Annotated in this window: 41 protein-coding genes; 35 read left to right on the forward strand and 6 right to left on the reverse strand. The window is 38.2% G+C overall.

Going from position 1 to position 42,979, the window contains the following annotated elements; all coding sequences use genetic code 11:
- Window positions 1-368 (forward strand): 3D domain-containing protein (locus RYP29_RS03340; RefSeq protein WP_311532862.1); only part of this gene is annotated, 368 nt, incomplete at its 5' end.
- Window positions 369-487: 119 nt separating this feature from the next.
- On the opposite strand, the gene msrB is transcribed toward RYP29_RS03340, so the two are convergent.
- The 3 genes from msrB to RYP29_RS03355 form a co-directional block, all read right to left on the reverse strand.
- Entirely contained in the window at window positions 488-1,423 is a 936-nt protein-coding gene (gene msrB, locus RYP29_RS03345) for a peptide-methionine (R)-S-oxide reductase MsrB (RefSeq protein WP_311532863.1), read from the reverse strand.
- Entirely contained in the window at window positions 1,424-2,545 is a 1,122-nt protein-coding gene (locus RYP29_RS03350; RefSeq protein ID WP_311532865.1) for a 5-methyltetrahydropteroyltriglutamate--homocysteine S-methyltransferase, read from the reverse strand.
- 222 nt (window positions 2,546-2,767) lie between these two features.
- The gene (locus tag RYP29_RS03355; protein ID WP_311532867.1) at window positions 2,768-3,703 is read right to left on the reverse strand and encodes a LysR family transcriptional regulator; all 936 of its coding nucleotides are present in this window, start codon (window positions 3,701-3,703) and stop codon (window positions 2,768-2,770) included.
- Window positions 3,704-3,810: 107 nt separating this feature from the next.
- Between RYP29_RS03355 and rnmV the strand changes: the two genes are divergently transcribed.
- Together rnmV and rsmA are read left to right on the forward strand one after the other, a co-directional pair.
- Window positions 3,811-4,341, forward strand: coding sequence for a ribonuclease M5 (gene rnmV / locus RYP29_RS03360; RefSeq protein ID WP_311532870.1), 531 nt, complete (start codon window positions 3,811-3,813; stop codon window positions 4,339-4,341).
- 57 nt (window positions 4,342-4,398) lie between these two features.
- On the forward strand, window positions 4,399-5,253 hold the full coding sequence (gene rsmA / locus RYP29_RS03365) for a 16S rRNA (adenine(1518)-N(6)/adenine(1519)-N(6))-dimethyltransferase RsmA (protein ID WP_311532872.1): 855 nt from the start codon (window positions 4,399-4,401) through the stop codon (window positions 5,251-5,253).
- 76 nt (window positions 5,254-5,329) lie between these two features.
- Here rsmA and RYP29_RS03370 read toward each other — a convergent pair whose 3' ends face one another.
- Window positions 5,330-6,577: a sodium/glutamate symporter gene (locus RYP29_RS03370; RefSeq protein ID WP_311532874.1), complete on the reverse strand. Its 1,248-nt coding sequence runs from the start codon at window positions 6,575-6,577 to the stop codon at window positions 5,330-5,332.
- Window positions 6,578-6,813: 236 nt separating this feature from the next.
- On the reverse strand, window positions 6,814-8,409 hold the full coding sequence (locus tag RYP29_RS03375; RefSeq protein ID WP_311532876.1) for a peptide chain release factor 3: 1,596 nt from the start codon (window positions 8,407-8,409) through the stop codon (window positions 6,814-6,816).
- Between the two features lie 176 nt (window positions 8,410-8,585).
- Between RYP29_RS03375 and RYP29_RS03380 the strand changes: the two genes are divergently transcribed.
- Entirely contained in the window at window positions 8,586-10,904 is a 2,319-nt protein-coding gene (locus tag RYP29_RS03380) for a DNA topoisomerase 3 (protein ID WP_311533023.1), read from the forward strand.
- A 49-nt stretch (window positions 10,905-10,953) separates the two neighbouring features.
- On the opposite strand, the gene RYP29_RS03385 is transcribed toward RYP29_RS03380, so the two are convergent.
- Complete coding sequence (locus tag RYP29_RS03385) at window positions 10,954-12,252, reverse strand: DEAD/DEAH box helicase (protein ID WP_311533024.1); 1,299 nt, start codon at window positions 12,250-12,252, stop codon at window positions 10,954-10,956.
- 506 nt (window positions 12,253-12,758) lie between these two features.
- Here RYP29_RS03385 and RYP29_RS03390 point away from each other — a divergent pair.
- From RYP29_RS03390 to RYP29_RS03540, 31 genes are all read left to right on the forward strand, one after another.
- On the forward strand, window positions 12,759-12,992 hold the full coding sequence (locus tag RYP29_RS03390) for a FeoA family protein (protein ID WP_005376797.1): 234 nt from the start codon (window positions 12,759-12,761) through the stop codon (window positions 12,990-12,992).
- A 9-nt stretch (window positions 12,993-13,001) separates the two neighbouring features.
- Window positions 13,002-15,371 carry a ferrous iron transport protein B gene (gene feoB, locus RYP29_RS03395; RefSeq protein WP_314985629.1) on the forward strand — a complete coding sequence of 790 codons (2,370 nt, stop codon included), beginning with the start codon at window positions 13,002-13,004 and terminating at the stop codon, window positions 15,369-15,371.
- A 231-nt stretch (window positions 15,372-15,602) separates the two neighbouring features.
- Window positions 15,603-15,809, forward strand: a complete 207-nt coding sequence (locus RYP29_RS03400; RefSeq protein WP_311531810.1) for a FeoB-associated Cys-rich membrane protein — start codon at window positions 15,603-15,605, stop codon at window positions 15,807-15,809.
- A 107-nt stretch (window positions 15,810-15,916) separates the two neighbouring features.
- Entirely contained in the window at window positions 15,917-16,177 is a 261-nt protein-coding gene (locus RYP29_RS03405) for a DUF6110 family protein (RefSeq protein WP_005376730.1), read from the forward strand.
- A 15-nt stretch (window positions 16,178-16,192) separates the two neighbouring features.
- The gene (locus RYP29_RS03410; RefSeq protein ID WP_311531812.1) at window positions 16,193-18,328 is read left to right on the forward strand and encodes a heavy metal translocating P-type ATPase; all 2,136 of its coding nucleotides are present in this window, start codon (window positions 16,193-16,195) and stop codon (window positions 18,326-18,328) included.
- A 141-nt stretch (window positions 18,329-18,469) separates the two neighbouring features.
- Window positions 18,470-18,877: a hypothetical protein gene (locus RYP29_RS03415; RefSeq protein ID WP_311531814.1), complete on the forward strand. Its 408-nt coding sequence runs from the start codon at window positions 18,470-18,472 to the stop codon at window positions 18,875-18,877.
- Window positions 18,870-19,709 carry a hypothetical protein gene (locus RYP29_RS03420; RefSeq protein WP_311531815.1) on the forward strand — a complete coding sequence of 280 codons (840 nt, stop codon included), beginning with the start codon at window positions 18,870-18,872 and terminating at the stop codon, window positions 19,707-19,709. The genes RYP29_RS03415 and RYP29_RS03420 overlap by 8 nt, the downstream gene beginning before the upstream one ends.
- Before the next feature lie 57 nt (window positions 19,710-19,766).
- Entirely contained in the window at window positions 19,767-20,444 is a 678-nt protein-coding gene (locus RYP29_RS03425; protein ID WP_311531817.1) for an ECF transporter S component, read from the forward strand.
- 71 nt (window positions 20,445-20,515) lie between these two features.
- On the forward strand, window positions 20,516-20,659 hold the full coding sequence (scfA, locus tag RYP29_RS03430; RefSeq protein ID WP_004693318.1) for a six-cysteine ranthipeptide SCIFF: 144 nt from the start codon (window positions 20,516-20,518) through the stop codon (window positions 20,657-20,659).
- A 168-nt stretch (window positions 20,660-20,827) separates the two neighbouring features.
- On the forward strand, window positions 20,828-22,237 hold the full coding sequence (gene scfB / locus RYP29_RS03435; RefSeq protein WP_311531818.1) for a thioether cross-link-forming SCIFF peptide maturase: 1,410 nt from the start codon (window positions 20,828-20,830) through the stop codon (window positions 22,235-22,237).
- Window positions 22,238-22,275: 38 nt separating this feature from the next.
- Complete coding sequence (hypF, locus tag RYP29_RS03440; protein ID WP_311531819.1) at window positions 22,276-24,573, forward strand: carbamoyltransferase HypF; 2,298 nt, start codon at window positions 22,276-22,278, stop codon at window positions 24,571-24,573.
- A gap of 114 nt (window positions 24,574-24,687) precedes the next feature.
- Window positions 24,688-24,939, forward strand: a complete 252-nt coding sequence (locus RYP29_RS03445; RefSeq protein ID WP_005376745.1) for a HypC/HybG/HupF family hydrogenase formation chaperone — start codon at window positions 24,688-24,690, stop codon at window positions 24,937-24,939.
- Complete coding sequence (hypD, locus tag RYP29_RS03450; protein ID WP_311531821.1) at window positions 24,899-26,017, forward strand: hydrogenase formation protein HypD; 1,119 nt, start codon at window positions 24,899-24,901, stop codon at window positions 26,015-26,017. The genes RYP29_RS03445 and hypD overlap by 41 nt, the downstream gene beginning before the upstream one ends.
- On the forward strand, window positions 26,017-27,024 hold the full coding sequence (gene hypE, locus RYP29_RS03455) for a hydrogenase expression/formation protein HypE (RefSeq protein WP_311531822.1): 1,008 nt from the start codon (window positions 26,017-26,019) through the stop codon (window positions 27,022-27,024). Before hypD ends, hypE begins: the two co-directional genes overlap by 1 nt.
- Window positions 27,025-27,209: 185 nt before the next feature.
- Window positions 27,210-27,656 carry a hypothetical protein gene (locus tag RYP29_RS03460; RefSeq protein ID WP_005376809.1) on the forward strand — a complete coding sequence of 149 codons (447 nt, stop codon included), beginning with the start codon at window positions 27,210-27,212 and terminating at the stop codon, window positions 27,654-27,656.
- 114 nt (window positions 27,657-27,770) lie between these two features.
- Complete coding sequence (locus tag RYP29_RS03465; RefSeq protein ID WP_311531824.1) at window positions 27,771-28,901, forward strand: hypothetical protein; 1,131 nt, start codon at window positions 27,771-27,773, stop codon at window positions 28,899-28,901.
- Window positions 28,902-28,916: 15 nt separating this feature from the next.
- The gene (locus RYP29_RS03470; RefSeq protein ID WP_311531826.1) at window positions 28,917-30,467 is read left to right on the forward strand and encodes an LptA/OstA family protein; all 1,551 of its coding nucleotides are present in this window, start codon (window positions 28,917-28,919) and stop codon (window positions 30,465-30,467) included.
- An 11-nt stretch (window positions 30,468-30,478) separates the two neighbouring features.
- Window positions 30,479-31,339, forward strand: coding sequence for a UTP--glucose-1-phosphate uridylyltransferase GalU (gene galU / locus RYP29_RS03475; RefSeq protein ID WP_311531828.1), 861 nt, complete (start codon window positions 30,479-30,481; stop codon window positions 31,337-31,339).
- Window positions 31,340-31,521: 182 nt separating this feature from the next.
- A complete protein-coding gene (locus tag RYP29_RS03480; protein ID WP_311531830.1) occupies window positions 31,522-32,064 on the forward strand; it encodes a hypothetical protein in 543 nt (180 codons plus the stop codon).
- Window positions 32,065-32,088: 24 nt separating this feature from the next.
- Complete coding sequence (locus RYP29_RS03485) at window positions 32,089-32,601, forward strand: biotin transporter BioY (RefSeq protein ID WP_005376891.1); 513 nt, start codon at window positions 32,089-32,091, stop codon at window positions 32,599-32,601.
- A gap of 58 nt (window positions 32,602-32,659) precedes the next feature.
- On the forward strand, window positions 32,660-33,766 hold the full coding sequence (locus RYP29_RS03490; protein ID WP_311531832.1) for a thiolase family protein: 1,107 nt from the start codon (window positions 32,660-32,662) through the stop codon (window positions 33,764-33,766).
- A gap of 14 nt (window positions 33,767-33,780) precedes the next feature.
- The gene (locus RYP29_RS03495) at window positions 33,781-35,070 is read left to right on the forward strand and encodes an AMP-binding protein (protein ID WP_311531833.1); all 1,290 of its coding nucleotides are present in this window, start codon (window positions 33,781-33,783) and stop codon (window positions 35,068-35,070) included.
- A 24-nt stretch (window positions 35,071-35,094) separates the two neighbouring features.
- Window positions 35,095-36,093 (forward strand): nucleoid-associated protein, encoded by a 999-nt coding sequence (locus tag RYP29_RS03500; RefSeq protein ID WP_311531834.1) that lies wholly within the window; start codon window positions 35,095-35,097, stop codon window positions 36,091-36,093.
- A gap of 11 nt (window positions 36,094-36,104) precedes the next feature.
- Window positions 36,105-36,596 carry a Cys-tRNA(Pro) deacylase gene (gene ybaK, locus RYP29_RS03505; protein ID WP_311531835.1) on the forward strand — a complete coding sequence of 164 codons (492 nt, stop codon included), beginning with the start codon at window positions 36,105-36,107 and terminating at the stop codon, window positions 36,594-36,596.
- 8 nt (window positions 36,597-36,604) lie between these two features.
- Window positions 36,605-37,267 carry a ribonuclease H family protein gene (locus RYP29_RS03510; RefSeq protein ID WP_311531837.1) on the forward strand — a complete coding sequence of 221 codons (663 nt, stop codon included), beginning with the start codon at window positions 36,605-36,607 and terminating at the stop codon, window positions 37,265-37,267.
- A 17-nt stretch (window positions 37,268-37,284) separates the two neighbouring features.
- Entirely contained in the window at window positions 37,285-38,202 is a 918-nt protein-coding gene (locus RYP29_RS03515; protein WP_311531838.1) for an NAD-dependent epimerase/dehydratase family protein, read from the forward strand.
- Between the two features lie 11 nt (window positions 38,203-38,213).
- The gene (locus RYP29_RS03520; protein ID WP_038141168.1) at window positions 38,214-38,492 is read left to right on the forward strand and encodes a DUF1294 domain-containing protein; all 279 of its coding nucleotides are present in this window, start codon (window positions 38,214-38,216) and stop codon (window positions 38,490-38,492) included.
- A 12-nt stretch (window positions 38,493-38,504) separates the two neighbouring features.
- The gene (locus tag RYP29_RS03525) at window positions 38,505-39,932 is read left to right on the forward strand and encodes a glucose-6-phosphate isomerase (protein WP_311531840.1); all 1,428 of its coding nucleotides are present in this window, start codon (window positions 38,505-38,507) and stop codon (window positions 39,930-39,932) included.
- A 21-nt stretch (window positions 39,933-39,953) separates the two neighbouring features.
- The gene (galE, locus tag RYP29_RS03530; RefSeq protein ID WP_009660880.1) at window positions 39,954-40,943 is read left to right on the forward strand and encodes a UDP-glucose 4-epimerase GalE; all 990 of its coding nucleotides are present in this window, start codon (window positions 39,954-39,956) and stop codon (window positions 40,941-40,943) included.
- Between the two features lie 146 nt (window positions 40,944-41,089).
- Complete coding sequence (locus RYP29_RS03535) at window positions 41,090-41,737, forward strand: hypothetical protein (RefSeq protein WP_009660862.1); 648 nt, start codon at window positions 41,090-41,092, stop codon at window positions 41,735-41,737.
- Complete coding sequence (locus RYP29_RS03540; RefSeq protein ID WP_311531843.1) at window positions 41,713-42,912, forward strand: secretion protein; 1,200 nt, start codon at window positions 41,713-41,715, stop codon at window positions 42,910-42,912. Before RYP29_RS03535 ends, RYP29_RS03540 begins: the two co-directional genes overlap by 25 nt.
- The last annotated feature ends 67 nt before the right edge of the window (window positions 42,913-42,979 follow it).

Genomic DNA, 42,979 nt, shown 5'->3' on the forward strand with positions numbered 1-42,979 from the left:
CTAAGTCTGTAATGACAAATATGGTACCTACAATTATTAAAGAAGGTACTCGTGAGGTAACGACATCTCGTAATGTATCTGGTCGCGCATCTCGTTCCATCGTTATGGAAGCATCTGCTTACTTAGCAGGTGATGGGGATGGAGCTGGTATTACTGCTACAGGTATTCCTGCAGTACGTGGTGTAGTTGCTGTTGACCCTGATGTTATTCCATTAGGTACTCGCTTATTTATTCCAGGCTATGGTGAGGCCGTAGCAGCTGATACAGGCGGTGCCATTGTAGGGAATCGTATTGACCTTGTTATGGATTCCTATGGCGAAGCCATGGACTTTGGTCGACGTGATGTAACAGTTTACGTACTTGATTAATCTATAGTAATCATAAAAGGAGATATCCAAGTGATATCTCCTTTTTGTATAATTACCCTAATGAGAAAAGGACGATAGTTTCCGATGAGGAAATGTATCGTCCTTTTATTGTATAGATATTAGTCTATATAAGGAATTAGGTATTCATACTTTGTTCCTAATAATTCATTTTTTGGTATAAATTTGAGAGCAGATCCATTGATGCAATAACGTAACGATCCATTCGGGCCATCTTCAAAGACATGACCTAAGTGGGCATTACCAATTCGACTGCGTACTTCAATACGTTGCATACCATATGAGTTATCTTTGTAATACCGAATAACATCTTTTGCTATTGGTTTTGTAAAACTTGGCCAACCACAGTGTGACTCGAATTTACGTGATGATGCAAATAACGGCTCACCCGTAGTGACATCTACATAGAGTCCAGATTTAAATTCATCAGTCAATTCATGACTAAATGGTGCATCTGTAGCAGCATTCTGAGTCACTTCAAATTCTTGCGGTGATAAGGCTTGTAAGTCTTTTTCAGTCGGTTTGTTATAGGCGCTATCGTCTATAAGTGGCTCTTGGGAGAGACCGAGTGGAATGTGACAATAACCATTAGGATTTTTGTCTAAATAATCTTGATGATATTCCTCTGCAGAGTAATAGTTATCCAATGGTAGTACTTCGATGGCAAAAGGCTTGCTTTCAAAGGATTGAGCACGAGCTAATGTAGTTTCGATAATTGCTTTATCTGAGCTATCTGTATAATAAATGCCAGTTCGATACTGAATCCCTTCATCACCACCTTGTTTATTGATACTAAATGGATCAATAGCACGTAAAAAGTACTGAATTAAATGGTTTAATGATAAGGTATCTGCATCATAGATTACTTTAAGTGCTTCTACATGACCGCTGTCATGACATACATCTTCATAACTTGGGTTGGTAGTAGGTCCGTTGGCATAGCCGACCTCGGTTGAAACTATGCCAGGAATTTGGCGAATATAACCTTGTAAACCCCAGAAACAACCACCACCTAAGTATATTGTACGTTCTGTCATTTAATCACCCCATACTTCGTGTGCGATTTCTTTAACTAATGCCAATTTAGCCCATTGTTCTTCTTCTGTTAATTGATTGCCAATTTCACAAGATGCAAATCCGCATTGAGGGGATAGGCAAAGTCTTTCGAGAGGAATGTATTTTGTAGCTTCCTTGATACGATTTTTAATTACTTCTTTATCCTCTAATTGTGGATGTTTTGTTGTAATGAGGCCTAACACGACCTTTTTATTAGGGGATACTTCACGCAATGGTTCGAAGCCGCCAGACCGTTCGTCGTCAAATTCTAAATAGTAGGCGTCTACGTTTTCTTTAGCGAATAGAATAGGTGCTACTGGTTCATAGCCACCGCTAGCAGCCCAAGTAGAATTATAATTACCGCGGCATACATGTGTTGTAAAAGCTAGATCTTGAGGACGACCTTCTAAAGCTAAGTTGTTTACGCGTAAGTATTTCGCTGTTTCTCCTTCGATGGTTACGCTTTTATCCTTTTGGCGTCCAGTCCAATAGCCATGGTCACAACACATACCCCATGTACAATCATCAAATTGAATATTGCGACAACCTGCATCATAAAGGTCTTTTATGACTTGGCGATAGGCTGCTGCAATATCTTGGATTAATTCCTCTAAATCTGGGTAGAAGGAACGCGTTACAATACCATTATCTTCACGGAATAATTCTGCTAAAAATTGAGATGGTGCAGGAATGGTTTGACGTGCTGTCGTATGTTCATCTTCAAATTGTTTTACGAATTTGAAATGTTCTACGAATGGATGATTAGTTCCTGTAATTTTACCTGTAAGTGCAAGAGAACCTGGTGCTGTTTCTTGACCGTGGAATTTGTAGCCGTGCTCGAGCTCAATTTCTTTTACACCGTTAAATCCCCACATGAAATCCAAATGCCAATAAGCACGGCGGAATTCACCATCCGTAATAACAGGTAGACCTGCTGCTTTTTGTTTTTGGATAAGATCTGTGATGAGACGATCTTCGACGGCTGTTAAATCTTCGCGACTAATTTTGCCTTCTGTGAAAGCTTGACGTGCTTCTTTTAATTCTTCTGGGCGTAGAAATGAACCTACAATATCAAAATGAAATGGTGCTAATTGTTTAGACATAATAAATCCTCCTATAATAAACGGTATAACCGATAATTTCGATAGGTTTATTATAGCTAGGTTTAACTATATTTAAAAATATCTATATATTGCTGTTTGATATAGTCTAGAGTTATGGAGGCAACCAAATAGTATGGTATTAGTTATAAAGAAAAGTACATCCTTCTGTATAGAGGATGTACTGATTTAGTTTGTTAATTTTGATTTGTAGAAGCAAAAGATTTATTTTTCGCTGGGCAATTGAATATGTTTGCCATAGTTGTTTACATATTGCTCTAAGGCGTTAATATATCCTTGTCCTAAACGACTGCGTTGCATCTTGTTATTGGTAATATAGCCTATATGCATGATGCCTTCTTCCGCTAGGGGCACTGAAATGATGCTTTCACCATTGAATTCCTTATCGATAACACCGCTTGATACGGTATAACCATTGAGTCCGATTAATAGACTAAAGAGGGAGGCCCTATCGCGAACGCGTATATGTTTTGGGCGTACAACAGTACTGAAAATCTCTTCTGAGAAGTAGAACGAATTATGGTCACCTTGTTCAAATGATACATAAGGATATGGCTCCAATTCATCCATGGAGACCACTTTTTTAGAGGCTAATGGATGTTGTTTGCCGATAAAAATATGAGGGCTAGCCGTAAATAGTTCTGTAAATGTTAATTCGTTGGTGTGAATCAGTTTTTCCAATACAGGTCTATTAAACTCATTGTAATATAAAAGACCGATTTCGCTTTTCATATGCGCTACGTCATCAATGATTTCATAGGTTTGTGTTTCCCGTAATGAGAAATCATAAGAATCTACATCGCTTTGATTAATAAGGTCGATGAAAGCATTTACAGCAAAGGAGTAATGTTGTGTAGAGACGGAAAATTGTTTTTTCCCCCCCTTATTACTCTTGTACTGTTCTTCTAGCAGTGTAGCTTGTTCTAATACTTGGCGCGCATACCCTAAAAAACGTTCGCCGTCCTTGGAAACAGTAATGCCTTTATTAGTACGATCGAAGATGGTAATGCCCATTTCTTTTTCTAATTCTTTTATGGCTTTCGTCAAGCTTGGCTGTGATACGAATAGACGTTTTGCAGCCTCGCTAATACTGCCGATATTGGCAATTGTTGTTACATATCGTAATTGTTGTAATGTCACAATTATCTCCTTATATTATAGTTTCATATAATCTTATACTAAACTATTACACCTATTTAAGCAATGATATATATGTTACAATAATATAATAGATATAAGGAGGTCCTATGTTAAAAGAGGTCATTGTAGTAGAAGGTAAATCGGATATACAGCGTATACATCAGGCACTAGAAGCGGATTGTATTGCTACAGAAGGGTTCACATTGCGTAAGGGTGTTATTGAACAGATTCGGGTGGCCTATGAAAAACGGGGGATTATTATCCTTACCGATCCAGATACGGCAGGAGAACGTATACGTCGCGTTTTAACAAAGAAATTTCCTAATGCACAACATGCCTTTGTTCCTCGAGATGAGGCCTTTGCTAACGATGATATTGGCATTGAACAAGCTTCGCCAGAATCTATAATCAAGGCTTTATCCGTACTTCATACGGAATCGTTGGTATCCAGTGAGGAATTTACGATGGCAGATCTTGTACAACATGGCCTTTCTGGATTTCCTAATAGTGCTGATAAACGAGCTGCCGTTGGAGCTGCTTTGGGGATAGGCTATGGAAATGGCAAACAGTTTTTATATCGACTCAATCATTATGGCATCACTCGTGATGAATATGAACAAGCCGTTTCCAATTGTTAATATACTTTCAACCAATATAGTATTATATTCATAATAAAATTTAGAATAGGAGTATTCATGATAGAATCTATCATTGCGAGTCCAGAAGTAGTTCATTATATATGCAAACGTTTTGATATTAAAATGAGCAAAAAGTTGGGCCAGAATTTTCTGATTAAGCGTGGCATTGTTGATGAAATTGTAAAGGCTGCAGATTTACAAGAAGGAGAACCGGTGTTAGAAATTGGCCCTGGTATTGGCACGCTTACACAAGGTTTAGCGCAAAGTGGTGCTAATGTAACGGCTATTGAGCTCGATACGCGTTTATTAGAGGTGTTAGATACGACACTAGCTCAATATAGTAATGTAACTATTGTTCATGGAGATGTGTTGAAATTAGACGTGCCATCCATCATGAATCATGAACCATTTAAGGTAGTTGCTAATTTGCCTTATTACATTACGACGCCAATTATCATGTCTCTTTTGGAAAGTAGATTGCCTATCGAGCGTCTTGTTGTAATGGTACAAAAGGAAGTAGCCTTACGGATGGTGGCAAAACCAGGTACGAAGGACTATGGTGCATTATCGGTAGCTGTTCAATATTATACTAAGCCCGATATCGTACTAGATGTGCCGCCAAAATCTTTCTTGCCAGCACCAGCTGTAACGAGCTCTGTCATTCGCTGTGTATTACGTGATAAACCTCCTGTAGATGTAATTGATGAAAAACTATTTTTCCGCGTTGTGAAAGCTGGTTTTGCGCAACGACGCAAAACCTTTGCTAATACGATGAAGACTACAGGTCTATCCAAGGATAGAATCGAAGAACTTTTAGTAAAAGCTAATATCGATGGTCAACGAAGAGGGGAGACATTTACCCTACAAGAATTTGCCGATGTAGCCAATGCGTGGGCTGCCTTAATTAAATAATATAATTAAAAGGGCCTAAGGATTATTCTTAGGCCCTTTTGGATATAAAAAAAGGACCCGAATGGGTCCTTTAGTTTTAGTATAGAATGCCAGCCATTGTTGTAATAATAAAGGCATTTGCAAAGTCGATTAAGAATGCACCTACCAAGGAAACTACAAGCCATGCACGAGGGGATGGACCGTGTTTACTTGCCAAGGATAACATGTTAACCAATGCATTTGGTGTTGCACCTAAGCCAAAGCCGATGGCGCCAGCACCGAGCATAACTGCGTCGTAGTTGCGACCAAATAGGAAGTAAATGATGTATGCAAACACACAGATAAGCGCCATTTGTGCAACTAAAATTGTAATAAGTGGCAATGCAAGATCGATTAATTGTACAAGCTTCAAGCTGTTGATTGCCATTGTAACGAATAAGGATAATGCTACATTAGACACAGCGTCGAGAGCAGCATCGTTAATTTTGTAGGATTTTGTGAAATCACCTACGTTACGAATGATGGCTGCACAAATCATAGAACCGATGTATGCAGGCAACGGTGTAATGACAGATAAACCAGCACTTACGATGGTACCAATACCAAGAGCTAGGCCAATCCACATACAAATGGTTAACAAATCTTGAGAGTTGAATTGTTTTCCGCCGCCTTCAACATGATCTTCGATATAATCGATGTTGTCATCATCCATAGACTCAGGGTTGTCATAAGGTGTTTTTACCTTGTGCATCTTAATGATGCGTTCACCTACTGGAGCACCTAAAATCGTACCAGCCACCATACCGAATGTAGCTGCTGCAACAGCTGCGGATGCCGTACCTGGAATACCAAGTAATTGTTCATAGTATGGACCGAAGGCACCTGCTGTACCGAGACCACCAATCATGGATACGGAACCGGCCATGATACCGATAATTGGTTCGATACCCAATGCTTTGGCAATGGCAATACCTGCAGTATTTTGAACTACGATCCACACAGCGCAAGCAAGGAAGAAGAAGATAATGAAGATACCGCCTTTTTTCAATACTTTTAAGGACGCCATTAAACCGATGGTGGTAAAGAAGGCGAGCATTAAGAATGTTTGTAGGGAACCTTCGAACTTAATATCTAAAATATGATAATAAGAAAGAATAGCAGTTAAAAATGCAAATGGAAGAGCCCCTACAGCTGGTGCTGGCATACACATGCGTTGTAAAAACTTGGAATGTTTATTAATCCAAGTACCTATGAATAAGGTAATTACAGCGAGGCCCACAGTTTGAATCATGGACAGGTTTAGTGTCCATACATCGTTGACTAACTTTAGGTCAATCAGTGGCATAAAATCACTCCTTTTAACAAATAAAAATAATTTATTACATTGTATCATGAACAACCAATTAAATACTATAGAATTTATCATGTATACAAAATATGTATAGATTATATATTCTACGTCTTCCTTATAAATTCCTCTAATGAGAATAGAAAAATTTTTGATTGTATAAATGTGAGAATAAAATAGCGAAGGATCGATAGAAAGGACCTTCGCCATTTATATAGTGAACTAAGATTTAATTAAATCTCATTATGTAGTTTTGGTGTTGTTAAGAAAGTAACATCAGGATTACGCTCTAGAACCCAACCCATTTGCCATTCGTTGGCGATGAGTACAACGGTGCGGTCCCGGTTATCCTTTACAATCATCGCATTATCTAGACCTTTTAGTGTGGATGTATCTACGTCTCCGTCAATCCAACGTGCTACACTGTATGGCAATGTATGATTTAATAAATCGACACCGTATTCATTTTTTAGGCGGTATTCCAATACTTCAAATTGAAGCATACCGACAGCGCCAACTACGAAGGAGTCGAGAGCACCTGATTGTTCAAAGATTTGAACAGCCCCTTCTTGGGCAAGTTGTGTCATCCCTTTTTGAAATTGTTTGCGTTTCATCGTATCTTTTGGAGATACACGAGCAAAGAATTCAGGTGGGAAGACAGGGAAGTCGCCAAATGTAATCTTATGCTTTTGTGCACACAGTGTATCACCTACACCCATTGTGCCGGCGTCGAAGACACCGATAATATCGCCAGGATACGCATCTTCTACAATGGTACGTTCTGTAGCCAAGAATTGTTGTGGTTGTGATAAGCGAATCGTCTTATTCGATTGGCGATGCAATACGGACATGCCCTTTTCGAATTTACCAGAGCAGATACGCATAAATACGATGCGATCATGGTGATTAGGGTCCATATTGGCTTGAATTTTAAATACTAATGCCGAGAAGTCTTCGCTTGTAGGTTGTACAACCTCTTCGATTGCTTGACGTGGAGCAGGGGATGGAGCGAGTTCTAAGAATTTTTCTAAGAATGGTTTTACCCCAAAGTTTGTCATAGCGGAGCCGAAGAACATCGGTGTCAATTCGCCGGCGCGCACCTTATCAAAATCGAATGGGTCGCCTGCAACGTCTAATAATTCGATATCATCAAGCAATGCTTGATATACATCGTCACCTAGTAATTCTTTCATGCGAGGGTCCGTTAACGCACCTTTTTCAGAGGCTAACTTTTCTTGACCATGTGTTTCATCTTTTGCAAAGAGCTCAATTGTTTCGTGTTCTCTATCGTATACGCCCTTATATTCACCGTTGATGCCAATTGGCCAGTTCATAGGGCATGTACGAATGCCTAGAACGTTTTCGATTTCTTCCATCAAATCGAATGGGCTGCGGCCGAAATGGTCAATTTTGTTTACGAATGTAAAGATAGGAATGCCCCGTTCTTTAGAAACGGCAAATAGTTTTTTAGTTTGCGCTTCGACGCCTTTAGCTACATCGATGAGCATGACCGCACTATCGGCTGCCATTAATGTACGATACGTATCTTCAGAGAAGTCCTGGTGACCAGGGGTATCGAGGATGTTTACGCGACATCCATCGTAGTCGAATTGCAATACGGAACTCGTTACAGAGATACCACGTTGCTTTTCGATTTCCATCCAGTCAGATACAGCATGCTTTGCTGTTTTTCGAGACTTAACGGAGCCTGCCAAGTGAATAGCGCCACCGTATAATAGTAATTTTTCTGTTAATGTTGTTTTACCCGCATCCGGGTGAGATATGATAGCAAACGTACGACGACGTTTTACTTCTTCTAAAAATGTCATAATTCACCTCTGTTGTTTTGCTTGTGAAAGTTTAATTGTAGTGTACAATTTTCACATCATTCATATCTTTAAAATTATACATGATTTTGGTAGTTATGACCACTAAATTGTAGTATAATGAGATTTCAAAGAGCGACTACGGGGATGGTCGCCATATGTACGTTAAGGAGGGGACCATGCGGTTATTTATTGCAGAAAAGCCATCTATGGCTCGAGAAATCAGTAAATGTTTGCCGGAAAATAAGAATATACAAAAACGCAATGGTTATTTTATTCAAGGTGATGATGTTGTTACATGGGTTGTGGGGCATGTATTACATCAAGCCGAGCCTGGTGACTATGACGATAAATATATCCGTTGGCGTCCTCAAGATTTACCAATCGTACCTACTGAGTGGAAATTGCTCGTAACCGATAGCAGTCGCCAACAGTTTGAAACCGTTAAAGATCTTATCGGAAAGGCTGATATCATCGTTAACGCTGGTGACCCCGATAGAGAAGGGCAGTTACTAGTCGATGAGGTTTTGTATTTTGTAGGCAATACAAAACCGGTGCAACGGATTTTATTAAATGCTTTGGACGAGAAATCTGTAAAATCCGCATTAGGTGATTTGCGTGATAATAAGGACTTTCACAATTTATATCAATCTGCATTAGCTAGAGCACGTGCCGACTGGCTAATTGGGATGAATTTATCGCGGGCCTATACATTATCTGAACGGTATAAAGGTAATAAGGTAACATTACCTATAGGTCGTGTAAAAACACCAACGTTAGCACTCGTGGTACGTCGTGAACGAGAATTAGCCGATTTTAAACCGGTTGATTATTTTACCGTTAAAATTTTATATACCCATGAGAATGGTACTTTTTGGGCAACGTGGCAACCTAAGGATGAACAAAAAGGATTAGATCCAGATGGGCGTCTCATTAATAAGGGGGTTGCTGAAAACTTAGTGCAACAGCTAGCATCAAGCCCTGATGGTGTGGTAAAATCCGTTACAAAATCCAAGAAGAAAGATTTACAACGGTTGCCATTATCACTATCGTCATTACAAGTGTTGGCAGGGAAGGCATACTCTTATGACCCTCAAACTGTACTTGATACGGCACAGAAATTATACGAGAAAAAATTGACCACTTATCCTCGTTCTGATTGTGAATATTTGCCACCTAATCAATATGGCGATCGCATGGCTATTCTCAGCAATTTAGTGCAATCGGGGGATGAAAAACTTTCACAATGGGCACAAAATGCGGATAGAAATATTAAGAGTCGTGCATGGAATGAAAAAAAGATTACTGCCCATCATGCCATCATTCCAACCACAGTTGCTTGTAATGTAAACAGCCTAACTCAAGCAGAACGTAATATTTACTTTCTCATCAGTCAGGCCTATATTGCTCAATTTTATGGAGAACATGTATATGAGCAAACAAGGATTGTAGTTGGTCAATGCGAGGAAGAATTCGTTGCCAATGGTCGCGTTGTTATTGAAGAAGGCTGGAAGTCCTTATATAAGCGTCAAAAGTCTAAGACTAACGCAGATGGTGAGGAACCGGACTTAACCGATGATCGAGGGGCTGAATCGGGACCTAAAAAGGATGCTATCGAAGAAGCGGATCATTTACCAGCCGTTAAAAAGAATGATGCTGTGGAATATACTGATTCATCTATAGAGGCTAAACAAACAAAGCCACCATCTAGGTTTACGCCGTCCACATTATTGCAGGCGATGAAGGAAATTCATAAGTTTGTTAAGAATGAAGAGTTGAAGAAACAATTGAAGGCTGTATCCGGTATCGGAACGGAAGCAACGCGGGCTAATATTATTGATGAATTAATTAGTCGTGGGTTTATGAAGACGTCGGGCAAGAAGCAGGTGTTATCTCCTACCGATACGGGATATCTCTTGGTAGATGCGTTGCCTGATGAATTATTATATCCTGATGAAACAGCAGTATGGGAAGAACGACTTGCTCTGATGAGTGAAGGTGAGGATACACTGGAATCGTTCTTGAAAGACCAAATTCAATTCTTACAACACTTGATTGATAAACTTGGCTTTGATAAACAGGTAAGTCGCGACCAAATGATGCCAAATGTGGTTCGTACCATTTCGAATCAGAATTCAAAACAACCAATGGATGCTAATCAAGTGAACCTAAAGGATTTACCTGAATGTCCATCCTGTAAAAAGGGTCGTTTACAACAACGTAACGGTAAGTTTGGCGCCTTTCTAGGGTGTACCAATTATCCATCTTGTCGGTATACTCAACCCGTTGATGGCGGGAATGACCGAAATATAAGTGCTGATCTTGAAGTACCAGAAGAGTCAAAACAATATGTATGTCCTCGATGTAAAAAAGGATATTTTGTAAAACAGCAGATGAGAGGTCGTACTACATGGATTTGCAGTAATCGTTCTGCTTGTAAGACTCAGTGCATGGATGTAGAGGGCGTACCAAGTATCTATGTAAATCAAAATAAATAATGGCACAAAAAAATGCGTGTAGCTTATGATATGCTACACGCATTTTGTGTTATCTGCGTTTGCCACGTCGACCTGTTTGAGATGTAGAGGTACGGCGTTGTCGGGTGTTGGAGCCTTTGTGGCCTCGAGCCTTATGGGCTTTTGCCTTTGTAGATTGATAGGAACTTGTAATTTTAGGCTTAGATGTTGCTTTTTTGCGTTTTGGCGCAGTGCTAGCATTACCTTTAGTTTTGATTTGCCCATCTTTTGTGTATTTTGTTAAAGTTGCTTGGATGGCACGTTCTATGCGTCGTAACCAAGATTCGTCGGCTGGTGTAGCGAAGGTAACGGCTATACCGGAGTTGCCCGCACGACCTGTACGACCGATACGATGGATGTAGTAATCTACATCATGAGGTACATCATAGTTGTATACATGAGTGATGCCTTCAATATCGATGCCGCGCGCTGCAATATCGGTAGCTACCAAAATTTGTGTTTTCGCCTTTGCAAAGTCTCGAAGTATTTGTGTACGTCGACCCTGTGTTAGGTCGCCGTGCATTTCTGCTATATTAAGTCCTGCAGCTGTTAATTCATAAGAGAGGCGAATGGCGCCTTCTCGTTTGTTACAGAATACAATTGCCAAATAAGGATTGTCGTCCTGAATCATTTTGATGAGCCGTGGTGTTTTTTCCTCTGCATTCATCATATATATGCGTTGGTCGATTGAGTCTAGTGTAATATGTTTACCTTCAGCTGTAACTGACACAGGTTTTGTCATGTACGCTTTTGCTAGGTTGCGGATTTTGTCCGGAATCGTAGCAGAGAAGAGCAGTAATTGACGATTTGCATCTGTTTGGCCAATGAGGTTTTCAATGTCTGGTAAAAATCCCATGTGAAGCATTTGATCGGCTTCATCCAGCACTACGCGGCGGATTGAGTCAAGATGTAGAGAACCGCGTTTGGCATGGTCTAATAAACGACCAGGTGTACCCAAAATAACATGAGGGCGTCGACCTAATTGTTGTAATTGGGATTCGATTGTTTTGCCGCCGATGAGAGGAAGAATATCGACGCCTAACACTGCGCCTAGTACCTTCGCTTCATCGGAAATTTGCTTAATGAGTTCCCGTGTTGGTGCGATAATCAATACTTGTTCTTGGTGTACATCTGTGTGAATACGTTGCAATATCGGCAATAGGAAGGCCAGTGTTTTGCCTGTTCCTGTTTGTGCCTTTGCAATAATATCGTTGCCTTTAAAGACGATGGGAATCGATTGTTCTTGAATTGGCGTTGGTTCCTTGATGCCTTGTTTTTGTAAGGTGCTAATGAGTTCATCACAAACGCCTAAGGATTTAAAAGATTTCATGAGTCGTCCTTTCTTTAATACATATTATATTAATTATACCCAATCTCGTAGAGGTGAGCAAATATATGTCTATAGGGGCCCTTGATCCATGAATAATGATAGTTAAATATTATAGATGATATGATAAATGAGAATGCAATATATAAAATTGAGAATAGAATGTATTGTAATAGTTAATGATTCTTGCATGATAAATAGTTAAATGAGAATTGATATAGCAATAAATGATAATTAAATAATCTTTATTCTCATAATTAGAAATTGAAGAGTGATTTATGCATAAAATTTCATTAGTGGATAACAAAGATTATATAAGTGTTTAGACTGTATTTTAAAAGTAATTTATAATCATATTTAATAATATGTATTAGTAATTTGAATAACAAAATGATAATTATTGTTGAAATTCTAAATGCGCATGATATAATAATTTAAGATATTAATACGCATTATTATTTGGTGTGTTTAATATGAGGTTGTTAGGTACAATAATTAGGAGGTGTCGTATGGCTATCAAAAAGTTAAAAGACATGAAACCAGGTGAGTCTGGTCTTATTGTTACACTACATGGCAGTGGCAACGTTAAGCATCGTCTAATTGACATGGGTCTTGTACATGGTACAAAAATCCATGTTATGAAGTTTGCCCCTTTGGGGGATCCGGTGGAAATCAAAGTAAAAAACTTTGAATTAGCACTTCGTAATAGCGAAGCTGGCATGATTGATGTAGAGGTTCAATAGGAGGTTCACATGGCAGAAAAAGGGCAAATTCGAATTGCCTTAGCAGGTAACCCTAACTGTGGTAAAACTACAATGTTTAACAATATCACAGGGGCGAAGCAACACGTTGGTAACTATGCCGGCGTTACAGTAGAAAAAAAGGAAGGCTATAAGAAATTTGATGGCCATGAGTTATTGTTTATTGACTTGCCAGGTACATATAGCTTAACTGCACGTTCCTTGGATGAGTTAGTAGCGCGTAATGTTATCGTAAATGATAACCCAGATGTAATTGTTAATGTTCTTGATGCATCTAATTTGGAACGTAACTTATATTTAGCTGCACAATTATTGGAACTTGAAAAGCCAATGGTTATTGCTCTAAACATGTCTGATGTTGCTGAAGATATGGGCATCAAATACGACCTAAAAAAAATGGCAGAAATGACAGGGGCTACAATCGTTAGCACAGTAGGTCGTACAAACATTGGTACAAAAGAGTTGTTAGAAGCAACAGTTAGTGTAGCTGCTTCTCAAAAAGCTCCTGGTGTAACAATTAACTATGGCGATTTGTTAGAAGGCAAAATTAGTGAACTTGTAGAAGAACTAAAACAAGCTGGTACTGTTACATATCCACTTCGTTGGGTTGCTGTTAAGTTGTTAGAAAAAGATGCGGACGTTATTGGCAAAGTTATGCGCTTTGAAAATACAGAAGCTGTTATTGAAAAAGCGAAAGCGATTCGTGAAGAAATTAAAGATCAAGTCGATCTTGATGTAGTATTCCAAGAATATCGTCACCGCTTCGCAGTAGAAGTATATAATACATGTTTAACACAGGCTCCTACACAATTAGAAACGCGTTCTGACCGTTATGATAAAATTTTAACTCACCGTATTCTTGGTTTGCCAATTTTTATGGTTGTAATGTGGTTACTATTTAACTTCGTAAATACTGTAGGTGCTATTCCTCAAGGTTGGATTGAAGATGGCTTTACTGCATTACAAGCATGGGTTATAACAGTTATTCCAGAAGGTCAGTTACAATCACTTATTTCTGACGGTATCATCGCCGGTGTAGGTGCTGTATTATCCTTCGTACCATTAATTCTATTATTATTCCTTGGTATCTCTTTCTTGGAAGATACAGGGTATATGGCACGTGCTGCCTTCGTTATTGACCGTGTAATGCGCGCTTGTGGTTTACATGGTAAATCGTTTATTCCTTTATTATTAGGTTTTGGTTGTTCCGTACCATCCGTAATGGGTGCTCGTATCCTTGATAACTATAAGGATCGAATGGTTACTATCTTAATTACACCATTCATGAGTTGTTCTGCACGCTTACCTGTTTATACTTTGTTTGCAGCAGCATTTTTCCCTCCTGAATGGGCTGGTACTGTTGTATTTGGTGTGTATGCATTAGGTATTGTATTTGGTATCGTATTTGCTAAAATTTTCCGCAAATATTTATTTGCTGGCGAAGCAGAACCATTCGTAATGGAATTGCCTCCATATCATTTACCAACTTTAAAAGCTACATTAACTCATATGTTTGAACGTGGTATTATGTACCTTAAAAAAGCAGGTACTTTCATTCTTGCTGCTTCCATCCTCGTATGGTTCATCACAACATATCCAATGGATGTAGAATACTCCAAAGATTATGATGCATTGCATGATCAAGTAGCTCAAACATATGAAATGAAAGATGCTGAAACTTTGGCTCATTTTGGTATCGCTACAGATGAACAAAAAGACCAAGTTAATGAAATCGTAGATAATATGAAATCTACTGTAGCAGATGCCACTACACAAGCAGAGGATGCTGGAGAAGCTGCTCCTGAAATCGAAGTAGAAGATGATTCTGAAGCACCTGAATTGTTCAATGACATTAAAGAACAAAATGAACAATTATTCCCTGTAGCATGGGCTATGTATAAAAACCAAGCTAACTTGGATGATGAAAATCAAAAAATTGACGAAGAACAAAAATCTGAAAAATTGGAACAATCCTATGCTGCTATGTTTGGTAAAGCAATCAATCCAGTTCTTAAACCATTGGGCTTTGACTGGAAAATCGGTGTATCTCTTGTGGCTGGTTTAGCAGCTAAAGAAGTTGTTGTATCTACATTGGGTACTATCTATGCAGTAGGTGGTGATACAGATCATCCTCAAGCATTGACTGATTACTTACAAAATGATCCACACTTTACACCATTGATTGCATTAACATTAATGCTATTCATCTTGATTTACCCTCCATGTATCGCAGCGCTAGCAGTTATTAAACGCGAAACTGGTTCTTGGAAATGGATGTTATTCATGTTCTGCTATGAAAATGCTTTCGCATGGATTGCATGCTTTATTTTCTACAATATTGGTTTGGCACTAGGCTTCTAATTAAAGCGTAGCTAATCACTATGGTTTACATTCCTTAGATACCTAGAACTAAATTGTATTGACATAATGTAATTTAATTATAGAAAAATTTAAAATAGTTCTTGCCAATTATCATTATTTATGGTTAAATGATAATGAGAAAAGGGAAATATCCAAATATATTGCTTTTAACTCATTTATCATATATCAATTTATGAAAATTTGGTGGATATTGAGAAAGAAGGAATTATAATGGATAACCTAATTATAGGACTCATAGTGATATTAGCATTGGCTTATCTTGGTACAAAAATTTATAAACAAGTGTCTGGTAAAGGTGGCTGCGGCTGTGGTGGCGGTGGCTCCAAGTCTGGCTCTAAAAAATCTTCTGGTTGCGGTGGTAGTTGCAGCTGTGATGGTTCCAATAAAGCACTAGGCATTAAACGTACCGCTAAGTAAGCTAATACGAATTCTGAATTTGAATGAGGGGTCTCTATAATGGGCTCCTCTTTTCAAATATAGTAAGTAAATTTTTTATATATTTATTAGTAGAAAGGGATATTATCATGTTCAACTTCAACCAAAACAATCTTAAAAACGCTAACTTATTCGCAGCAGGTCTTGCATTGGGTACTGTAGGTCTTAAAGTGTTGACTTCTAAAGACGCTAAAAAAGTATATGCTGGTATCGTAGCAGCAGGCCTTCGTGCAAAAGAAACTGTATTGGAAACAGCTGAAAAAGTACAAGCTTCTGCATCTGATGTATTGGCAGAAGCTCAAGAAATCAACGAAGCTCGCAACGAAGAAATCTTTGAAGAAAACAAATAATAGAAGGGTTTAACTATGTTACAATTTTCTGTTGTACGAAAACTCAGAAATCGCTTGCATGTTAAGGTAACAGGTCATCGCTTTACAGAAGCTGAAGCTGCTTATGTAGAGGATACATTATTACTTAATGATGCAATTGTAGATGTAACCTTCTACACTCGTAGCAGTCAGATCGCCATTAAACATAATGGCGATTCTGATGCTGTGCGTGATGCAGTGTTGGGTCTACGCGATTTAGATTTGTCCGAAGCTCCTGCTTTGAACGAATATTCTCCACGCTTGGTAAATAAAAAATACCGTGAAATGATGATTAATCGCACTGCTATTTACTTAGGTAAAAAAGCAGTGTTACCTGCACCAATTGCGGCTGCATGGGCATGGTTTGATGGTATTAAGTTTATCGGTAAAGCGATTAAAACATTGTGGCAACGTAAGTTAACCGTAGAGGTTCTCGATGGTGTTGCTATTGGTGCAGCTTTACTTCAAAAAGATTATCCTACAGCTGGTGCTGTCATGTACCTATTAGGTATTGGCGATATCTTAGAAGAATGGACTCACCGTAAATCTGTATTGAATCTTGCTCAAAGCATGTCTTTGAATGTTGATAAAGTATGGGTTTTAGTTGACGACATTGAAGTGAGCAAGCCTGTTAACGAAGTTGTGGAAGGCGATAAAATCATTATCCGTCAAGGTGAAGTAATTCCATTGGATGGCACTGTAATCGATGGTGTTGTTCTTGTAAATGAAAGCTCCATGACTGGTGAACCAGAAGCAGTTCGTCGCGATCAAGACAGTTCTGTATATGCAGGTACTGTTGTTGAAGACGGTAAAGCTATTGTAGAAGTGCGTAGCACATCTAAATCTTCTCGTTACGAAAAAATCGTTAACCTCATTGAAGAGTCTGAACAAATGAAATCCGGTATGGAACAACAAGCATACCGCATGGCTGATAAATTAGTGCCTATTAGCTTTATCGGTGCTGGTTTAACATATTTGTTGACTCGAAATGTGATGAAAGCATTGTCTTTCGTAATGGTTGACTTCTCTTGTGCTCTAAAATTATCCATTCCATTGGCAGTACTTTCCGCTATGCAAGAAGCATCTAAACGCGGTATCACTGTTAAAGGTGGTAAATTCTTAGAACAAATTGCACAAGCAGATATGATTGTATTCGATAAAACAGGTACTCTTACAAAAGCAGAACCTGAGTTTGAACAAATCATTCCATTTAATGGTCATGATGCAGATGAAATGTTAAAATTGGCTGCATGTATTGAGGAACATTTCCCTCATTCCATGGCAAAAGCAATTGTACGTGCTGCTAAGGATCATTCCTTGCCTCACAAGGAAATGCACTCCGATGTAGAATACGTTGTTGCCCATGGTATTGCATCTAAAGTTGGCCGCTACCGTGTACGCATTGGTAGTGCTCATTACATCTTTGATGATGAAAAAACTAAGATTCCTGCTGATGAACAAGAAAAGTTCAATAACTTGCCAAATTCATCTTCCCATATTTACCTCGCTATTGGTGGTACATTAGCAGCGGTTATTTGTATTAAAGACCCTGTACGTGATGAATCAAAACAAGTTATTGCTGATTTACATGCATTAGGTATTAAAAAGGTTGTCATGATGACTGGTGACTCCAAACGCAATGCTCAACGCGTAGCCAATGAACTTGGTATCGACGAAGTGCATGCAGAGGTATTGCCAGAGGATAAGGCAACTTATGTAAAACAAGCAAAAGCAGAAGGCTATACCGTAATGATGGTAGGGGATGGTATTAATGATTCCCCAGCTATTTCTGAGGCACATGTAGGCATCGCAATGAATGAAGGTGCTCCTATTGCCCAAAAAATTGCGAATGTTACAATTTCCTCTGATAACCTACAAGCTCTTGTAGATTTACGTCGAATTTCTATGGCATTGATGAAACGCATCAAAGCTAATTACAATGGCATTGTTGGTTTCAATGGCGCCCTTGTAGGTGGTGGCGTACTTGGTTTCATGCCTCCAAGTCAAACAGCTTGGTTACACAATCTATTCACATTGGGAATTGGTATTGAAAGCATGACTCCATTATTGAAGGAAGAAAAACCTGAAGACAAAAATACAATTGATATTACTGCAGAATCTACTGTTGCATAATCATTGATTGTTCCGTGTTTAGTACATGGATTGTATTAAAAGACCTCTTATAGAAAATTTCTATAAGAGGTCTTTTTTTGTGGCATTTTACTGGTGTGTAGTGTACAATATCAAGTGATTAATTATCTTAGGAGAACGTATATGAACACTATATTAGATATTTGTAAACGATCACTATATATGAATATATTTATCGTAGCCATTCCTGTTATTTCTTATATGATTCATAATGGCTCTAGTGCTACAGTGGCATTGGTATGGTATTTATTGCTATCCTTATGTATTCCTTGGGCGTATTTATCGTTTAAATCAAGTACATTTGGAGCTGGAAATAAACGGATTAACCGCATTATATATGTGCTGGGGTGGGCCGTTATTCAGTTTGCTACCTATAAACTAATGTTTCTTGGATTGGACTTAAATTGGTTATGGGGCTTGCCATCCGTTGGTCGTGATATTATCTTCCTTGTCGGTATGTATGGTCAAGTTACCATTGTTCTTATCATAGCTTATGTAATTTCTCAATTGTTGGGAGGTTCATATGAATAAGCAGTTTATTGTATTTACTTTGGTTAGTGCTTTTTTTGTAAGCGTTGTGACTGCTGTATTGCATCAAACCGGGTTAGGTTCTCCATATCTTACATTCCCAGTTTTATCTCTATTGGTACCTGTTCTCTTACAACGAATGCGACAAGGGCAATTTAGTGAATTGCCACTTCACATGGGGTATCATGTATACAGTTGGGCTATTTTTACGGTTATTAATCTATTTACTACGCCGTTCAATGTAACATTAGAAAATCAAGCACTTATAGTATTAATCCTTTTATGTGTATATTTCTTTACACAGGTTTTACTTGAACTCGTAGCTTTATTAATGACATTTTTCTTCAAGCGTCATCATAGATGGGGTGCAGTTGATGAAGCTTTAGATATGGCCGTGTATATTCTACCAATTCCATTTATCTATTTAGGTTCTATCTTTTACATCAATTTAACAGATCCTATCATGGTAGCTTATTTTGGTCCTACTATTAGTTTGAATGCGTTAGTGGGGGAATTCCTCTTTATCATCCTTTCCATGTTAGTCTTTGCATTCTATATGTATCCTCGGAATGGTGAATATAGAGGGACTAGATTATTGCGTATTGTCGTTACAGCTGCTATGCTATTAGCTATGAATGGTCATATCTTATATGGTGGGTATATACCAGAATTTGTGAAAGCAATAGCACCTACTGTATTCCCAATCTATCAAGGTAATCCTCTTGTATTCTTTACACCAGGGTTATTAGAACTTGTGTTTATTATCGTATCTGTATTAATTGGTAAATTAGTAGAGATAGGTGTAATAAAAGCTCTTACTAAGAGCAAATCTTAATTTTATTTCTAGTTTCGACTCATATCCTAAGAGAATGAGAGCGGAGGAGGATTTTTTATGAATGAAAATGTAAAGGATGGTAACCAACAGGTATCAATCCAAGAACAGCCAACGGCACAAGTTGAGCGTAAACAGAGTAAGGATACTGTTACAAAATCGGGCTTAACATTGCGTGAATTAACCATTGTGGGCCTATTAGCGGCTATTACCATTATTTTAGGCCTTTCTGGCTATGGTATTATGGCATTAGGACCATTGAATGTTACTACATTACATGTACCAGCATTAATCGGTGCCCTTGTAGAAGGTCCTAAGGTCGGTGCATTTGTGGGGTTAATTTTTGGCGTCTATAGCTTCTGGCAAAATTTTACGGCACCGAATATTTTATCACCACTTTTTATTAATCCATTAATATCAGTATTACCTCGGATTATATTCCCTGTATTAGCTGTTTTGGTGTACAAAGCATTATGGAAGGTACCACAAGGTCCGCGCTTGATTGTTTCTGCATTTATGGGCACTATATTCCATACATGTATGGTAATGGGGTTAATCTATTTGATATACGCCGATATGTTCGCGCAGGCAATGCATCTTTCATCTGACCAAGTAATTGGAACTATTTTAGTATTGTCTGTTACTCATGGTATTCCTGAAGCAATTTTCGCAGGTGTTATTGTAACACCAATCGCATTAGCGTTGCGTAAAGCATTGCGTAAGGACGTACAAAAATAATTTATATTTTACATAGTTTGAATAACTATGATAAAATAATAGTAATACAATAAGTATTGAGGAGGATAATCATGGCTAAACGTATTCGTACAATCAACACTGAATCTTTACAAAAAACTGCTAAAACTGGCGGTTGTGGTGAATGCCAAACTTCTTGCCAATCCGCTTGCAAAACAAGCTGCACAGTAGGCAACCAAGTTTGCAAACAAAAATAATTAAAAGAGAGCCAATGGCTCTCTTTTTTTTATGTATGTATATATTACATACTATCTATGGTATATATTTATGAGGACTTTCAGCACGATAGACAAAAAATGTGGTACAATTATCTAGAAAGTTCTATATAGTTTAGCACTTTCACATACACATAATTTGGAGGTACCATGTTAGAATTAAAACCAATGATCCATAAGTTTCGGATGAAAGATAACTACTATTGTTTAGATGTAAATAGCGGTATCATTCACGTTATTGATGAACTCATTGATAAAGTATTAGATATATATGATGGAACGAATCGTGATGCAGTCCATGCCGCGTTAGATAGCTCTCAGGATCCTGTAGAATTAAATGAAATCATGGATGAATTAGATGAGCTCATCGCTGCAGAACAACTCTTTGCTCCTATGAGCACCGAATTCAAGCTCGTAGTTGGGGAAAAACCAATCGTTAAAGCATTGTGTCTTAATATTGCCCATGACTGTAATTTAGCATGTAAATATTGCTTTGCTAGTCAAGGCGATTACGGCGGTGTAAAACGCGAATTGATGAGCTTTGGTGTGGCTAAGCGAGCTGTTGATTTTCTCATTCAAATGAGTGGTACTCGTCAACATTGCGAAATCGATTTCTTCGGTGGTGAACCCCTTCTTAATTGGGACGTGGTGAAACAAACTGTAGAATATATTGAGCAAGAGGCGCCAAAACATAATAAAATCTTTAAATTGACGTTGACTACTAATGGTATGTTATTGTCTCAAGAGAAAATCGATTATGTAAACGAACATAAAATGAGCTTGGTCTTGTCTCTAGATGGCCGAGAAGATGTGCATAATGCTATGCGCCCAGTCGCTGGCAGTGGAGCTAACTCTTATGAGTATATTGCTAAAAATCTTGTAAATGCTGTAAAGCAACGTCATGGTTTAGAATATTATGTACGCGGTACATATACGCATAAGAATCTTGATTTTACTAAAGATGTATTGGCTATGTCTGATTTAGGCTTTGAACATTTATCCATGGAGCCTGTAGTAGGTGAAGAAGGCGATTATGTACTTCGCGAAGAAGATTGGCCAACGCTTGAGAAAGAATATGAAACATTAGCAGATATATATTTGCAACGTCAAAAGGACGGGTGGGGTGAGAAATTTAATTTCTTCCACTTCCGTATGGACTTGTACCGTGGACCTTGTATGGCAAAACGTTTGCGTGGCTGTGGGGCTGGTCATGAATATATGGCGGTCGTACCTAATGGAGATATTTATCCATGCCACCAATTTGTAGGAAAAGATGGTTACATCCTTGGTAATGTATATGAAGGTTTAAAAAACACTGAAATTCCAAAGGATTTCCGTAACACACATGTGTTTACAAAACCTACCTGTGCAGAATGTTGGGCTAAATTCTTCTGCTCTGGTGGCTGTCATGCCAATAACATTACATTGGGTGGAGATTTACAAACGCCTTATGAGTTTGGCTGTCGTCTACAAAAGAAACGAATTGAATGTGCTATCATGATTCAAGCTGAACTTGAACAAGCCGGCATCGATGGTAGTATTCCTGTAGCATTAGGATAGACATTTTAAATAAGATATATTTTGTAATAGGAGCCGCTATGGACACTAGATTGGATAAAAAACAAACTATTGAACGTTGGGGGATTCGATTTACAGGTATTGTACAAGGGGTCGGATTTCGACCCCTTGTTTCTATGTGGGCCCATCAATTAGGGATTAGTGGATTTGTATATAATGATAGTTCCGGTGTATATGTAGAGGCCCAATCCGACATAGATACATTGCAATTATTTGTTGATACGATTCAGGAAGAACAGCCGCGATTATGTCGTATCACACATGTGAGCATTACAAAGATTGGTCCATCTGTAAATGATGATGATAAGGGATTTGTTATCGCTCAGTCTCCTGTGGATGGTACTGTAAACACGTTTATTAGTGCCGATACATCACCATGTGATGATTGTTTGGCTGAAATGAAGGAATCTGGTAGGAGGTATGACTATCCTTTTATCAACTGTACCAATTGTGGACCTCGATATTCCATTATTAAATCTATGCCCTATGATCGAGAACGAACTACTATGTCTGATTTCACCATGTGTGAAGCTTGCCATGAGGAATACGTTGATGTGAATGGTCGTAGGTATCATGCGGAACCAAATGCTTGTGAACAATGCGGACCGAGCTATCAACTATTAGATAAGAATGGTAATCTCTGTATCGTTGATGACTGTTTTGAAACTGCTAGAGAAATGATATCAAATGGTGCGATTATTGCATTAAAGGGAATTGGTGGATATCACTTGGTTTGTGATGCTACTAATGATAAAGCAGTACAAATATTACGGGAGCGAAAGCATCGCAAGGATAAGCCCTTTGCTATTATGGCCGGTTCCATTGATATCGTAGAAGACTTTGCCGTCGTTAGCGATGGAGACTTAGATGCATTAAGCGCTATGGCAAGGCCTATTGTTTTATTAGAGAAAAATGATAATTTTCATGCGTCTATAAGTGAGTTAGTAGCCCCTAATAATCACTTGATTGGTGTTATGTTGCCTTACGCACCTATCCATCATGTGTTAGTACCGCATGATGCGAAATGGGTTATGACAAGTGGTAATGCGAGCGGTGATTCCGTTATTTATGATGATGAAAAAGCTTTTTTAAAATTACAGACTATAGCAGATTATTTTTTGACACATAATCGTCAAATTTATGCGCCTGTAGATGATTCGATTGTATCAGTGGTGGAAGATACACCTATTTTGATTCGGCGAAGTCGGGGGTATATTCCTGAACCAATTCATTGTGAGTCAATTACAGATCAACCAATACTCGCCATGGGCAGTGATTTAAAGAATACATTTGCGATTAATAAAAAGCAGGAGGTATTGTTAGGTCCTCATATAGGTGATTTGGCAAGTGAATCAACTCATGAAACCTTTGAGTGGACCATTAAACGATATGAACAGCTGTTTGATGTGAAGCCGAAAGCAATTGTCATGGATAAGCATCCATCATTTTTCTCTTCTAATTATGGTCGACAATTAAGTAAAACGCTAGATCTTCCGGCTATAGAGGTCCAACATCATCATAGTCACATCGCAGCTGTTATGGCTGAATACGATTTAAAATATCCTGTTCTTGGAATTTGTTTTGATGGCACTGGGTATGGTGACGATGATACGATTTGGGGCGGCGAATTTATGCTATGTTATGGCGCAGAGTATATGCGTGTTGCCCATATACATGTAGCGCCTTTGCCTGGTGGTGAAAAAGCGGTAAAAGAACCATGGCGTCAGGCTTTATGGTACTTACGGAATTATTATGGAGAAGAGTTACCTAATATATACAAAAAATGGTTAACCACATTGCCTAAAGGCTGGCAAATTCTAGATAAGGCATTGCAATCAGACATGTCCATGATGATGACATCTAGTGCAGGTAGATTATTTGATGTAATTGGTTGTTTGTTGGGCTTAGGAAATGAACACTCTTTTGATGCACAAATCGCCATAGCATTAGAATCTGCCTGTGCAAATGAAGAAGGTCGGTTGTTAGATTTTAACTATGATGGGCAAGTATTAGATCTCGTGCCTGCAGTTCAACAGATTATGGATAGCTATGCTCAAGGTGAAAGTGTATCTTCATTAGCAGCGAGCTTTCATAAAACACTGGCCATTGCTATTTGTGAAGTTGGAGCTGATTTGTGTGAACGCTATGGCATCGATGATGTATGTATCGGTGGTGGCGTTTTTCAAAATCGCAGACTATTAGCATCCTTACAGCATAAGTGGCATCATGGTACATTATATATTAATAAAAAAGTACCATGTAATGATGGTGGTTTATCGTTGGGACAATTGTGGATTGCTCATCAAAAAAATATATAAACGTATCATTGGTTACATAAGAGTTCTTAGTTTTATGATACAATTAAATTAATCAAAATATTTGGATTAATAGTTATAAATAGATGTATAAGTATATTTACAAAAGGAGGGCGTATGTGTTTAGCAGTACCAGCACAGTTAATTTCTATTAATGAAGCCATTGGCACAGTAGAATTAACAGGTGCAACGCGCGATTGTAGTTTGCTTCTCGTGCCAGATGCAAAGGTAGGAGACTGGTTATTAGTACATGCCGGTTTTGCAGTTCAAATTGTAGATGAAGAAGAAGCGAAGGCAACCTTAGATGCCTTCCGGGAGTTGGAAGAACTTGAAGAAGCTTACTTTGCAGGAAAAACAGAAAACAGCTGATGCTTTATTACACCGTATTAGCGAACTACATACACCTGGCGAACGGGTGCGAATTATGGAAGTTTGTGGTACACATACAGTATCTATTTTTAGAGAAGGGTTACGACAATTATTGCCATCGGGAATAGAATTAGTCAGTGGTCCTGGATGTCCTGTGTGTGTAACGGACCAAGTGTATATGGATAAAGCTCTAGAGTATGCCAAACGTGATGATGTTATTATTGCAACCTTTGGGGATATGCTAAAGGTGCCAGGTAGTTATAGTAGTCTTAGTGAAGCTCAAACACAGGGTGCTCATATTCATGTTATCTATACGCCGTTAGAAGTGTTGGAACTAAGTAAAAAATATCCGGATAAATATATAGTATTTTTAGCTATAGGGTTTGAAACGACGATTGCTGTCATCGGTGCCACTGTGAAAGCTGTAGCACAGGCTGGCTTGAAAAATGTATTATTCTTGGTGTCTCATAAATTGGTTCCACCCGCATTACGCGCTTTATTAGACCGACAAGTAGGACAAATTGATGGCTTTATCTTGCCAGGGCATGTCAGTGTTATTATTGGCGAAAAACCATATCAATTTTTACCGGATGAGTATAAAATTCCATCTTGTATCGCTGGATTTGATGGGGTAGAAATATTATCTGCTATCGTCAATATTTTAGAACAACGGAAAAGTGGTCATTTCGAAGTAGGTAATACCTATCACTCTGTTGTTATGAAAGAAGGCAATCCTGTGGCTGTGCGCATGATGAATGAAATATACGATGTGTGTGATGATGCATGGCGTGGCATTGGTAGAATCCCAAATTCTGGGTTAAAGCTTAATGATGACTATGCATTTTTAGATGCGGAAAAGGTGCTACCTATACAGCTAGAAAAACCATCTCTTGATCCTAAAGGCTGTCAATGTGGGAGCGTATTACAAGGTTTAATCAAACCTAATGAATGTCCGCTTTTTGGAAAAGCTTGTACACCGGATCATGCAGTAGGTGCTTGTATGGTATCTGTAGAAGGTAGTTGTGCTGCATGGTATAAGTATGGCTTTTCTAGTGGCGGATTAGCTTGGGAGGATTAATGGAACGAGTTCGTTTAGTTCATGGCAATGGTGGCCGCTTTAGCCACGAGTTGACAGAACGATTTATATTAAAATATTTTACTAATGATTTGTTAGCCCCCTTACATGATGGGGCACAATTTCCAGTATCATCTGGGCGAATGGCTTTCACAACGGATTCTTATGTTGTACAGCCAGCTTTTTTCCCGGGTGGCAATATAGGTAAATTAGCTGTATGCGGTACAGTTAACGACCTAGCTATGAATGGCGCTGTTCCGCAATATCTTAGCTGTGGTTTGATTTTAGAAGAAGGTCTTCCTTTCGACGAATTAGAAACAATTTTAAGCACTATGTCTGATATGGCAAAGCTTGCGAATGTACAAATTGTGACGGGTGATACGAAGGTCGTAAAAAAAGGTGAAGTTGATAAAATTTATATCAATACAGCCGGCATTGGTATGATTCCAGATGGCATAAATATAGGTCCGAATGTCGTAAAACCTAATATGGACATTATTCTGTCCGGATCTATTGGTGATCACTCTATAGCTGTCATGGGACAACGATTTGGACTAGAATTATCAGACTCTGTTAAGACTGATTGTGCTCCATTGCACCATATGGTTCATGCTGTTTTAAATGCAGTAGGGCCTCAGGTTGCACTATTGCGTGATCCTACGCGCGGTGGTGTGGGTACTGTTCTTAAAGAGATTGCCGAACAAAGTCAAGTGGGGATAAAGGTTGAGGAATCTAAGTTTATCATTCATGATGAAGTTCGTTCCGTTTGTGATATTTTAGGTTACGATCCTTTATACTTAGCAAATGAAGGTAAATGTATTTTCGTTGTAGAGCCGTCTGTAACAAATGATGTGCTAGATATTTTACATAGTTATCCAGAAGGCCGTGAAGCGACTCATATCGGTGTAACCATGGATAAAAATATTGGTAAAGTAGGCCTACAAACATCGATTGGCGGTGTTCGTCTAGTAGATTTATTGGGTGAAGATCAAGTGCCTCGAATCTGTTAAGTCTTCTGGTTATAATTGTATGATTTGCCGTTAAAACATAGCTAAAAATTAAATTGCATAAAATTCATAATAAACTCATTGTATTTTTATATAATTTTACTATCTTTAAGTGTAAGTATTTATACTTTCACTAGAAACTATGTATAGAATTTGTTAAAATATAAGTATCTATTAGGAGGCTTATCATGAAAAAGAAAATTATGACCGCTGTTCTAGGAATTTGTTTAACTACAACTGCATTTGGTGGCATTTTAACCACTCAAGCTGGCGGCTTAAGTAGTATCCTTGGTGGTGCTGCTAAAATTGGTGGCGTTGGCATTCTAGTTAGTAAATTTGGTCCACAAATTGATTCTTTCTTAAATAAATTACTAAAACAAAATAATTTGAGTACTGAATATACTACAAAGGTTGTACCTATCATTAGTATTGGTACAAAAGGGTACATTGGTGCTGCTCAAGTAACAGGCCCTGCATCTAGTATCGAACAAGTTAAGGCTGTTGCTCAAGTTGAAGGTAGCTTTAACGGCATGGTTCGTGTTAAAGGTTTAGTACCAGTAGATAGTACAAATCCAGTGGGCGCTTCCCGTGTTCAAGGTGTAGGTGTATCTGCACTTATTGATTTAAAAATTTAATGGCCACTGAGATACTTCCTTAGAAGTACTCAGAAAATAAGCACGGTCTTAGGCCCGTGCTTATTGTGCTGTTTAACGTATATGTCCCATAGAGGATAAGTTGTGGAGGATTATATGAAGAAGCAAGTACTTACACTTTTGATGGCATCTTTGTTGACAGGTACCGCATTTGCTGCACCTGGTACAGTAACGGAAAAAACACAAGTATTAGAAAGCACTGTATATGGTGCACCTCAAGATGGTGCCGTTGTGGATCGTATTAATCAATTGGATGAAACTGTATACGGCAACGGATTTTCTGGCAATACTGCTACATTGAGTAAACGTGTAGATTCTTTATATGATTCCGTTGAAGGTAGTGGTACAAACATTTCATTGCGTGAAGAAATGGACGCACTTGAATACACATACCAAAATAGCATTAATGATGGTTCTTTGGTAGAACGTGTTGAAAAGATGGAACGTAGCGTAAACGGTCGAATTTCAACAGGTCCATTACAAAAACGTATTATTAGTTTGAAAACCAAGGTATATGGTAGTAATGTAACTCTTACAAATCAAGTGGGAACATTATCTTCTGATCACGTGTTCAAGGTAACGCTAAATGATGCGGTATCCACAAAAACTAGCCATGAAGGGGATACAATTAAATTCACTGTTGCAGAAAATGTAATGGATGGTAATGTGTTGTTGGTGCCAGCTGGTACTGTGGGTTCCGCGACGATTACATCCTTGAAAAAAGCTCGCTCCTTTGGACGTAATGGTGCATTGGATATAACTTTTGACTCTGTTCCTGCTATTGATGGCACAGAATTTACTGCTGTACAAGGTAATGAGGCAAAGGAAAAAACAAAGGGTGAAATTAAAGCTGCTGGTGCCTCTGTGGCTGGTGCCGTTCTTCTTGGCCCTGTAGGCTTAGTGGGTGGTGCTTTCATCAAGGGTAAAAATATTGATTACCCAGTAGGTTCTACTGTATTTATTCAACCTCAAGACTCTGTGTCGATTCAAGGTCTTGTTATTGGCGGTGATGGATTAGCTCATAGTGATGATGAATTAGCTGAAGCTGTGACAGTACCGGCTGCAAATGATGATTCCGTAGATAGCACTGTAGATGAAGCCGATGATTCAACTGTGAACACTGATGAAGAAGATACAAACACTGCTGATACAGAAGAAGTAGAAGATACAAATGATACAGCAGAAAATGTTTCACAACCAATCGTCGTAGTAAAACGTAACCAATAGAGGAGTTTAGTAACCATGAGGAAACAAAGAGTACAATGGCTCGTGGCAGCATGCTTGCTTTGTTTAGCCCAGCCAGCGTGGGCTGCTTCAGACTCAATTACATATCAAGATAGTTTAGATAGTATATCTGAATCATATCCAGGTGAATTGCAACAACCTTCGACACCTGAACGCAGCAATATTCGTGTTGTTCGTCGTGGTGCTTCACCGATTACGGCACCAACAGAAAAATTACCAACTCGTGTTGATGCTGATAAAATGACATATTCTGGTAGTACTGGAGATGTAAATGCTTTTGGTAATGTAGTGGTTACACAAGGCAATCGTACATTACTAGCTAATCGTATCACTGGTAATACAAAAACCACAGAGTATCGAACTGCTGATGGCCCATATCGCTACTTAGAAGATGGAGGGAAAACTAAAAATCTTACTGGTGATGTTATGACCTATCGTACCAGTGACCAACATTTTGATGCCGGTCATACACAAGGTTGGTCTGATCCTTATTATGTGAAGGGGCAGAACTTATCTTATGATGGTCAAACTGGTTCCATCGAAAAAGGTATGATTACATCTAAGCATGCGATGGCATTCAAGCATACACCTGATTATCGCATTGAAGGTAGAGATATTAAGATATATCCTGGCGATAAAATGGTTATTCAACATCCAAGCTTTTACATTAAGAACTTTAAACTCTTTAGCTTGAAGTCTTATACGAAATCCTTGCGTGGTGATAAACAAGGGAAAGTAAGTACATTTTCCATTATGCCACGGCCTACTTACAATAGTGATGATGGCATCGGATTACGTGGCGATGCTGAGATACCATTGGGTAAGTCGGGTGAAGCTTATTTTGATTACAGATGGTATTTAAAATCTGGATTTAAGCCTCAAATTGGCTATCGTTATTTCCTACCTTGGGGAACGGCATCTATTGGATATAGTAAAGAATCCAATGAATATAATGATGAAACCGTATGGGTAGAAAAAATTGGTGAATTCCGTATTGATACACATAGTTATCATATTGGTCAATCTCCATTTACCGCACGTGGTGAAACAAGCATTGGTTATTGGAAGGAAGGTTCTGTAAAGGGCGCTCATAAGGGTTATAAGGTAGAAGTATCTCATGATCCAATTAATCTTTGGAAAAATGCTACATTGCGATTCTTCGGTGGGTACCAACGCGACTATTATGGCTATGATAAATCAATACGTAGTATGCCATATTGGGGAATTCAATTCCGTACAGTTGTGAATCCAAGAGTTAATGCGTGGATTTCCTATAACCAACGCAATATTAGTTATAATAATTCTCCATATCGTTTTGATAGTACAGAGCTTCCTAAAGAACTTATCTATGGTGGTTCCTTTAAATTGACACGTCTTGATGATATTTCTGTGAGCGTTAAGCAAAATATGATGAGTGGTAATATAGATGCTACTTATTATACATACCATCGAGATTTACACTCTTTTGATTTATATTTAACGTATAAAGATTCACATAAAAATGATAATAACCAATGGAAAATTAAATTCGTTGGTAAAGATTTCTAAGGAGTTTACATATGAAGTCTATTCGTAAGGCTGTCATTCCAGCAGCTGGATTTGGTACACGTTTTTTGCCAGCTACGAAAGCACAACCAAAGGAAATGTTGCCTATCGTCGATACACCGGCGATTCAATATATTGTAAAAGAAGCACTTGACTCTGGTATTGAGGAAATTCTTATCATAACAGGACGTAGTAAACGTGCTATAGAGGATCACTTTGACAGTAGTGTTGAATTAGAAGAACTATTGCAAAGACAAGGTAAAAATAAACAATTAGCCATGGTAAAGGATTTGGCGGATATAAAAATTCATTTTATTCGTCAAAAAGCACCTCGTGGTTTAGGTGATGCTGTATTATGTGCTAAAGCCTTTATTGGTGATGAGCCATTTGCTGTACTATTGGGTGATGACATTGTTTATAATCCGGAAAAACCATGCTTACAACAGTTGATGGATTGTTATGAAGAACATCCAGGCATCATATTGGGCGCTCAATTTGTACCGAAAGAAAAGGTGAGCTCCTATGGTATTGTGTCCGGAGAAGCGTTAGCCGATAACTTGTATCGCGTTCATGGTTTAGTAGAAAAACCAAGCGTTGATAAAGCACCTTCCAATTTAGCTGTTCTCGGACGCTATATTTTAACGCCTGATATTTTTGATATACTAGAAAATACAAAACCAGGTGTAAGTAATGAAGTGCAATTAACAGATGCGTTAGCCGCATCAAAAACGGATACCTATGCATTAGCTTATGAAGGTATTCGCTATGATACAGGCGATAAATTAGGCTATTTGAAAGCTACTGTAGAATATGCGCTTCGCAATGAGGAATTAGGTTCAGCATTTAAGGAATATTTAAAAGGATTGAAGTTATAAAATAGCTTATATATTCTTTCCACCTAAATATAAAATCGAAGCCACCATTGAGTATCAATGGTGGCTTTTGTTGTTAACTCATATATAGCACTAGGTTGACTATAGTGTTTCCGTTGATTATAATTTAATAGTAATGGTATAAATAAAACTATTATTATACTGGTTAAATTATAAGGAGTAATATGCGAAATCTATTAGCTCTTTTAACGGATGAAGAAACGTTAAATTTACCTACTAATTGCGTCATTACGAAGGCTTATTTTGATACGCAAGGCACAGATGCAACTGTGTTTCATGATGTAGAGTACAAAGGCAATCATATATCCGTTTGTATGTCCAATACGAGTGGTACGTTATGGGTTAATTTATTACAACTAACAAGACCTTTACAAATTCGTGAGACTCCTAAAGTTGATGATTCACTTAAAAGTATTACATTTACAAAGGATGAAATTATACAATTTGTAGAGGATGTAAATGATCGTAATCGTATACATCGTGAGGACCCTTATATTGTGCCAGGGTTACTTATACTTGAGTATCTTTGGACGCATATGATAAATAGTAATGCAAAGGTAGGCATGTCTATTCGTTTTTTATCTCCTATGCTTGCTAATGATTGTGTTTCTGTTGAAAGCCAACGTGAAGGTAATGTCTTAGTTGGCGCGTTAGATGATATGATTCTTTTTAAGGCTCGTCTCCATGATGAGCATAGAACGAATTAAGATTTTATGTGAATGAGGTATATTATGGAAGCAAGACGTTTAACAAAAATGGCTTTATTAACAGCTCTTTTGTGTGTATCAGCATGGATTTCATTTCCATTGCCATTTAGCCCTGCTATGGTGACAGCATTAACATTAGTTGCTACTTTGACAGGTTTATTACTGTCCCCTAAGGATACATTAATTGTATTTATCGTATATGTATTACTTGGAACCGTAGGATTGCCAGTCTTTGTAGGCGGTACATCTGGATTGGGTAAGTTACTCGGACCTACTGGCGGTTTTATTTTCTCTTGGCCCGTAGCGTATACATTATTAAGTATTTGTAAAGGTAAATCAAAAAGCTTTTTATCGTATAGCTGGCGTTCAATAGTTATTACTATTCCGGTCGTATATATTTTTGGTGTAGCTGGATTTATGATTGTTACAGGTACTCCATTCTGGGCATCTCTACCTATTGTGATGCTTCCATATATTCCAGGAGACATTGTTAAATGTTTAGTTGCCTCTTGGTTAGCGACAAAAATTAAAATATAATTATGATATGTGTAGGAGGTGTTGATAGTACACCTCCTTATTTATATGGAGTAATGTTATGCCTGTTTTTATTCATAATGGATTACGCACACCCATTGGTGTCGTAAATGGACAATATAAATCAATGCGCCCTGAATTACTTGGCGCCAAGGTATTAAATCAGCTATTTGACTCAGTAAAAGCATCTTCGTTGGATGCCATTTTTTGTGGCAATGCAGTTGGTACTGGTGGGAATATAGCAAGATTGATGGGACTTTATAGTCATTTACCTAATACGATACCAGCAGTTACAGTAGACATGCAATGTGCATCAGGTATGATGAGCGTTGAGATGGCCTATGCTCATATTGCATCAGGAATGATGGATACAGTCATTGCTGGTGGTATTGAAAGCTCATCTTTACAACCGCTAAGGACATATGCCGACCATGATGATCGCTGTGGTGATTATATGGTGGCACAATTTGCACCGAAGGAAATATCGCCTTTAGCAATGTTAGAAGGGGCTGAACGTACCATGATAAAACATTGTGTAGGTGTAGAGGAGTTAAATCCTTACATTATTAGGAGCCATCGATGTGCACAATATGCTTTAGAACAAGGAATACTTTCACCATATATACTGGACATTGAAATAGATGGAAAGCACTGTATTGATGAATCGATACGCCCATCTATGAATGAAAAGCTGTTAAATCGTATGAAGCCCTTATTGTGGCCTAATTCTATCACAACCGCTGGAAATGCATGCCTTACTCATGATGGTGCAGCCTTTGTTACATTGAGTAATCAAGAAGGACCATTTAGGATTGTGCATGCCATGCCTTGGGCAGGAGACCCTCTATATAGTCCTGAAGGTGCTTTGTTAAGTACAAAAACAATATTAGATGTGACTGATCTTTCACCAACAGCAATTGATGTATTTGAATGGAATGAAGCGTTCGCTGTTATCTCTGCTTTATTTGGACGAGAATATCCAGACCTTGTTGATAGATATAATATGCTTGGTGGTGCACTAGCCTATGGGCATCCGTATGGCTGTTCTGGCGCTATGCTTTTGATACATTGCATGGCAGCTCTAGAGTACTGCAATGGTCACTATGGACTATGTGCCATTGCTGGAGCTGGCGGTACGGGAACAGCTATGATTATTGAGCGTATGTAGATAAGGATCTTACGATGAATATGATATTACAGGCCATATTTAACCATGGTCATAAGCAGAACTTGGATACTGCCATTATTATAGATGGGGTTCACTATACGTATAGGAATCTATATGATGCTGTTATTGAAAGAGTACAAGGGATAGAGAATGACAACTGTATTACATCAATTATAAATGGTAAACGTCATATTATTTTTATAGATACAGAGTCTGTATATGAACAATTGATATTGTGGCTAGCCGCCTTATATAACGGATATATTCCCATTGTTTCCCACCCGCACATGGATAGTAACTACCGTAGTGAATTAATGAGTTTACTCGGTTCTATAGAAATTCCATTAGAAGCACAGTTTGGCGTTCTTACATCTGGTACAACAGGTATGCCAAAACCTTTGTGGCGAACTGAAAAATCGTGGGCTGATTATTTTGATGTACAAAATGATATCTTTCATATCGATCATACGACGCGTATATTTGTACATGGCAGTTTTAGCTTTACAGGCAATACGAATATGATATTAGCTGTATTATGGGCAGGTGGACAGATAGTTACGAGTGATAAAATGCAACCGAAGAGATGGCAATCATTGATTCAATATCATCGTTGCACTCATATTTATATTTTGCCTACAAAACTGCGTTTACTATTACGTTGGAATCATAGTGTATCTTCTTGTGTACGATATATTATCGCCGGTTCACAAGTTGTAGATAGAGAATTGTTACATTCTTTACACATGCTCTATCCTTCGATGGAATTTATTCTGTACTATGGTGCATCAGAGTTAAACTATATTAGCTATTGTACTGGTGAAGAATGGCATACGTATCCTGGCACCGTAGGACGGCCGTTTCCAGGCGTTACAGTCGAGGTACAAGATGAGTATATCTATGTGTCTACACAGTTCGGTATATGTGGACTTGATGGAATGGTAACAGTGGGTGACAAGGGGCACTGGTCTGGGAATTATCTAATATTTGATGGCCGTAATGGGGATATTATTAATCGCAGTGGCTATAAGGTTGCTGTATTAGATTTAGAATCGCAGTTACAAGTATTACCAACAGTAGAGGATGTTGCTGTTATTGGGGTACCTGATTCATTGCGTGGAGAAGAGGTTGTCGCCTTTATCGTACCGGCTACGGGTGTTACATCAGAAGAGGTAGAGTGTGATGTACGACAATCGATTCCTCATGAGAATCAACCAAAATATTTTCGATATATTGATGCAATACCATTAACAGATTGTTCAAAAATAGACAAAGAATTGCTAAAAGAATGGTATAATAAAGAGTAATATTTTTATCCTTTAGGAGTTATCATGCAAATTAATAAAGCAGCCCTAGAGATTTTTGATTTTACATCATCTTTAGCGGTCTATTCTGAACATGAATTAAAAATAGGTGAACAAGATATACATGACTATATTGCGGGGCATGTAACGAAGGCCTTTAAAGACCCTGGTGCGAGAACAGGAACATTACATGCACATAGCCCTATGGGAAAACGAATCGGCGAATATAAAGGTGGAGAAATCTCCTTTATCACGTTATCTAAAGAGTTAGGGGAGAAAACCTTTGACTATATGAAACAAGCAACAGTTGGGGTTGTCATTGATACTATCGTGTGTGATGTAGTCACTGATACGAGTTATATTTGTATGCTCTTATGCCAAGCTCATGATGCCTTTACACATCAGTTATTTAGCGAAGATGATGGTTCGTTATCAACAGAGCTTGTGCCACATAAGGCTGTATTGCCTATGCCGACACAAAAATTACGAGCTTTTGTGGCAATAAATACTATGGATTTGTCAGTTCGCATCTTTGAACCTAAAGGGGAATATGATGGCGAAGTTTGTTATATTTTAGCTGATAAGGTATTGCAACTCGGAACGGATCAATCCTCTAGAGATACGGTTAAAAAGGTAAAGGCCATCGTAGATAAGGTGGCTCAAGCTCATGAGTCAGATGGTGTAGTAGAGCTGACGATGGCAAAATCTATGATTGCTAAAAATGCAGAGGTATCTGATACGGTTAATCCTGTTCGTATTGTAGAAGAGGTATTCAAATCTAATCCTATACAACAAGAGGCGGCCAAGAAAGAATTAGCAGAGCAAGATATGATGCGGCCTTTACCTGTGAATCGCGAATTTGCTACGAAGGTTGGGGAGCATCATAAGATTAAAACCGATACAGGTATAGAAATTTCCTTTCCTGTAGAATATATGAAAAATCGTGAATTCATCGAAATCAAAACAAATGATGATGGTACGTTACGCATAGAATTAAAGAATATAAATAAAATTGTTAATAAATAGGAGGCTCTTGTATGAGTAAAGAAAAGCATAAAAAGACAAATGCATTACGCATATTAGATACTCATCACATAGCATATACGATTGGCGAATATGAATGGTCTGAAGAACGAGGTCAAGGTGTTCATGTAGCTGATGAACTAGGTCTTGATGAAAAAGAAGTATTTAAAACTTTAGTGGGCAAGGGTGATAAAACTGGATATGTAGTATTTTGTATTCCTGTAGCTGAAGAATTAGATATGAAGCAAGCTGCACGTGTAAGTGGTAATAAATCGGTAGAGTTAATTCACGTAAAGGATTTATTAGGTATAACAGGTTATTTGCGTGGTGGTTGCTCCCCAGTAGGAATGAAAAAGCAATTTTCTACATATTTTGATGAAACCATGCAAGCTCAAGAGGCTGTATACGTTAGTGCAGGGTTACGGGGTATGCAGATGCATGTGAATCCACAAGATTTGCAATCTGTGGTAAATGCCGAATTTGTACCGCTTACCATGAAACATTAGGAGGTTGTATGGCGAAGAAATTTTATGCTGTAAAGGCAGGCCGTACGCCAGGTATTTATGAAACTTGGAGCGATTGTGAAAAACAGGTAAAAGGTTTTGGTGGTGCTATCTATAAATCGTTTCCTACAAAAGCAGAAGCTCAGGCTTTTATAGGTGATGAAGGGATGAGCATCGGAGACTATCTTGCAGCATCAAAGACATCAAAAATAACTGATGCAAAAAAATCTATAGCTCCTGATTTTTCAGAATTCAATCATTTAATTGCTTATATCGATGGTAGTTATGATAAATATAACCAATCCGTAGGTTCCGGAGGTATAATGTTTCTAAACGGTAATAAAGAAACATTTTCGTTCGGCACACAGGATGCGAAATATACAGAGTTTTGGAATGTGTCTGGTGAGTTACTAGCCGCTATGCATGTTATGCAGTATGCTTTGACTCATGGAATTCCAAAGTGTTCCTTATATTATGATTATATGGGGATAGAAAGGTGGGCCACGAAGAAGTGGAAACGAAATAATGTATTAACCAACGAATATGCAACATTTTGTGAAGGTATATTTCCACATGTGAAAGTATGCTTTCACAAGGTAAATGCTCATACAGGTGATACATATAATGAAATGGCTGACCAACTCGCGAAGGCAGGGGCAGCTAAAGGTAAATAATATAAAAGGGGAAAACAATGCGTGTTTGTGTAACGGGGGGCGCCGGATTTATAGGGTCCCATTTAGTAGATCGACTCATAGCATTAGGTCATACAGTATTAGTAATAGATAATCTTTCCACAGGGGTACGGGAGTTTGTCAATCCAGAGGCTACATTCGCTGAGGTAGATGTAAGAGATTCTAACATAGACTCTATTTTTGCAGATTTTAAACCTCAGGTAGTATTTCATGAAGCGGCACAAACGATGGTACCAGCATCTATGGAAAATCCTAAGATGGATTGTGATGTGAATCTAATAGGATTAATCAATATGCTCGAAGCAGCTAGAAAGCATAAGGTAGAACATTTTCTAATGCCGTCCTCTGCTGCAGTGTATGGTGATCTCGATACATTACCTTTAACAGAAGAGATGTCTGGTAAACCAACATCATTTTATGGCCTTACTAAATTGACAGCTGAAGGGTATTTACGTATTTATGAACAAGCTTTTGGATTAAAAACAGTGTGCTTTAGATATGCCAATGTATATGGGCCACGTCAAGGTGATGGTGGCGAAGGCGGTGTAATTAGTATTTTTAACCGTCTCGTTAATGAAGATAAACCGCTTACCATATTTGGGGATGGTGAGCAAACACGTGACTTTGTATATGTGGCCGATGTTGTTGAAGCTAATATTAAAGCCATGAATCATCCTGATTTAACAGGCATTTATAATATTTCTACTAATACGAGTACATCTGTAAATGAACTGGTATCTTATTTTACATCTATCAGTGGAAAACAAATTGTAACTAATTATGAACCAGAACGAGTTGGCGATATTCGCCATTCTCGTTTATGTAATGAAAAAGCTAAAAAGGATTTTGGATTTGAAGCCACTGTTGGGTTGGAACGTGGATTGGGTGATACCCTCTCATATTTTAAGGGGAAATAAAATATAGTATTATGAGTGAAACGTATTTTCTGATTACCATGGCCGTATGGAATTTTATTGTCTTTTGTATATATGGATATGATAAGTTTTCCGCTATAAAGGGGTATGAGCGGATTTCTGAATTTACATTGCTATTTTTAGCATTTGCCTTTGCAGGGATAGGTGCATTATTAGGCATGGTACTATGTCATCATAAAACAGCAAAATTGAAATTTAAGTTATTGATTCCCATCGCTATTCTTTGGTCCGTATTTGGTATCGGTTATGGCTATGGTTGGATTGGTGCATAAAGGAGATACTTGATGTTACAGTTAGATTCTGGATTTGAGCTAGATTATAACAATATCTATAATGAAAGCTGCATACAGGCAAGGGACATACAAAATTTTGAACGGGCCATTCAAAATGTATGGCGTCATACTAATATTTTGCGATCCACAGGTTATGAAGAAGGCCACCTTTCTAAAGATGGTCAACCAGAACCAATTTTGTTTTATCAGTTGCCATATATATCGGAAAACGGTATCAATACACCGGATATGATGGCTCGTTTACATGATTTAGGTGAGTATGCTCGTCAACATATCGATACAGTTGTATCCATTGGCATTGGTGGATCCTACTTAGGTAGTAAGGTTCTATTTGATGTGCAATGTGGTTCATTCTGGAATAACTATACTGATGAAGAACGAAATGGCTATCCAAGATTTTACTTTGCCGGTTTTAATGTGGATGGACCGTATTTGGAAGGGCTTATTAAAACATTAGTATCTCAGGCTGATGAAAAGGGTAGTGACTATAAGGTCATGCTTGTAGTTACATCAAAATCTGGCTCTACCATTGAACCGATGGCTAATTTTATGATTCTTCAAAAAGCGCTTGAAGATAATCATATTAATTATGAAGTTACTGTTGTTACAGAAACAAATGATGAGGCGCATCCTACCATTCTTCATGATATGGCTATCAAGCATCAATGGAGAACATTCTCCGTTCCCTATGGAGTAGGCGGCCGATTCTCCGTTTTTACTGAGGTCGGATTTGTTACAGCTGCTCTTGTGGGCTTTGATATCGAAGGCTTCTTGGCTGGTGCTGCATCGATGGATATGGCTTGCCAAGAAGAGGATGTTTATAAAAATCCTGCACTATTTAGTGCATTATTGAAATATATTGCGTCTGAGCGATATGGACGTATTATCGAGGTATTCATGCCCTATGGTGAGTCTCTACATTCACTATCTGATTGGTATGTACAACTCCTATCCGAATCATTAGGTAAAATGAGTAATACCTGTCTTCCTTATGGTCGTACACCTGTTCCTGCTGTTGGTACAATGGATATGCATGCTCAAGTGCAAGAACATCAAGAAGGGCGACTCAATAAGGTAGTTCAATTTATTAAGGTACGAGACTGGAATACATCACTAGTTGTTCCTAATTTATATAGTGAATATGATAAACTGGATGCCATAGGGGATATTCCTATTAGCGATATATTAAATAGTGCACTCGATGCGAATCGTGAGGCACTATCGATAGATAATCGTTTTAATATGACCATATCTGTACCAACATTAAATGCATTCCATTTAGGGGAAATCATGTTCATGCATTGTTGGGCTGTGTATTTTGAATCGATTTTAGCCGGTGTTGATGCCTTTGATCAACCTGGTGTTGAAGTTTATAAACGCTTGATTGGTCCAAAACTTCAAGCCATGAAAAAGTTGTAGTTATTAAGGGGGAGTAAGTATATGAATATCTTAGTAACAGGTGGTGCTGGTTATATAGGTAGTCATACGGTTAGAGCATTAATCCAGGCTGGGTTTACACCTATTGTAGTTGACAATTTTTCGCGTGGTCATCGTAGTTCTATTCCTAAAGGGGTTAAGGTCATAGAGTTAGATATTGCAGATTCAAAACTCGTGAACGTCATGAAAGATAATAATATAAAGGGTATTATGCATTTTGCTGCACACTCTCAAGTAGGGGAATCTATGATAAACCCTTCTATTTACTATGAGAACAATGTTGTAGGATCTTATCGCCTTATAGAATCAGCAAGACAGGCGAGTGTACAACATTTTGTATTTTCAAGTACAGCCGCAGTTTACGGTGAACCTGAGGTAGTACCTATTGTAGAAACAGCTAAATTACAGCCAACTAATGTTTATGGTCGCACCAAGTTGATGATTGAAGAAATGCTTCATGACTATAGCTCTATTTATGGTTCTACATATGTAGCATTACGTTATTTTAATGCGGCTGGTGCAGATGAAAGTGGCGATATTGGTGAAGATCATTCTCCAGAAACTCATTTAATTCCATTAGTATTAGAGGCTGCTTTAAAAAAGAGACCGCATATTACTGTTTTTGGAACTGATTATGATACTGCTGATGGTACATGTATTCGTGATTATATTCATGTTACTGATTTAGCATCTGCCCATGTATTGGCTATGAACTACTTGATTAATGGTGGTGAATCAAGAGCTTTTAACTTAGGCAGTGGTAATGGTTTTTCTGTAAAAGATATTATAGAAACGGCTAAAAAGGTAACTGAAATTGATATTCCTGTCGAGTATGGTGAACGTCGCGCAGGGGACCCAAGTACATTAATTGCATCTTCGGATTGCATTAAGAATGTTCTAGGCTGGAATCCACAACATAGTGAATTATCACACATCATAGGGGATGCATGGCGTTGGCATCAATCTCATCCAATGGGTTATGATGATAAATAAAATTTTATAACTGATATTTTATAATTTGTCAAGGACACTAATAGTCACGGGGGTGACTATTAGTGTCCTATTTTTATGTATATTTGTGTTGCATACTGATACTAGATAGATATTTTAATTCTACTATGTGAAAGGAGTCCTGATGAATGAACATACAGGAACGTTTACGAGAAAAATTGTATCCTTATGTGACTCAATGTAAACGATACAAGAAGAGTCTAGGTGTATTGTTTGTATTAGGTGGAATAGCAATTGGTTGGGGCATATTTTATACACCTGAGGCTGATTATGTCCAGATGGAGCCTGATTCAACGGTAATGTCGAAATCAGAAGATAAATCTCATGAAATAACATTGTTATACAGTACGAGTAATAACTTGCGAGCTCTTCCTTGGCATGAGGTATTAGGCGAATCATTAGACAAAAGTAATGTATCTTCAATACATATGATGGATGAAGAACATAGCGGTGAAGGTCAGCAGAACTTAGATAATAAAGATGATTCATCAAAGGTAAAACCAGGTAAACGGAGACATAGTAAGAAGATAGTAGACCAAGATAGCAGTTCTAGTGCAGAAACAGTTACAACAAAACATAATAAGCAGAAAACAATTCATGTTAATGGTGTAATACATGGCCCTCAATGGGCTGTAATTTTAAGCAGTGGCACAGAATCTACTGTTGTTATGGAAGGTGATTCTTGGCATGGTGTAAAGGTAATTAATGTAGATGAAAATGGTGTAACCCTTGATGAAGGAGGCAATGTACGATGTGTATCTATTGGCGAATCATGATTATAGTTTTATTCTTAGGTGTAATAGAAAATCCTTGTGTATGGGCGAAAGAATCGATACATGTACAACAATCTGAGTCAGGTCAAAATACATATAGTATGACGGTTAGCAAGGCGCCTTTGTCCGATGTGGTAGAGGCCATCAGTCGTAGTTATAAAATGGATATACTTGGTATTAACACATTGAACGGAACTGTGACAGGAACGATACACGGTAAGTCACCATTAGACATGCTACATCATTTAGGGGATATGTATCATTTTGATATACAGGATGATCAGGGCGTGGTAACCGTTATAGGGCATTCTAGTGCTAAGGAGCATCGTCATGTAGTGGTAGTAGAACCAAAGATGGCATCATCGACATCGCTAGAATCTGTCATAAAAACAGTAGTACCTAATGGAAAATTCTCTGTGCATAAGGAAACGAATCAGATTGTATTAAATGTAACAGGAGACGAGGAAAAAGGGGTAAACTCTATCATTCAATCTGTAGATAGAGATATGAAACAAGTGCGCTTGGAAGCTACTATTATGGCTATGGAGCATTCCTATACGAAGGAGACGGGATTTAGATGGTCCTGGTTGAGTTTAACCGGACATGGTAATGACAAGACAAATTCCTATGGTGCTATTTCTTTTGGAAAAGCTCCAGATGGAGAAGCTTATAAATTTTTTGTTAAACCTGAGCTTAGCCTTTTAGAAACATCGGGAAAGGCAGTTGTTATTGCAACCCCTTCCATTATGGCCTTAAATGGTGAAGCCGCACATATTTTGATAGGTGAACGAATTCCTGTAATCGAAGAGTCAATTTCTAATGGTGAAAGAAAAAGATCCATTCATTACGAAGAGGTCGGTATTAAACTTGACTATACACCGATAGTGACGAAAAATGGTATGATTGATACGTCTATACGAGCAGAGGTGAGTTCACCTATTATGGTATCTGAGATGAAATCTTATAAAATAACTACTCGACAAGCACAGACTAGAGTGCGTCTACAACCAGGAGAAGTATTGGTTATCGGTGGCTTAATGGATAATCGGGATCAAAAACAGATTGAGAAAATCCCGATACTCGGTGATATCCCTTTATTAGGTAAATTATTTAGGCATAGCCGGAAGACAAAGGATAGCGTGGAAATGGTCATTTTGGTGAAAGCGACTGTGGTATAATAATAGTTACGAAATGATAAAGGAGGTATTGAATGGAACGCATTCGAATGATCGGCCTAGGAAAATC

Origin of the sequence: uncultured Veillonella sp. (genome assembly GCF_963534045.1) — a bacterium.
Lineage (GTDB): Bacteria > Bacillota > Negativicutes > Veillonellales > Veillonellaceae > Veillonella.

Coding starts and splice junctions, on each gene's coding strand:
- msrB (WP_311532863.1), bottom strand. CDS start 1,423: ATGACAGAACGTACAATATACTTAGGTGGTGGTTGTTTCTGGGGTTTA.
- RYP29_RS03350 (WP_311532865.1), bottom strand. CDS start 2,545: ATGTCTAAACAATTAGCACCATTTCATTTTGATATTGTAGGTTCATTT.
- rnmV (WP_311532870.1), top strand. CDS start 3,811: ATGTTAAAAGAGGTCATTGTAGTAGAAGGTAAATCGGATATACAGCGT.
- rsmA (WP_311532872.1), top strand. CDS start 4,399: ATGATAGAATCTATCATTGCGAGTCCAGAAGTAGTTCATTATATATGC.
- RYP29_RS03370 (WP_311532874.1), bottom strand. CDS start 6,577: ATGCCACTGATTGACCTAAAGTTAGTCAACGATGTATGGACACTAAAC.
- RYP29_RS03375 (WP_311532876.1), bottom strand. CDS start 8,409: ATGACATTTTTAGAAGAAGTAAAACGTCGTCGTACGTTTGCTATCATA.
- RYP29_RS03380 (WP_311533023.1), top strand. CDS start 8,586: ATGCGGTTATTTATTGCAGAAAAGCCATCTATGGCTCGAGAAATCAGT.
- RYP29_RS03385 (WP_311533024.1), bottom strand. CDS start 12,252: ATGAAATCTTTTAAATCCTTAGGCGTTTGTGATGAACTCATTAGCACC.
- RYP29_RS03390 (WP_005376797.1), top strand. CDS start 12,759: ATGGCTATCAAAAAGTTAAAAGACATGAAACCAGGTGAGTCTGGTCTT.
- feoB (WP_314985629.1), top strand. CDS start 13,002: ATGGCAGAAAAAGGGCAAATTCGAATTGCCTTAGCAGGTAACCCTAAC.
- RYP29_RS03400 (WP_311531810.1), top strand. CDS start 15,603: ATGGATAACCTAATTATAGGACTCATAGTGATATTAGCATTGGCTTAT.
- RYP29_RS03405 (WP_005376730.1), top strand. CDS start 15,917: ATGTTCAACTTCAACCAAAACAATCTTAAAAACGCTAACTTATTCGCA.
- RYP29_RS03410 (WP_311531812.1), top strand. CDS start 16,193: ATGTTACAATTTTCTGTTGTACGAAAACTCAGAAATCGCTTGCATGTT.
- RYP29_RS03415 (WP_311531814.1), top strand. CDS start 18,470: ATGAACACTATATTAGATATTTGTAAACGATCACTATATATGAATATA.
- RYP29_RS03420 (WP_311531815.1), top strand. CDS start 18,870: ATGAATAAGCAGTTTATTGTATTTACTTTGGTTAGTGCTTTTTTTGTA.
- RYP29_RS03425 (WP_311531817.1), top strand. CDS start 19,767: ATGAATGAAAATGTAAAGGATGGTAACCAACAGGTATCAATCCAAGAA.
- scfA (WP_004693318.1), top strand. CDS start 20,516: ATGGCTAAACGTATTCGTACAATCAACACTGAATCTTTACAAAAAACT.
- scfB (WP_311531818.1), top strand. CDS start 20,828: ATGTTAGAATTAAAACCAATGATCCATAAGTTTCGGATGAAAGATAAC.
- hypF (WP_311531819.1), top strand. CDS start 22,276: ATGGACACTAGATTGGATAAAAAACAAACTATTGAACGTTGGGGGATT.
- RYP29_RS03445 (WP_005376745.1), top strand. CDS start 24,688: ATGTGTTTAGCAGTACCAGCACAGTTAATTTCTATTAATGAAGCCATT.
- hypE (WP_311531822.1), top strand. CDS start 26,017: ATGGAACGAGTTCGTTTAGTTCATGGCAATGGTGGCCGCTTTAGCCAC.
- RYP29_RS03460 (WP_005376809.1), top strand. CDS start 27,210: ATGAAAAAGAAAATTATGACCGCTGTTCTAGGAATTTGTTTAACTACA.
- RYP29_RS03465 (WP_311531824.1), top strand. CDS start 27,771: ATGAAGAAGCAAGTACTTACACTTTTGATGGCATCTTTGTTGACAGGT.
- RYP29_RS03470 (WP_311531826.1), top strand. CDS start 28,917: ATGAGGAAACAAAGAGTACAATGGCTCGTGGCAGCATGCTTGCTTTGT.
- galU (WP_311531828.1), top strand. CDS start 30,479: ATGAAGTCTATTCGTAAGGCTGTCATTCCAGCAGCTGGATTTGGTACA.
- RYP29_RS03480 (WP_311531830.1), top strand. CDS start 31,522: ATGCGAAATCTATTAGCTCTTTTAACGGATGAAGAAACGTTAAATTTA.
- RYP29_RS03485 (WP_005376891.1), top strand. CDS start 32,089: ATGGAAGCAAGACGTTTAACAAAAATGGCTTTATTAACAGCTCTTTTG.
- RYP29_RS03490 (WP_311531832.1), top strand. CDS start 32,660: ATGCCTGTTTTTATTCATAATGGATTACGCACACCCATTGGTGTCGTA.
- RYP29_RS03495 (WP_311531833.1), top strand. CDS start 33,781: ATGAATATGATATTACAGGCCATATTTAACCATGGTCATAAGCAGAAC.
- RYP29_RS03500 (WP_311531834.1), top strand. CDS start 35,095: ATGCAAATTAATAAAGCAGCCCTAGAGATTTTTGATTTTACATCATCT.
- ybaK (WP_311531835.1), top strand. CDS start 36,105: ATGAGTAAAGAAAAGCATAAAAAGACAAATGCATTACGCATATTAGAT.
- RYP29_RS03510 (WP_311531837.1), top strand. CDS start 36,605: ATGGCGAAGAAATTTTATGCTGTAAAGGCAGGCCGTACGCCAGGTATT.
- RYP29_RS03515 (WP_311531838.1), top strand. CDS start 37,285: ATGCGTGTTTGTGTAACGGGGGGCGCCGGATTTATAGGGTCCCATTTA.
- RYP29_RS03520 (WP_038141168.1), top strand. CDS start 38,214: ATGAGTGAAACGTATTTTCTGATTACCATGGCCGTATGGAATTTTATT.
- RYP29_RS03525 (WP_311531840.1), top strand. CDS start 38,505: ATGTTACAGTTAGATTCTGGATTTGAGCTAGATTATAACAATATCTAT.
- galE (WP_009660880.1), top strand. CDS start 39,954: ATGAATATCTTAGTAACAGGTGGTGCTGGTTATATAGGTAGTCATACG.
- RYP29_RS03535 (WP_009660862.1), top strand. CDS start 41,090: ATGAACATACAGGAACGTTTACGAGAAAAATTGTATCCTTATGTGACT.
- RYP29_RS03540 (WP_311531843.1), top strand. CDS start 41,713: ATGTGTATCTATTGGCGAATCATGATTATAGTTTTATTCTTAGGTGTA.